Annotated in this window: 42 protein-coding genes and 1 pseudogene (2 of these 43 cut by a window edge); 18 read left to right on the top strand and 25 right to left on the bottom strand. The window is 59.5% G+C overall.

What is annotated here, in order from left to right:
* The 3 genes from ACSSVH_RS22160 to ACSSVH_RS22150 all read left to right on the top strand — a co-directional run.
* A protein-coding gene (locus ACSSVH_RS22160) for a hypothetical protein (RefSeq protein ID WP_492633729.1) crosses the window boundary here: on the top strand, window positions 1-910 show its 3' end. The gene continues 1,034 nt to the left of window position 1, outside the view; only the last 910 of its 1,944 coding nucleotides appear in the window; its start codon lies off the left edge, out of view; it ends in the stop codon at window positions 908-910.
* A 794-nt stretch (window positions 911-1,704) separates the two neighbouring features.
* On the top strand, window positions 1,705-1,920 hold the full coding sequence (locus tag ACSSVH_RS22155) for a hypothetical protein (RefSeq protein WP_492633728.1): 216 nt from the start codon (window positions 1,705-1,707) through the stop codon (window positions 1,918-1,920).
* A 61-nt stretch (window positions 1,921-1,981) separates the two neighbouring features.
* Window positions 1,982-2,803, top strand: a complete 822-nt coding sequence (locus tag ACSSVH_RS22150) for a hypothetical protein (RefSeq protein WP_492633727.1) — start codon at window positions 1,982-1,984, stop codon at window positions 2,801-2,803.
* A gap of 89 nt (window positions 2,804-2,892) precedes the next feature.
* Here the strand turns inward: ACSSVH_RS22150 and ACSSVH_RS22145 are convergent, their stop codons facing one another.
* The 3 genes from ACSSVH_RS22145 to ACSSVH_RS22135 all read right to left on the bottom strand — a co-directional run bounded on the left by ACSSVH_RS22145 (window position 2,893) and on the right by ACSSVH_RS22135 (window position 8,530).
* Window positions 2,893-3,459 carry a recombinase family protein gene (locus ACSSVH_RS22145; protein WP_492633726.1) on the bottom strand — a complete coding sequence of 189 codons (567 nt, stop codon included), beginning with the start codon at window positions 3,457-3,459 and terminating at the stop codon, window positions 2,893-2,895.
* A gap of 205 nt (window positions 3,460-3,664) precedes the next feature.
* Window positions 3,665-5,035: a DUF6602 domain-containing protein gene (locus tag ACSSVH_RS22140; protein ID WP_492633725.1), complete on the bottom strand. Its 1,371-nt coding sequence runs from the start codon at window positions 5,033-5,035 to the stop codon at window positions 3,665-3,667.
* Between the two features lie 63 nt (window positions 5,036-5,098).
* Entirely contained in the window at window positions 5,099-8,530 is a 3,432-nt protein-coding gene (locus ACSSVH_RS22135; protein ID WP_492633724.1) for an SIR2 family protein, read from the bottom strand.
* Window positions 8,531-9,220: 690 nt separating this feature from the next.
* Between ACSSVH_RS22135 and ACSSVH_RS22130 the strand changes: the two genes are divergently transcribed.
* Window positions 9,221-9,526 carry a DUF6388 family protein gene (locus ACSSVH_RS22130; protein WP_169951014.1) on the top strand — a complete coding sequence of 102 codons (306 nt, stop codon included), beginning with the start codon at window positions 9,221-9,223 and terminating at the stop codon, window positions 9,524-9,526.
* Between the two features lie 78 nt (window positions 9,527-9,604).
* Here ACSSVH_RS22130 and nadC read toward each other — a convergent pair whose 3' ends face one another.
* The gene (gene nadC / locus ACSSVH_RS22125) at window positions 9,605-10,453 is read right to left on the bottom strand and encodes a carboxylating nicotinate-nucleotide diphosphorylase (RefSeq protein WP_170041720.1); all 849 of its coding nucleotides are present in this window, start codon (window positions 10,451-10,453) and stop codon (window positions 9,605-9,607) included.
* A gap of 269 nt (window positions 10,454-10,722) precedes the next feature.
* Between nadC and ACSSVH_RS22120 the strand changes: the two genes are divergently transcribed.
* From ACSSVH_RS22120 to ACSSVH_RS22095, 6 genes and pseudogenes are all read left to right on the top strand, one after another.
* Window positions 10,723-12,882 carry a DUF1631 domain-containing protein gene (locus tag ACSSVH_RS22120; protein WP_169951008.1) on the top strand — a complete coding sequence of 720 codons (2,160 nt, stop codon included), beginning with the start codon at window positions 10,723-10,725 and terminating at the stop codon, window positions 12,880-12,882.
* Window positions 12,883-12,944: 62 nt separating this feature from the next.
* Window positions 12,945-13,508 carry a 1,6-anhydro-N-acetylmuramyl-L-alanine amidase AmpD gene (gene ampD / locus ACSSVH_RS22115; RefSeq protein WP_169951005.1) on the top strand — a complete coding sequence of 188 codons (564 nt, stop codon included), beginning with the start codon at window positions 12,945-12,947 and terminating at the stop codon, window positions 13,506-13,508.
* Entirely contained in the window at window positions 13,505-14,341 is an 837-nt protein-coding gene (ampE, locus tag ACSSVH_RS22110; RefSeq protein WP_169951001.1) for a regulatory signaling modulator protein AmpE, read from the top strand. Before ampD ends, ampE begins: the two co-directional genes overlap by 4 nt.
* A 332-nt stretch (window positions 14,342-14,673) precedes the next feature.
* A pseudogene (locus tag ACSSVH_RS22105) lies at window positions 14,674-15,765 on the top strand (methyl-accepting chemotaxis protein); the annotation flags it as partial.
* Window positions 15,742-16,671, top strand: coding sequence for a methyl-accepting chemotaxis protein (locus ACSSVH_RS22100; RefSeq protein WP_407073403.1), 930 nt, complete (start codon window positions 15,742-15,744; stop codon window positions 16,669-16,671). The pseudogene ACSSVH_RS22105 and the gene ACSSVH_RS22100, both read left to right, overlap by 24 nt.
* A gap of 129 nt (window positions 16,672-16,800) precedes the next feature.
* Window positions 16,801-17,241 carry a hypothetical protein gene (locus tag ACSSVH_RS22095; RefSeq protein WP_492633723.1) on the top strand — a complete coding sequence of 147 codons (441 nt, stop codon included), beginning with the start codon at window positions 16,801-16,803 and terminating at the stop codon, window positions 17,239-17,241.
* Here the strand turns inward: ACSSVH_RS22095 and ACSSVH_RS22090 are convergent.
* The gene (locus tag ACSSVH_RS22090; RefSeq protein ID WP_492633722.1) at window positions 17,161-17,964 is read right to left on the bottom strand and encodes a TatD family hydrolase; all 804 of its coding nucleotides are present in this window, start codon (window positions 17,962-17,964) and stop codon (window positions 17,161-17,163) included. The genes ACSSVH_RS22095 and ACSSVH_RS22090 overlap by 81 nt on opposite strands.
* Before the next feature lie 2 nt (window positions 17,965-17,966).
* The gene (gene cra / locus ACSSVH_RS22085) at window positions 17,967-18,962 is read right to left on the bottom strand and encodes a catabolite repressor/activator (RefSeq protein ID WP_169950992.1); all 996 of its coding nucleotides are present in this window, start codon (window positions 18,960-18,962) and stop codon (window positions 17,967-17,969) included.
* 283 nt (window positions 18,963-19,245) lie between these two features.
* Here cra and ptsP point away from each other — a divergent pair, with 283 nt between their 5' ends.
* The 4 genes from ptsP to ACSSVH_RS22065 all read left to right on the top strand — a co-directional run bounded on the left by ptsP (window position 19,246) and on the right by ACSSVH_RS22065 (window position 26,384).
* Window positions 19,246-22,104 (top strand): phosphoenolpyruvate--protein phosphotransferase, encoded by a 2,859-nt coding sequence (gene ptsP, locus ACSSVH_RS22080; protein ID WP_492633721.1) that lies wholly within the window; start codon window positions 19,246-19,248, stop codon window positions 22,102-22,104.
* Window positions 22,105-23,046 carry a 1-phosphofructokinase gene (gene pfkB, locus ACSSVH_RS22075; protein ID WP_170056715.1) on the top strand — a complete coding sequence of 314 codons (942 nt, stop codon included), beginning with the start codon at window positions 22,105-22,107 and terminating at the stop codon, window positions 23,044-23,046.
* An 11-nt stretch (window positions 23,047-23,057) separates the two neighbouring features.
* A complete protein-coding gene (locus ACSSVH_RS22070; RefSeq protein WP_432754633.1) occupies window positions 23,058-24,764 on the top strand; it encodes a PTS fructose-like transporter subunit IIB in 1,707 nt (568 codons plus the stop codon).
* A gap of 78 nt (window positions 24,765-24,842) precedes the next feature.
* Window positions 24,843-26,384: an alkaline phosphatase D family protein gene (locus ACSSVH_RS22065; protein ID WP_170041724.1), complete on the top strand. Its 1,542-nt coding sequence runs from the start codon at window positions 24,843-24,845 to the stop codon at window positions 26,382-26,384.
* A gap of 45 nt (window positions 26,385-26,429) precedes the next feature.
* Here ACSSVH_RS22065 and ACSSVH_RS22060 read toward each other — a convergent pair whose 3' ends face one another.
* Both ACSSVH_RS22060 and ACSSVH_RS22055 read right to left on the bottom strand, forming a co-directional pair.
* A complete protein-coding gene (locus ACSSVH_RS22060; RefSeq protein WP_492633720.1) occupies window positions 26,430-28,952 on the bottom strand; it encodes a PepSY domain-containing protein in 2,523 nt (840 codons plus the stop codon).
* A 136-nt stretch (window positions 28,953-29,088) separates the two neighbouring features.
* The gene (locus ACSSVH_RS22055; protein ID WP_492633719.1) at window positions 29,089-31,392 is read right to left on the bottom strand and encodes a TonB-dependent receptor; all 2,304 of its coding nucleotides are present in this window, start codon (window positions 31,390-31,392) and stop codon (window positions 29,089-29,091) included.
* Between the two features lie 216 nt (window positions 31,393-31,608).
* Here ACSSVH_RS22055 and ACSSVH_RS22050 point away from each other — a divergent pair, with 216 nt between their 5' ends.
* Together ACSSVH_RS22050 and ACSSVH_RS22045 are read left to right on the top strand one after the other, a co-directional pair.
* Entirely contained in the window at window positions 31,609-32,289 is a 681-nt protein-coding gene (locus tag ACSSVH_RS22050) for a Fe2+-dependent dioxygenase (RefSeq protein ID WP_169950977.1), read from the top strand.
* Between the two features lie 2 nt (window positions 32,290-32,291).
* Window positions 32,292-33,038: a tetratricopeptide repeat protein gene (locus ACSSVH_RS22045; protein ID WP_492633718.1), complete on the top strand. Its 747-nt coding sequence runs from the start codon at window positions 32,292-32,294 to the stop codon at window positions 33,036-33,038.
* A gap of 26 nt (window positions 33,039-33,064) precedes the next feature.
* On the opposite strand, the gene ACSSVH_RS22040 is transcribed toward ACSSVH_RS22045, so the two are convergent.
* From ACSSVH_RS22040 to ACSSVH_RS22020, 5 genes are all read right to left on the bottom strand, one after another.
* Entirely contained in the window at window positions 33,065-34,228 is a 1,164-nt protein-coding gene (locus tag ACSSVH_RS22040) for a type III PLP-dependent enzyme (RefSeq protein ID WP_032861941.1), read from the bottom strand.
* Window positions 34,229-34,653: 425 nt separating this feature from the next.
* Complete coding sequence (locus ACSSVH_RS22035) at window positions 34,654-35,811, bottom strand: osmoprotectant ABC transporter ATP-binding protein OsmV (RefSeq protein WP_029291958.1); 1,158 nt, start codon at window positions 35,809-35,811, stop codon at window positions 34,654-34,656.
* Window positions 35,808-36,461, bottom strand: a complete 654-nt coding sequence (locus tag ACSSVH_RS22030) for an ABC transporter permease (RefSeq protein ID WP_027604864.1) — start codon at window positions 36,459-36,461, stop codon at window positions 35,808-35,810. The genes ACSSVH_RS22035 and ACSSVH_RS22030 overlap by 4 nt, the downstream gene beginning before the upstream one ends.
* 13 nt (window positions 36,462-36,474) lie before the next feature.
* On the bottom strand, window positions 36,475-37,368 hold the full coding sequence (locus tag ACSSVH_RS22025; protein WP_169950973.1) for a glycine betaine ABC transporter substrate-binding protein: 894 nt from the start codon (window positions 37,366-37,368) through the stop codon (window positions 36,475-36,477).
* A gap of 20 nt (window positions 37,369-37,388) precedes the next feature.
* On the bottom strand, window positions 37,389-38,141 hold the full coding sequence (locus ACSSVH_RS22020; RefSeq protein WP_262381389.1) for an ABC transporter permease: 753 nt from the start codon (window positions 38,139-38,141) through the stop codon (window positions 37,389-37,391).
* Between the two features lie 295 nt (window positions 38,142-38,436).
* Between ACSSVH_RS22020 and ACSSVH_RS22015 the strand changes: the two genes are divergently transcribed.
* Complete coding sequence (locus ACSSVH_RS22015) at window positions 38,437-40,020, top strand: peptide chain release factor 3 (RefSeq protein ID WP_169950969.1); 1,584 nt, start codon at window positions 38,437-38,439, stop codon at window positions 40,018-40,020.
* A 64-nt stretch (window positions 40,021-40,084) separates the two neighbouring features.
* On the opposite strand, the gene ACSSVH_RS22010 is transcribed toward ACSSVH_RS22015, so the two are convergent.
* The 12 genes from ACSSVH_RS22010 to ACSSVH_RS21955 form a co-directional block, all read right to left on the bottom strand.
* Complete coding sequence (locus tag ACSSVH_RS22010) at window positions 40,085-40,423, bottom strand: hypothetical protein (RefSeq protein ID WP_169950967.1); 339 nt, start codon at window positions 40,421-40,423, stop codon at window positions 40,085-40,087.
* Window positions 40,424-40,683: 260 nt separating this feature from the next.
* Window positions 40,684-42,942: a TonB-dependent siderophore receptor gene (locus ACSSVH_RS22005; RefSeq protein WP_169950965.1), complete on the bottom strand. Its 2,259-nt coding sequence runs from the start codon at window positions 42,940-42,942 to the stop codon at window positions 40,684-40,686.
* A 341-nt stretch (window positions 42,943-43,283) separates the two neighbouring features.
* Window positions 43,284-44,255: a peptide ABC transporter ATP-binding protein gene (locus ACSSVH_RS22000; RefSeq protein ID WP_057958423.1), complete on the bottom strand. Its 972-nt coding sequence runs from the start codon at window positions 44,253-44,255 to the stop codon at window positions 43,284-43,286.
* On the bottom strand, window positions 44,255-45,223 hold the full coding sequence (locus tag ACSSVH_RS21995; RefSeq protein ID WP_169950963.1) for an ABC transporter ATP-binding protein: 969 nt from the start codon (window positions 45,221-45,223) through the stop codon (window positions 44,255-44,257). The genes ACSSVH_RS22000 and ACSSVH_RS21995 overlap by 1 nt, the downstream gene beginning before the upstream one ends.
* Window positions 45,224-45,233: 10 nt before the next feature.
* On the bottom strand, window positions 45,234-46,145 hold the full coding sequence (locus ACSSVH_RS21990; protein ID WP_492633717.1) for an ABC transporter permease subunit: 912 nt from the start codon (window positions 46,143-46,145) through the stop codon (window positions 45,234-45,236).
* Between the two features lie 10 nt (window positions 46,146-46,155).
* On the bottom strand, window positions 46,156-47,166 hold the full coding sequence (locus ACSSVH_RS21985) for an ABC transporter permease subunit (RefSeq protein WP_032860135.1): 1,011 nt from the start codon (window positions 47,164-47,166) through the stop codon (window positions 46,156-46,158).
* 73 nt (window positions 47,167-47,239) lie between these two features.
* The gene (locus tag ACSSVH_RS21980) at window positions 47,240-48,835 is read right to left on the bottom strand and encodes an ABC transporter substrate-binding protein (protein WP_169950960.1); all 1,596 of its coding nucleotides are present in this window, start codon (window positions 48,833-48,835) and stop codon (window positions 47,240-47,242) included.
* A gap of 80 nt (window positions 48,836-48,915) precedes the next feature.
* On the bottom strand, window positions 48,916-50,319 hold the full coding sequence (locus tag ACSSVH_RS21975) for an OprD family outer membrane porin (protein WP_492633716.1): 1,404 nt from the start codon (window positions 50,317-50,319) through the stop codon (window positions 48,916-48,918).
* Between the two features lie 170 nt (window positions 50,320-50,489).
* Window positions 50,490-52,034, bottom strand: a complete 1,545-nt coding sequence (locus ACSSVH_RS21970) for an ABC transporter substrate-binding protein (RefSeq protein WP_432755782.1) — start codon at window positions 52,032-52,034, stop codon at window positions 50,490-50,492.
* A gap of 366 nt (window positions 52,035-52,400) precedes the next feature.
* The gene (locus ACSSVH_RS21965; protein WP_169950957.1) at window positions 52,401-54,026 is read right to left on the bottom strand and encodes an ABC transporter substrate-binding protein; all 1,626 of its coding nucleotides are present in this window, start codon (window positions 54,024-54,026) and stop codon (window positions 52,401-52,403) included.
* A 258-nt stretch (window positions 54,027-54,284) separates the two neighbouring features.
* Window positions 54,285-55,886, bottom strand: coding sequence for an ABC transporter substrate-binding protein (locus tag ACSSVH_RS21960; RefSeq protein WP_492633715.1), 1,602 nt, complete (start codon window positions 55,884-55,886; stop codon window positions 54,285-54,287).
* An 86-nt stretch (window positions 55,887-55,972) separates the two neighbouring features.
* Window positions 55,973-56,689 (bottom strand): SIMPL domain-containing protein, encoded by a 717-nt coding sequence (locus ACSSVH_RS21955; protein ID WP_099167563.1) that lies wholly within the window; start codon window positions 56,687-56,689, stop codon window positions 55,973-55,975.
* 227 nt (window positions 56,690-56,916) lie between these two features.
* On the opposite strand from ACSSVH_RS21955, the gene ACSSVH_RS21950 reads away from it, so the two are divergent.
* Window positions 56,917-57,671, top strand: partial view of an ATP-binding protein gene (locus ACSSVH_RS21950; protein ID WP_169950955.1) — the 5' portion only. 508 nt of this gene lie beyond the right edge of the window; only the first 755 of its 1,263 coding nucleotides appear in the window; its start codon is at window positions 56,917-56,919; its stop codon lies off the right edge, out of view.

Genomic DNA, 57,671 nt, shown 5'->3' with positions numbered 1-57,671 from the left:
AAAAGAAGCAGGAGGAACAATCGCCGGAGGTCAGCGGGTGAGTGCTGAGGTGGGTGCCGTTAGTACGGCGGTGGCGTGGCAGCGCTTCATGACACGATCATTGGAGAAAACTACCGGCCTTTCGCCGGAGGGCGCTGAAGTCGGAGCTGGCATTCTGGCTAGTGTTCAAATGTTCAAAGATTGGTCTGGTTGGCTCGACCTTCAAACCTTACTGCCGGGGTACGTTCTGTTATCTGCATGGCTGTTCTGGATTGTATTACTTGCTGCACCGTTGGCACTGCTGATGGCTCCGCTGAGAGGCGTTGAAGTACTGATCAGTTGGCTCTCCCTGCTATTTTTCCCCGTGATTGCGATGCTCTTTGCGCACGCACTAATTGTGGCTGTATCCCTTGTTATGGCCGCTGTTGCCATCGGTCAAGCTGCCGCTGCAAGCGGGTGGTCTGGATCTGGAGCCGACTTCGATGCAGTGCGCGGCTTTATGGGCGCAATCGCAGCCATTCTGCTGGCTATTACAACCTGGATCGCATCGAGTCTGACTGGCGTTTCGGTAGGAGGTCTCGCAGGCAGCCTGACAGGTGCTATGGCCACGGCCAGCGGTGTCGGTGGGTTTGTTACGCGTGCAGTGGGAACCGTTATGGCGATTAGTCGGCTGGGCGCTTTAGGTACTGCTGGTGGAAAGGGAAGAGGCCCGGGGGGCCGCTCTGGTGGCGGCTCTAGTGGTGGGACTCCCCCACGACCACCTAGTCCGACAGGGTCTAGCTCGGCACCACATGCTCGTCCCGCGCGAGATCCCAATGCTTCGGCCAGCGTGGCAAGTGTCTATTGGCCTACGTCCCCGACGACAGACAAATCGTTTGGAGCGCGTCGTTCCTCTCTAAATCCACCCCAGAAGGTTCCACCGAAGCACTGACGTTCAGGGTGGAAGCGAGGCCGAGTGAGCTGGTGTTGAGGGTATGGGCTTGATTGGTGCACCGCAAAGCGGGTTCATCTAATTGGGGGCGTTGATTTTTGATCAAGAGGGATAGGCATGTGATGCTGTGTGTCGGTTCCCGACATCCTCAGCATCACCAGCTCACTCGCCCGATGAGCCTCTTGCCCTCACTGATAATAACGGCTGAGTTTTCATTCTCTCCACTGACATCCATGATTATTTCCAATCTTCGGAAAAAATCAGTATGCCTTCAAAAACCCTACAAAAATCACCGAGAAACTACCCAGGTTCTCAGTGATTCCTTTTAAAAGCTGCTTGAAACAGTTGCGCGGCCACTGAGTTACGTAGGGGATCATAATGGACATACAGTCAGGCCACTGCCCTGCGCCGGGGAAACCCTGCTCGCCATTAACAATCACACAAAAACCGCTGAGAAATCACCACGATTCATAGTGGTGTCCATTACTTTCCTTTGGATGCCGTTGTCCCTCCTAGCTATTCCTTCGCGAAGCGCTCAGTTCCCATTAGGAGAACTGACGATTTTTCAGTCGCCGCGCCATGAGATTGGAAATTTCAGGTTAGCCTCGTCTCTCCAACACAAATTAGAGGCGCGTATATGAGGCGAGCATTCGTAACAATTGTCTGTGTAGGAGGCGGGTTCTGGATCGGTTCAAATCGCTGGTTGCCGCTGTGGAGCATTGTTGCGTTGGCTATTTTTGGGAGTGTTTTGTGGAGCTGTGCGGCATGGTTGGAGCATCGGGAGGGGGCGGACCATGATGAGCGCTGATCTAGATGAGCTAATGCTCGTCAGCCGTCTCTGTCCGGAGTTGGTCTGGTCGGCATCCTGGGCGCGGCCTGTGATCGTTGCGAGTGATGGAACAGTGTTGCGGCTGTACTGGATGTCAATGTCACTGTGGCTGGACCCATTTCGCGCTGAATTGTTTATTGGCGAGCTCAATAGTAGGCTGACGGCGGTGATGGCAAAATGACGCCATTAGCTACTTACACGATGCTAGGAAACAGCGTCATTGATAGAACGAAAAGGATGTTATGCGCACTTTTTTCAAGCTAATGGCAATTGCTGTTGCCGGTTCAGTTCTTGCCGCCTGTGGTGGTGAAGACTTCACGGGGGCTTATCGGTTTAAAGACTCGAATATCCAGAGGACAATGGTTCTCAACGTACACGGCAATGAAGCAGAAATCTTTGGAGACGATGGGAAAGGTCGTATCAAGCCTCTCGCTAAACTAAAGGTTTCGGTAAAAGATGAAAAACTTCTTCTTGATGATGTAAACGGCTCTACGCGCCTGGCCATGATGCGTAACGTCGATGAGCAAAGCCTTGACTGTCTTAACTGCAAGGTGGTTGGCCTGAGGAAGGACGATCTGGTTTGGAAATATGACCCTAAAGGGCCATATGACTTAGAGCAACTGCTTAAGGATCAGGCTCTCAAGGATCAGGAAGCATTGAATGCCGAACTAGAAAAAATGCAGCAGAAGGCCTTGAAGCAAGGTCGACGTGATGCAGAAATCCCGAAGCTGACGCCATATGAAGGCGATTGGGTCTATCAACGCACCACGAAAAATGACCCGTTGAGGATCATGACAATCTGGCGCAAAACTCAGATCAAAAGCTGGGCGTTCAACTTTGAGAACATGGATCATCGTCTGGGACACGAGGTTCCAGGGTTCGAAGTCACGGACGCTGGCTTGAAGATCGGCGATGGCTCCAAAACTCACCTGTACACGCTCAGTACGGACAAAAAAATATTGACCTGCATGGACTGTGCGAAGCCTGAGCGTTGGGCCAAGGCTGACCCTAAGAAGGACCTCAGTGACCGTAATTACGCCCGTCAGATGGCGGGTAACCCGTAACACGGTAGTAGCAACAGCCAGCGACCGGCGAATGGCCAAGAACCCACGCCGGTTGTCGCCCAATCAATCTAAACCAAGGATTCCGCTCACTACTTGGACAGCGCTCTATATAGGGTCGCTCTATGAACACCCAAGAGGCGGGCAGCCTCTGCCACCGGTCGTTGGTTTTCGGCAATCAGTTGTCGCGCATGGCTGACCTGTTCCGGTGTTAATACCGGTTTAGGGCCAAACCGAACGCCGCGAGCCTTGGCTGCAGCTCTCCCGGCACTGGTGCGCTCACCAATTAGTGATCGCTCAAAGTCAGCTATCCCCGCGAAGATCGTTAACACCATACGTCCGGCTGGTGAGGTTGTATCGGCCCAAGGCTCTGCAAGTGAGCGCAGCCCTGCTTCGATGCCTTTGAGCCGCTCTGCAATATGGAGCAGGTCTGTAGTTGACCGAGCCAAGCGATCTAATCGGGTTACGATCAAAACGTCACCTGGCCGCAGATGATCAAGCAGTCGATGCAGCTCTGGGCGGTCTCGCTTAGCCCCACTAGCCTTCTCTTCGAAAACCCGCTGACAACCGTTTTGTCCCAGGACAAGTCGCTGTTGCTCCAGATCCTGAGCCTGCGTCGAAACTCTGGCGTATCCAATTAGCTGTCCAGTGGTTTGCATCTATCACCTGTCGCGTAACTTGTCGCAGGTAAATTACCATTTGCGACAAACTTATGCGACAGGCCAGAGCTAGAAGATCAAGGGGGCTGATGCGTGTCGCATAAATTAGAATTCGTGCGACAATCGTCTTTGTCGCGGCCCGCAAGGTAGTGCATAAGATACCCAGAACCTTATGCCATGCCACAGTCTGCTCATGTCGAAATTGCTAAGTGATTGTTTTCTGTGATTTTGTTTTTTTCAGCTTTTTATCGCATTGCGGACAGGTTTGTACTAGCTCTTCTTTCACTTGGTAGTAATGAGGAATGCACATGTTCAGGCCGCTGCTTTCTATGACGTCGAACGCAAGCGCTTTTGTAGAAATCAATCTGCCTTCGTAATAGCTGTTAGAGTCACGCACCAATACTTGAGTGAGTGGAAGGCTTTCAGGGTTGTAGATTCTAATTTCTCCTGGCTGTCTGGCGTAGGCCTCAGTGTTGGTGCCATCATGACCATAAGCTAGATCAGTTGCTTTGATCCAGTTAATAGGCTCGGCGGTTTGACACCATGTGATTACCCTTTCAAGTTTTTCTGGTGTGTAGGAACGCGCATAGTCACCATGCTCATCGCAGACGCCCAGCTCCGCAAATCCTCCGATATTATACCTGTAAGAGTGTTCGCCAGCTGTCAACGGAAGCCGAGCATAATGATGAGGCCGGGCCTGATAAGGGATAGTGTCAGCGCAGAAGTCAAAGACCAAACTGTATAGCTGATAAAGGCAGTAGCCTGAAGTGTCCGGGTTGCCATAGGTTAAAATGTTCTGGATCTTCTGCATATCCGAATTATAGTATTTAGCTGACTGCTCATCGCCAAATAGAAACCAGCCCTTCGATAGAATAAACACGGCATTTGGTAGGTGCTTTACATCACTAGATGAGCCAAGAGCTTTAAGCTCTTCGGCCAACTCATCCCAAGCAAGGTCGGTGTCGTAGGCGAATATTATTCCGAAGCCACTGAATTCTGGTCTGTGGATGCCAATGTGGCTGACGCTTGTAGGCACCATTCGCTTTAATTTTTTATAAGATGCAATGTTGGTGAAGGCCTTCTTTAATTCAGTTTTGGTCAGTTTGGATTTTACCTGTATCGCGCCATACGTGTATTCAACGGGAAGAACTTCATATACGTGCTGGCGCTGCATAAGAGAAAAGCAATCGTCTGCGTTGTAAAATAGCAAATCAAGCTCATTGCTAAGATGTCCTGAAGTTGAGGCTACACGAACACTTACTTCGGATACGGCGTATTTTTTTGGCAGTAGTTTAGTCTCTAGAAAAAAAGCGCGAATCAAGACCTCCCTTGCCGCTCCAACATCCCTTGGATGCTTAATGTCTTTGCTTTTCTCATAGTCGGCAAGTAGTTCTGTTTGAAGGTCCAGCAGTTCTCGCTCAAGACCATGAAACTCTTTTTCTTTTGATCTGAGCTTGTTTGACCGGATTGCCAGCCCTGTCAGGAACTCTTTCGTTCGCTCATGGCGTTCCTCGTATTGTTTTCGCTCTTCCTTTTGTGCCGCAGTTAATCGCTTTCGTTTCTGCCCTTCAATCATTTAAGTTTTTCCTTAATTAAAATATGCCATGTAGAGTTTCTGCGAAGCTAATCAGCGAAATGGTTAAGATAGCGTCGCTGGGCTCTCAGAAAGATCCTCAAACTCCTCTTCATCGATAACATCAAATTCTGTGAGCTCTTCTTTTGCCTCCTGCTCCTCGAGAAGTTTCAAGTAGTTAATTCCGAATGGATTTATCTTAGATAGCATCTTGTCTAGTCGCGCACAGTCTCGTCTGCCACTATGATTAATTGTAAAGTCACGATACTCAGCAATTTTAACCACGAGTTCAACATCGTCCCAAACATTGCCGGCGTGATAAGCAATAGTTAGCGCTGCGCTTGCGTTTTTATTGTGGATGTCGGTGAGTATGCCTAGAGGGACAGTTTTTATGATCGCTATTTGTTCAGTGGACAATGTTGGTCTCCAGCTATCGCGTTGAAGACCCATGCAACTATGTAGAGCAAAAGAAAATAAACTAGATTTATCATCGAAGCTCTGCTGGAAGAAGTTGGCTGTGAAGAAGTTGAGAAGGTGCTCGCTTACAATGTCAACTGTATCTGTATGATGGAGGTTGAGGCTCCATGTCCACAATGCAACATGTGCGATGGCCGGATGATTGTCAAATAACAGCGATTCGATTTTGTGCGATAATTTTGGTCCTACTACGGCATTATTTTTAATCCTGTGGATTGAGCCGTTCCATAAAACACCGACAACTGTCATAAGGCCTAAGCAAACCTTTTCACTATCGGTATCGTTCAATAAGTCATGAATTTCGTCCTGTCCCTCGTCACCTAGCCAGTGACTTGTCGGCCGCCTATAGGACGCAAAACAAGCATAGCTATTCCGAACCCAAGTATCTTTGGGGGCGTCAAGGTTTTTGTACAGTAACCATGCTTGGTGCATAAGTTCACCCGCATATGGCCCACGGCATAATGCTCTCCAATCTAATCTTGATTTACATCCTCTAGCGAAATACGTAATCAGACTTAGTGCTTCAGTTAGAGTCTCGGGTCCAGCCTCGGCTTCCTCAATAAGGCTTTGTACCAATCTTGCGACTGCGCCTGGCGGTATATTTGGATGGCTTAGCCACTCCTGTTTCCCTGAAAACCCTTTCCCAGCATCCATTCTGCGCTTCAGCAGATTTGCCTTGTGCACCAAAGCTTTGATAATTGAATCAGCTCGTTTACCTGCCAATACAGCAGTCATTGGTATAACTTCTTTCCACTCGTCAGAAATCAGTCGACTGGTTAAAGGTTTTATCAGTGGTGATTTAGAGTCGTAGCCGTCGTAATGTCCATCTACAATTGCCAGGGCTGTTAGATACTCCTGAAAGGTTAGATGTCTGAATTGATAAAACGGCACTGCACGGCCATTTTCAACCTGTCGCCCAGCTTCCAGCAATAAGCTTGAGCGCAGTTCTACTCTTTTCAAAAACTGGTAGGGAGTATCTTTGGCATAGCGCTTAATTTGAGGAACATTCTCGCGTGCCTTTTCGAGCAGTTGAAGAAGCTCTTGTTCAGTTGCTGTTTGTTTTCCTGCTCGCATGAGTTCAAATGCTATATAGGAAAGCTGGGGAATTGCCTCCTTAGTGTCAAGCGCGTCATGCCCCTTTATATTCCACGTATCAAGAAGGACCTCTACTGCACGACTATACAGGCGGACCCTGTCAGGTGGGAGCCTGCCAGCACCATGTTTGACCACAAGAAGCATTGTCAGTAAAAGTGGGTTTTCAGCTAGTCTTCTCAATCCCATGTTTGATGTAAGTATCTTGCCTAGGGAGTTTGCTTCTGCGAGCGCCTCAGGTGAATTACCAACCATTAGTTTGTGCCAGTGACTACATAGTAACATTATTGCATCGGAGCTGAGGGGGGCCACCCTCCACTGTTCGCAATACGTGGCCAGATATGGCGCAACTAGGCTGAAACCTGCCTCTCGACTAGTTACTACCAGCTTTGTTTCTGAAAACTGGTCTAAAAAAGATCGTAGGTTTTCAACGAATATGGTTCGATCACCATCGTCATGGATCTCATCCAATCCATCGACTAAAAGTAAAATCTTTCCCTGCTTAAATAAAGGAATTAGGGCTGAGTGTAATCCGTCAAGATCTGGTTGGCCTGTAATGTCCGAAAGGCTTTTCAATAGGGTCGCAATTGGAAGTTTTATGTAGTCTCGCCATTCGCGACACTTGATTAATATGGGAGTCAGTTCAGCGTCAGGTAAGCTGTCATCGCTTTTCAATCTTCTGTCTGGACTTGCATATGCGACTGCAAGCCTCTTCAGTAGTAGGCTTTTCCCTCCGCCAGGTAGTGCCAAAAGAGCCACCCCTTTGGTTTTATTAAAAACATCGCCGAATGACTGCGGCTCTTTGTTTTTTCTCTTCCAACTAGTAAGTTTGCTTTGGCGTAAAGGATCATCCAAAGAAATGTCTGGAGGGCAGGGGAGTAGCTCAAGCGGTACAAATAATTTTTCAAGGTCAAATCGTCGTTGCGCTGTGTCCATATCAGCGCTTACACCTTCAATGGTCATTTGACCACAGTCTCTTATCAGGAATTCTTTGTAGCTATCAAGAAGCATGCGGTCCTTTTCGGTCTTACCTGTTCTTCTTATTTTTGGTGTCGAGCTGGCAAGGGTTTTTATTTTGTTGTGGAATAAGCTAGTTAAAAATAACGGTAGTTTTGAATGCGTATCGCCGTAACTTAGCGGGTCAACAAAGCCGTGCCAAGTAGGATCTGCATGCCTGCCTGAATACTGCTGCTCGCTAACCAGCGCATAATGCTGGAGAGTGGAGGCGCCGAACTGAATCTTTAGCCAATCTATCAGTGCGCTGAAATTTGGGTCGGAAAAAGTCTCTCCGCATCCGATAAATAATAGTCTTTTGAAAGCGCCTAAATGCCTCTGGAAAAGATCTCGAGTCTCGCTATTCAATGTCCTTTCGTAGTCTCTAATTCCAAGTATGCAGGACTCCGGCTGCTGCCATTTGCCATGTAGATGCAAAATCCCTTGCTCTTCCTTTCTCATCCATGCGGTGGTTTGGCGTATGTCGGAAGGAACTATTGCCGGGAGTCCTGTGACCTTCTCTAGTAAAGAATCATAATTTAAAGTGCATATTGGAATGCCTAGTTTTGATATTGCTTTGATTGCCTGCGCCATGTCATCATTTTTTGGGATTATATCTTCAAACGACTCATTTAGCCATCGAGCATAAAGCTCCCCACTTGGTGCGCCCAACTTCCGACTAACAAATTCTGCCGCACTTAGAACGTCATCTATATCATTGGAGTGTAGTTGATCACTCCATGACTCTATTTGAGTCTCGGTGATTTTCCCCTTTATACCGCCGAATGCAAATCCGCTTTCAATAAGTCCCGTCCATGAAAGCTGTTTGTATTCGTTTTTTGTTAAGGAAATGCTAACGCCAGTTCCTATGATGACGATGAGTTCTTCTTTGGCTATTGATTCATGAATATGTTTAACGGCAATACCATTTGTCATTATTTTTTCTTCAGGTTAGGCAATTTCTAAAAATCCATTTAAAGAGATCACAGAGCCAAACGCTCCGCATAGTCGCTAGACCAGTTTGATCAAGCGTCCTCCCTAAAATAGGCACTCAAAAAATACGTTTTTTACTTATCACTGGAACCATCATCGTGCGCGATCGTCGTACGATAATACTTGTTATGGCCTGTGGCCACTGCTGACGTAAGAGATGTGCTGATACCCTGGGATAACCATGAGAATTACGGGCGTGGTGAGGATGTTCAGATCGCTGTGCTCCTCGTGGGGTACGAAAAGAGCTAAATGCGTGGCATTTCAAGGCGATGTGAGTCTTCAGGATTACGAAGTAGATGCACATTCTGACCATGATGTTCGAACAGTAGCTCAAGCGTAGGACCTGGGCTAAGCTGATGAGGTGCAACGGTTGAGGTCAGATCGCAGACCTCAGTTTTTGCTGAGTTCCCAAATGAGTACCTATTTTGCTTTTTTTGGTTGAGTTAGCCCTGTTTTACAAGAGCTTGAATCGATTGGTTCGATTCCTGTCTCGGGCAAAAAGGCACCACAGTTTTCAGATGATCCCAGAATGGTTCTGAAGGCCAGATGAACCGGTATTCGTGCCCGTTCTTTTGTATCTGCGCAACCTTGATGACCCAGATGCATCCCCATTCCTCGATCTAAGAGAACGACATGACCACGACAGCAATGACCCAGGAAGTGCGGCACGCAGAAGCCCTCAAGAAATATCTCGAGGAATCGCCGCAGCTTAAGGAAGAGATCAAGGAACTGAACGCTGATGACCAGCGCGACCAGATCCAGTGGGCATTCGAGGACGAGGCCGAGAGCCAGGGCTTCCAGCCTTGGGAACTGACCCTCAAGTACACGACCACAGCGGAAGAATTCGAAGCGGCGCGCCTGGCCTTGCACAAAGAGGCGGCCGAGGTGCTGGGTGTCGAGTGGGAAGAGTACTGCGAGATGAACAATCTGGTGGTTTAAGCGCGATTATCGCCGGCAAGCTGGTTCCTACAGGTGTCGCACAATTGTGTAGGAGCCGGCTTGCTGGCGATGACGGTGTCAGATACTGAGCCGCATCGACAAATCCACTGCCTTCACATCCTTGGTCATCGCCCCGATGGAGATGTAGTCCACGCCGGTCTCGGCAATGGGCAGCAAGGTGCTTTCATTGATCCCGCCGCTGGCTTCCAGCTTGGCCTTGCCGCCGTTCAAGCGTACGGCTTCGCGCATGTCGTCCAGGCTCAACTCATCCAGCATGATGATATCGGCGCCCGCCGCCAGGGCTTCGCGTAACTCTTCCAGGCTTTCCACTTCGACTTCCACCGGCTTGCCCGGGGCGATCTTGTGGGCGGCAGCTATGGCCTGGGCAATGCCACCGCAGGCGGCGATATGGTTTTCCTTGATCAGGAACGCGTCATACAGGCCGATGCGATGATTGTGGCAACCGCCGCAGGTCACTGCGTATTTTTGCGCCAGACGCAGGCCCGGCAGGGTCTTGCGGGTGTCCAGCAGCTTGACCTGGGTGCTGGCGACAAAGTCCGCCAGGTACTGCGCGCGCGTGGCCACGCCCGACAACAGTTGCAGGAAATTCAGCGCACTGCGCTCACCGGTCAGCAATGAGCGGGCGGGGCCTTCGAGGTGGAACAGCGCCTGATTGGGGCTGACGCGTTCACCGTCGCGCACCTGCCAATGCACGGCAACTCGCGGGTCCAACTGGCGGAATACGGCATCGACCCAGGCGGTGCCACTGATCACGGCAGTATCCCGGGTGATGATCGTGGCCTTGGCCAGCCGTTCGGCCGGGATCAATTGCGCAGTGATATCGCCGCTGCCGATGTCTTCCAGCAGTGCGCGGCGCACGTTGGCTTCGATTTCGGCGGTGAGGTCGGCGAGGCGTAGATTCGGCATAGCGGGCTCCACATACAAAGTGCCCCGATTATAGGGGCATGGCAGCGCCGAACCCAAGGTATGCCGGCATAACCTGCCTGATTACAAAGCACCTACAGAGTTTGCTGGCGCTACAGGGGCTATTTGCAAGATAATCTCGCGCCTTGCAATTGGCGTCATAGCTTTGACGTCTCGGTGATCTACAGATAATCGCGCTCCCGCCGGTATTCCATTGGCGGTTGCCGCGCGAGCGCTCACAAAACCGAACCCCGTCGTTCCAGGAGGCCAGCATGCACAATGACGCAAAGGTGGTGCCGATCAACAAGATCGCCGCACAAGCGATGCCGTCGCCGCTCGCCCGCCTGCCTGTGATCGTGCTCCAGGTGCGTGACAAGGCCACCCAGCAACTCGACCGGGGTTTGCAGGAACTGTTCGATAACGCCGACGACACCCTGTTCGAAATGGCCGACAAGGCCCGCAACAACGCCGACCACAATATTTTCTTTGAAGCCATGCGCGACCTGCGCCTCAAGCGTAAGAACTTCGAGCGCGTGTTCATGGAGCAATTCTTCGACGCATTCGCCAACCTGGGGCAGGCCGGGCAAGGCGAGTTGCTGTTGCCGACGGTCTCCTACGAAGCAGTACCCGGCGCGTGCGCCGATGACCTGGAAAAAGCCGTGGCCCTGGAGGCCATGCTCGACAAGGTCATGCACCGTGATGGCCTGGCCCTGGGGCAACTGACCGCCCGCCTCGGTGCGCTGCTGGGCAAGCGCCTCGACGATCGGGAAAACCCCCTGGGCCCGGCGATGCTCTGCGAGTACTTCCTGCGGGCCGGGCGCAGCCTGGGGGTGGAGATCCGGGTCAAGCTGATCATTTTGAAACTGTTTGAAAAGTACGTGCTCAGCGATGCCGACCTGCTCTATGGCGAGGCCAATCAGTTGCTGGTCGCCACCGGCGTGCTGCCCGAACTCAAGGCCGTCCCCTCGCGGCGTGCCGGCGAGCGCGCCAGCAGGGCCCGCCCGCCGGTCGAAGCGGCCCCTGCTGCCGACCCGCAGGCCGATGAGGCCGAGCAACAAGTCTTCGCGGCTCTGCAAGAACTGCTGCTGACCGTGCGCGGCAGTGTGGCCCCGACCCTGGAGGCCAGCGCCCAGGCCCAGCCGATTTCTACCCGTGACCTGCTGCGCCTGCTGTCTCACCTGCAGCAGTATGTGCCGGAACCTGCGGTCGAGGACGATTTCGACCTGCGCCGCCAATTGGAAGAACTGCTCACCCGGGTCAGCGTCAAGAGTGGTAAGTCGCGGGTAGTGGAAGATGCCGACGAGGATGTGATCAACCTGATCGCCATGTTGTTCGAATTCATCCTCGACGACCGCACCCTGCCCGATTCCCTCAAGGCGTTGATCGCGCGCCTACAGATTCCGATGTTGAAAGTGGCCGTGCTGGACAAGAGTTTTTTCAGTCGTGGCAGCCACCCGGCGCGGCGCTTGCTCAATGAAATCGGGACCGCCGCCATGGGCTGGGGCAAACGTGACGACTATCAGCGTGACAGCCTCTACGTGCGCATCGAGCAGGTGGTGCAGTGCCTGTTGAATGATTTTGTCGACGACCCGGCGATTTTCTCGGTGCTGCTGCAGGAATTCACCGCTTACACCCAGGACGAGCGCCGCCGCAGTGAGTTGCTCGAACAGCGCACCCGCGACGCCGAAGAAGGGCGCGCCCGCACCGAGCAGGCCCGGCAACGGGTCGCCGATGCGGTTAGCCAACGCTTGCTGGGCAAGGTCTTGCCGCAGTTCGTGGTGCAGTTCCTGCAACAGGCGTGGAGCCAGGTCTTGTTGCTCGAATGCCTCAAGCACGGGCAACACTCGCCGCAATGGCAGGCGCGGTTGCGGGCCATGGACGAATTGATCTGGAGTGTCGGCCTGAGTGAAGACACCGAGGCTGGCCACCGCCTGCTGGAACAGTTGCCCGCGTTGCTCAAGGCCCTGCGTGAAGGGTTGAGCGAGGCGGCGTTTGATTCGTTTGTCACCCGGGAGTTTTTTGTCCAGTTGCAGGCCCTGCATACCCAGGCGTTCCAGGGGGCGGCGCTGCCCGGCGTGACACTGGTCCAAGTGCGCGAGGACGCGGCGGCTGGGGCGCCAGGGCAGACGGTCAGCCTGGCGGAGGACGATCCCGATCTGCTCAAGGTCCGACAACTGCGCATCGGCAGTTGGGTCGAATTCCGCGAAGATGAGGAAAACACCCTGCGCTGCAAGCTGACAGCGATTATCGCGCCCGCCAACAGCTATATATTTGTCAATCGCACAGGCCTCAAGGTGCTGGAAAAAACCTGCACTGAACTGGCCCTGGAGTTCAAGCGTGGCGGGGTGCGTACCCTCGATGATGCACTGCTGTTCGACCGCGCGCTGGCGTCGGTGATTGGCAATCTGCGGCAACTCAATCGCGCCAAGTGATCGCAACCACCCGGCGGATCACGGCATACTGGACGCTCTCACGTCTTGCGCAAGGAACCTGTATGCAGTTGGACCCCACCAGCGGTTGGTGCCAGGGCATTGCCCATTGCCCGTCGCCCAACTTCAATGAACGCCCGGGCGGCGAGATTTCCCTGTTGGTGGTGCATAACATCAGCTTGCCACCGGCCCAGTTCGCCACGGGCAAAGTGCAGGAATTCTTCCAGAATCGCCTGGATGTCACGGAACATCCCTACTTTGCAGGTATTGCCGACCTACGGGTTTCTGCGCACTTTCTGATTGAGCGCGACGGCGCCGTGACGCAGTTTGTCTCCTGCCAGGACCGTGCCTGGCATGCCGGCGTCTCCTGTTTCGAGGGGCGCGAGACCTGCAACGACTTTTCCCTGGGGATCGAGCTTGAAGGGACCGACGACCAGCCCTTTACCGACGCCCAGTACCAATCCTTGATCGAACTGAGTCGCCAATTGCTGGCTGCCTACCCGGGCATCACGCTCCAGCGCATTTGCGGTCATAGTGACATCGCCCCAGGACGCAAGACCGATCCTGGACCGGCTTTTGATTGGGCGCGTTTTCGCGGCGCCTTGCAGGAAGGAGGACATGCACAATGAGTTTCCTGGTGTTGGTGCTGGCGGTATGGATCGAGAAGTTCTCGGCCTTGCGTTCGCGGGTACAACGCGATGGCCTTTGGCTGCGCGAACTGGCCCGGCTTGAGTCGAGCGCGCGGCTGGGCAAGCAACCCTGGCTGATCCTGGTGTTGCTGGTATTGCTGCCAGTCGCGCTGCTGGGGCTGTTGCTGCTGGTCCTGGAGCCGGTGGCCTATGGTTTGCTGGCACTGCCGGTGCACCTGCTGGTGGTGATCTATAGCCTGGGCCGCGGTGACCTGCTGGGCCAGTTGGGGCCGTTTCGCGATGCCTGGCGCCGGGGCGACCTGCAAGCGGCTGAACACGTTGCCGAGCGCGACCTGGCCATTGGCGCCGACAGCGGCGAGCAACTGCTGGAGCGGGTCCAGGGCCATTTGCTGTGGCAGGCCTACCAGAGCTTTTTCGCGGTGATTTTCTGGTACTTCCTCCTTGGCCCGGTGGTCGTCCTGGCCTACCGCTTGCTGGCACTGGCTACCGAACACGGGCAAAACCCGCTGGTGGTCGAGCGCGCCGGGCAATTGCGCCATGCCTTCGACTGGTTGCCGGTGCGGTTGCTGGCGGCAAGTTTTGCCCTGGTCGGCAACTTTGTCGCGGTCAGCCGGGTGATGCTGCATGAGCTGCTGAGCTGGGATATCAGCGCAGCGCAACTGGTGGAAAAGGTCGGCCTGGTGGCCGGCGAAATTCCTGCGCCGGTGGTCGGTGCCGAAGGCATCAACAGCCTGGACCGGTTGTGGGAACTGCTGCTGCGCGCTGCCGTGTTGTGGTACGCCGGGTTTGCGATCTGGACCGTCTTGCCCTGAAAAATACCTTGTGGGAGCGGGCTTGTGTGGGAGCGGGCTTGCTCGCGATGCGGTGTAGCCGTCAAAAAATCCGGTACTGACACACCGCTATCGCGGGCAAGCCCGCTCCCACACAAGCCCTCCCACATAGAGTCTGTTGTGGCTTCAAAAATCAGCCCGCCGCCAAGCCCCACTGATCGCGTTAACCTTAAGTTACAAAACTCCCCGCCGATTTAAGCTATACAGACAGCGCGCCCAATAGTGGCTTTCTGCCGCTGCCCTGCGCCTTCAATAAAAATAAAAGAAAAGGGAGTTCATCTGTGAAGAGCTTGCTCTATCCCGCCATTGCGTTGATGAATCGCCTGAGCTTCGGCATGAAGTTCAGCCTGATCAGCGTGCTGTTTTTCCTGCCGATGCTGGTAACCAACTATTACCTGGTGCGCGACTCCTGGCGTGAGTTCCAGGGCACGCAGGTGGAGTTGCAGAGCCTGGACCTGCTGGGCAGCAGCCTGATCCTGCGCCGCGACCTGGAAACCCTGAACAATCAGGTACAGATCAACGCCACCCTCGGCCAGGCAGGCAAGGCGGGGGATATCGAAAGCCGCATCACGGCATTGGAGCAGCGCGTACTTGAACGCCTGCAAGGCTTCCAGGCGATGACGGCCGATCCGGAGCAGGTCGCAGTGTTCGAAGGCAAGCGCGATGAAATGATTGCGGCGTTCAAGGGCCAGCAAACCGAGTCTTCACTGTTGAGCAAAAGTGCGTTGATCGGCAAGTTGCTCAACAAGGCACAGATGTTCAGCCAGATCATTGCCAGCCAGTCGGGGTTGAGCCGTGATGTGCAGAGCGATGTGCGCCAACTCAGCGACCTGGTGACCAGCGTCACCCCGCAAGTCACCCAGGCCCTGGGCGAGGGCCGGGCCATGGGCGCGTACTCCCTGGGCCAGGGTTTTCTCAACTCCTCGTCCAGTACGCGCTTTGACGAACTGCTGCAGCAATTGGAAAAGCTCCAGGCTGAATACGGCTTGAAAGTGCAGGACGCCCTCGGCTCCAGCAAGGCTGCCCATGGCTCCCTGGATGCCTTGGCCCAAGCCAGCCAGGCCAGCCTCAAGCAGGGCAGCGAACTGTTTGAAGAGCAGGTGGTGATGGCCGAAACCCTGGAGGCGCCATGGCAGACCTTCTATGACGACGTGACGGCCTTGATGGCCAAGACCTATCAATTGGACGACGCGACCCTGTCCTTCCTCGACCAGCAGTTGCAACAGCGCCTGGCCCAGAACCGCACGCACATGGTGCTGCTGGTCGCGGCGCTGGCGGCGGTGTTCCTGTTGATTTTCTATCTGTACGGCGGCTTCTACGCCTCGACGCGCACCACCCTGCGCCGCCTGGGCGCGATGATGGATAAGGTCGCTGCCGGGGACATGACCGTCAGCTTCAAGTCCCAGAGCCGCGATGAACTGGGGGAGTTGGGCGAAGTGTTCAACGGCACCGTGGCGAAAATCCACGACCTGATCGAACGGGTAGGGCAGACCGTCCATGAAGTCGAGCATCAGGCCGGGCAAGTGGAATCGGTGTCGGCGCGCAGCAACCAGGCGGTGTCGGGCCAGCGCAGCCAGATCGAGCAGGTGGCGACGGCCATGAACCAGATGTCGGCAACCGCCCACGAAGTGGCACGCAGTGCGGCAGCGGCTGTCAGCAGTGCCCACAGCGTCAACGATGAAACCCTCAGCGGGCGTGGCCTGGTGCAATCCCAGCAAGGCAGCATCGCGCTGCTGGCATCGGAGATCGATCAGTCAGTGCTGGTGATCAATCAACTGGCCATCGACAGCCAATCCATCAGCAGCGTGCTGGAAGTGATCAAGAGCATTGCCGAGCAAACCAACCTGCTGGCCTTGAACGCGGCCATCGAGGCGGCACGGGCCGGTGAGCAGGGGCGCGGGTTTGCGGTGGTGGCCGACGAGGTCCGCACCCTGGCCCGACGCACCCAGCACTCCACCGAAGAAATCGAGCAGATGATCGCCAAGCTGCACCAGGGCGTCAGCGCAGCGGTGAAGGCCATGGGCAGCAGCCATAAAATGGCCAGTGGTACGGTTGGTCAGTCGGAAAAAGTCCAGCTGGCCCTGGAAAACATCCTCGGTGCGGTAGGCATGATCGTCGATCAGAACCAGCAAATCGCGGCGGCGGTGGAGCAGCAGACGGCGGTGGCCCACGACATCGACCAGAACATTGTCGAGATCAATCGGGCTGGCGAGCACGCAGCCCAAGGCGCGCACCAGACCGAAGAGGCCAGCCGGCAATTGTCCCTGCAGGTGATTGAGCTGAAAAAGCTGATCGGCGCATTTCGCGTGTGAGTTATGTCTGTAGGTATTGTTTGTTGGCGATGTAGTGCATGTCCTGTTTTCCCGTGTGAGCTTTTTTTGTAGTGCGATTGGGTGAGAATTTGTTTCACACCCCATCCAGCGCTTCCGGGAGGCAGGGCCATGACCGCGACAACCCCAGGCGTGAAAGGGCATTGCGCCCACTGCGACATCACCTTCGGCCTCAAGCCCTGGCAGCTCAATGCCATTGCTCTCAACGAGCCCTTTGATTGTCCGTATTGTCACAAAGTCCTACAGCTCAATTGCCCCAGGCAACTGCGCCAGTTGAAGTCCCTGGACAACCTGGCCTTGCTGCGCCCGAGCATGCTGGTGCTGACCAGCGTGGCCTTGTTGGTGGCCCTGGTGGTGGAGTGGGTCGGCTTGATCAGCAAGGTCGGGCAATTGAACGTGTCGCTGGTGGCGATCCTGATTCACTTCTTGACCCTGCGTCATGCTCGCCACCGGCATCGCATGACCCTGACGCTACAGGCGGTCAACCCCGCTATCGAGCGGCCAGTTGAACAGTTCGCAGGCGTTGCGGGTGCTCGCTTCGGCCAACGCTGAAGGGCTGATGCCCATCAGTTCGGCCAGGGCGCCGCAGATTGCCGGCAGGTGCTGCGGGCTATTGCGTTGGCCGGGGTACATGGCGGGGGCCATGTCTGGCGAGTCGGTTTCCAGCACCACCGAATCCAGCGGCAGTTGGGCGATGACCTTGTGCATGCGCAAGGCCTGGGGCCAGGTCGGCGCGCCGCCCAGGCCCAGCTTGAACCCCAGCTTGATGTATTCGCGGGCTTCTTCGCGGCTGCCGGCGAAGGCATGGATGATCCCGCCCCGTGCCAGGCGGATGCGCTTGAGGGTGGCGATCACGGCCGCGTGGCTGCGGCGCACATGCAGCAGCGCCGGCAGTTGGAAGTCCACGGCCAACTGCAATTGCGCTTCAAACAATATTTGCTGACGCTCGCGGTCCAGGTGCTCGAGAAAGTAATCGAGACCGATTTCCCCCACGGCGCACACCTGGCGATGGCCCTTGAGGCGGCTCAGCCAGTCGCCCAATTCGATCAGGTCTGCGGGACGATGTTCATCCAGATACACCGGGTGCAGGCCGAAGGCCCCATGCAGGTCCGGGTCCTGTTGCACCAGGTCCCACAACCGCTGCCAATTGCGCTGATACACCCCCAGCACCACCATGCGCCGCACGCCGAGCTGGCGGCTGTGCCTGAGCACCTCGTCGCGATCAGCGTCGAAGTCCTCGAAGTCGAGGTGGGTGTGGCTGTCGATCAGCTCCACGCCTACGCCTCGTGAATCCGCTGCTTGAAGGTCCGGCCAATGGCATGCACGCCCGGCTGGTAGTGCTGTTCTTCAATCGCCGCCAGCGCCAGGCGCAGGGCCGTCTGCGCGATCAGCGCGTGCTGCTGGGCCATGGCGTTGACCGGCAGCGGCAGGAAGTCCAGCAACTGAGTGTCACCAAAGGTGCCCAGGCGCAGTGGCCGGGACTTGAGCGGGAAGTCATGCAGCGCGTCAAACACCCCTTGTAGCAATACGTAGGAAGTGGTCACCAGCGCGTCGGGTAAATGCCCCAGGCGTTGCAGGAGTTCTTCCATCAACTTGCGGCCACAATCACGGCTGAAGGCTTCGCCGTGCTCGATCAGCACTTCGCCCTTGAAGCCGTGCAACGCTTGCTGGAAACCCGCCGCGCGTTCCTGGCTGATGCTCAGCTCGGGGCGCGCGCCGATCAACACGATCTGCCGGGGCAGCGGTTGCAGCAGGCTGCTGGTCAACTGCTGGCAGGCCTGGCGGTCATCGCTGACCACCGAGCAGAACTGCTCGGCCTCCATCACTCGGTCGATGGCGATCACCGGCAGGCCCTTGGCTTGCAGCTCGCGATAACTGTCATCGCTGGCAGGCAGGCAACTGGCGACGAACAGCGCATCACAACGCCGCGCACGGAACAGTTGCAGTAACTGGCGCTCGCTGTTGGCATCGTCGTCGGAACTGGCGATCAGCAATTGATAGCCACGGGCCCGCGCGCCTTGTTCCAACAGCTTGGCGATCCGTGCGTAACTGGGATTTTCCAGGTCCGGCAGGATAAAGCCCAAGGTGCGGGTATGCCGGCTGCGCAGCCCTGCGGCCTGGGGGTTGGGAGTGAAGCCATGCTCCTCGACCACCGCCCGCACCCGTTCCACGGTGGCGGTGCTGATCCGTTGCTGTTGGGCCTTGCCATTGATGACGTAGCTGGCGGTGGTCACGGACACACCGGCTAGACGTGCAATATCACTGAGTTTCAAACCGGGATTTCCTTGTTTTTTAGAGCTTGCCCCGACATTTTGTCCAATCGTAACCGATTCCTGCACGCGACCATTGTCGCAACTCAAGCGCCGAGTGGTGCTTCAACGATGCAAAATTACCCAGTAATCTGCCATAAATTCTAGATTAAACGTTTCAGCAAGCGTATTTTTACGATGTTCGCCGCTGAGTGCCTACTGCCAATTGACCGCTCAGTCAGTTATTTTTGCACGGTTTAATCAAAACAATACCTAGTGCGCACCCCGCACTAACTAGGAGAAAGGCATGCTTGAGCTCACCGTAGAGCAGATATCCATGGGCCAGTTGGCTGTGGATAAGTCTGCTGCCTTGCAACTGCTCGCCGAAAAACTGGTAGCCGATGGCCTGGTCGCCGAGGGTTACCTGAGCGGCCTGCAAGCCCGTGAAGCGCAAGGCTCGACCTTCCTCGGCCAGGGTATTGCGATCCCCCATGGCACCCCCGAAACCCGCGACCAGGTGTTCGCCACCGGCGTGCGCCTGCTGCAATTTCCCCACGGTGTGGATTGGGGCGATGGCCAGATCGTCTACCTGGCGATTGGCATTGCCGCCAAGTCCGATGAGCACCTGCGCCTGCTGCAACTGCTGACCCGCGCCCTTGGTGAAACCGACCTGGGCCAGGCGCTGTGCCGCGCCACCTCGGCCGACGCCTTGCTCAAGCTGCTGCAAGGCGCGCCCCAGGAGCTGGCGCTGGATGCACAAATGATCGGCCTGGGCGTGTCTGCCGACGATTTCGAAGAACTGGTGTGGCGCGGCGCCCGCCTGTTGCGCCAGGCCGATTGCGTGAGCAATGGCTTTGCCGCGGTGTTGCAGCAAGTCGATGCATTGCCCCTGGGCGATGGCCTGTGGTGGCTGCACAGCGAACAAACGGTCAAGCGCCCGGGCCTGGCCTTTGTCACACCGGACAAACCCATGCGCTACCTGGGCCAGCCATTGAGCGGCCTGTTTTGCCTGGCCAGCCTCGGCGAGGCCCACCAGGCATTGCTTGAGCGCCTGTGCGCCTTGCTGATTGAAGGGCGCGGCCAGGAACTGGGGCGCGCCACCAGCAGCCGGGCGGTCCTCGAAGTGCTGGGTGGCGAGTTGCCCGCCGATTGGCCCAGCGCCCGTATCGCCCTGGCCAATGCCCACGGCCTGCATGCGCGGCCGGCCAAGGCCCTGGCCCAACTGGCGAAAGGCTTCGACGGCGAGATCCGCGTGCGGATCGTCGACGGGCAGGGCGGTGCGGTGTCGGTCAAGAGCTTGAGCAAACTGCTCAGCCTCGGCGCCCGGCGTGGCCAGGTGCTGGAATTTGTCGCCGAACCCGGCATTGCCGACGATGCGCTGCCGGCGCTGCTGGCGGCTGTGCAAGAGGGGCTGGGTGAAGACGTCGAGCCGCTGCCGGCCGTCAGTGCACGGGTTGAAGCCCTTGAGGTGGAACCACTGATCAGCGCGCCGCGCTCCGGCAGCCTGATTCAGGCAATCCCTGCGGCACCGGGGATCGCCATCGGCCCGGCCCATATCCAGGTGTTGCAGCCGTTCGACTATCCGTTGCGCGGCGAGTCGGCCAACGTCGAACGCGAGCGGTTATCCGCAGCATTGCGCGATGTGCGCCACGATATCCAGGGCTTGATCGAGCGCAGCACATCCAAGGCGATCCGCGAGATTTTCATCACCCACCAGGAAATGCTCGACGACCCGGAGCTGACCGACGAAGTCGACACCCGCCTCAAACAAGGCGAAAGCGCCGAAGCGGCGTGGATGAGCGTGATCGAAGCAGCGGCCAAACAGCAGGAGTCCTTGCAGGACGCACTGCTCGCCGAACGCGCCGCCGACCTGCGGGACATCGGCCGGCGGGTGCTGGCGCAACTGTGTGGTATCGACACCCCGCAGGAGCCCGACGAGCCCTACATTCTGGTGATGGATGAGGTCGGCCCGTCGGATGTGGCGCGCCTCGACCCGACGCGCGTGGCCGGGATTCTCACCGCACGCGGTGGTGCCACCGCCCACAGCGCCATCGTCGCCCGCGCCCTGGGGATTCCCGCGCTGGTCGGCGCCGGGCCGGCGGTCTTGCTGCTGGCCTCGGGCACGCCATTGTTGCTCGATGGCCAGCGCGGGCGCCTGCATGTGGATGCCGATGCCGAGACCTTGCAGCGTGCTACCCAGGAGCGCGACACCCGCGAGCAACGCTTGCAGGCCGCCGCCGCGCAACGCCATGAACCGGCCTTGACCCGCGATGGGCATGCGGTGGAAGTGTTCGCCAATATCGGCGAAAGCGCCGGTGTGGCCGCTGCGGTCGAGCAGGGCGCCGAAGGCATTGGCCTGCTGCGCACCGAACTGATTTTCATGGCCCATTCCCAGGCCCCGGACGAAGCCACCCAGGAAGCCGAGTACCGTCGTGTGCTCGACGGCCTGGCTGGGCGGCCGCTGGTGGTGCGCACCCTGGATGTGGGTGGTGACAAGCCGCTGCCGTACTGGCCGATTGCCAAGGAAGAAAACCCGTTCCTTGGCGTGCGCGGCATCCGCCTGACCCTGCAACGCCCGCAGATCATGGAAACCCAACTGCGTGCGCTGTTGCGCTCGGCGGATGGCCGCCCACTGCGCATCATGTTCCCCATGGTCGGTAGCGTTGATGAGTGGCGCCAGGCCCGGGACATGACCGAGCGCCTGCGCGCGCAGATCCCAGTGGCGGACCTGCAACTGGGGATCATGATCGAAGTCCCCTCGGCGGCCCTGCTGGCGCCGGTTTTGGCCCAGGAAGTGGACTTTTTCAGTATCGGCACCAATGACCTGACCCAGTACACCCTGGCCATCGACCGTGGTCATCCAACCTTGTCGGCCCAGGCTGACGGCCTGCACCCGGCCGTGCTGCAACTGATCGACATCACCGTGCGCGCCGCCCATGCCCATGGCAAGTGGGTCGGGGTGTGCGGTGAGCTGGCGGCCGACCCGCTGGCAGTGCCGGTGCTGGTGGGCCTGGGGGTCGATGAGTTGAGCGTCTCGGCGCGCAGCATTCCCGAGGTCAAGGCCCGGGTGCGTGAATTCACCCTGGGCGAGGCCCAGGCCCTCGCACAAAACGCCTTGGCCGTGGGCTCTCCCGCGCAAGTGCGTGCCCTTGTGGAGGCTGTGTAAATGGCAAGGATTCTAAGCCTGACGCTGAACCCGGCGTTGGACCTGACCGTACAACTGACACGCCTGGAGCCGGGAGCGGTCAATCGCAGCCTGGCCATGCTGACCCATGCGGCGGGCAAGGGCGTGAACGTCGCCCAGGTGTTGGCAGACCTTGGCCATCACGTGACGGTTGGCGGTTTTCTGGGGGCAGACAATCCCCAGGCATTTGAAGCGTTGATTGCCCGTCGGGGTTTTGTCGATGCGTTTATTCGTGTGCCGGGGGAAACCCGCAGCAATATCAAGGTGGCCGAGCTGGACGGCCGGGTGACCGATATCAACGCGCCGGGGCCTGTGGTCAGCGCGCAGGCGCAACAGGCCCTGCTCGACCAGTTGACGCAGATTGCCCCGGGCCATGATGTGGTGGTGGTCGCCGGCAGCCTGCCCCAGGGTGTCAGCCCGCAGTGGTTGCAGGGCCTGTTGTTGCACCTGAAAAACCTCGGGTTGAAAGTCGCCCTGGACACCAGCGGCGAAGCCCTGCGCGCCGGGTTGCAGGCCGGCCCCTGGCTGGTCAAGCCCAACACCGAAGAGCTGGCCGACGCCCTCGATTGCCCGACCGCTACCGTCGCGCAACAGGCCCAGGCCGCCCAGCGCCTGCACCTGCAAGGTGTCGAGCATGTGGTGGTGTCCCACGGCGCCGATGGGGTCAATTGGTTCGGTCCCGACGCTGCCCTGCAGGCCACGCCGCCACGGGTCACCGTCGCCAGTACCGTAGGCGCGGGCGACTCGTTGTTGGCCGGCATGCTGCACGGTTTGCTGGCGATGGAGGCACCGCGGCAAACCCTGGCGCGGGCCACGGCCATCGCCGCGATGGCCGTCACGCAGATCGGTTTTGGCATCAGCGACGACGCGCAACTGGCGCGTCTCGAAAGCGGTGTGCACGTCCGCCCGCTGACAGAACAATAAGAGGGATTGTCATGAAATTAGCCATTGTTACTGCCTGCCCCAACGGCATGGTCACCAGTGTGCTGTGCGCCCGCTTGCTGGACGCCGCCGCCCAGCGCCAGGGCTGGAGCACCAGCGTGGAGGTGGTGGACGTGAACCACCCCGAGCGCGCACTTTCCCAGGCCACCCTCGATGCGGCCGAATGGGTGTTGCTGGTCGCCAGCACGCCGGTGGACATGCAGCGCTTTGTCGGCAAGCGCGTGTACCAGAGCACTCCGGCCCAGGCGTTGCAGGACGTTGAAGCGGTGCTGCAACGGGGCGCGCAAGAGGCCCAGTTGTACGTTGCCAGCACCACAGTGCCGACGGTAAAAAATGTGCCGCGCATTGTCGCCATCACCGCCTGCCCCACCGGCGTGGCTCACACCTTTATGGCCGCCGAAGCCTTGCAGCAGGCCGCTAAGGCCAAGGGTTATGACCTACAGGTGGAAACCCAGGGCTCGGTGGGCGCACGCACGCCCCTGAGCGAACAAGCCATTCGCGACGCGGATGTGGTGCTGCTGGCCGCCGACATCGAAGTGGCCACCGAGCGCTTTGCCGGCAAGAAAATCTACCGTTGCGGCACCGGCATTGCGCTCAAGCAGTCCGCCGCAATCCTCGACAAAGCGCTGGCCGAAGGCCAACAGGAAAGCGCGGCCAGTGGCGCGGTGGCCAAGGCGGAGAAAACCGGGGTCTACAAGCACCTGCTGACCGGCGTGTCGTTCATGTTGCCGATGGTGGTGGCGGGGGGCTTGTTGATTGCCCTGTCCTACGTCTTCGGGATCCACGCCTACGAAGAACCTGGCACCCTGGCCGCAGCCCTCAGAGCGGTCGGCGACCACGCCTTCACCCTGATGGTGCCGCTGCTCGCCGGCTACATCGCCTACTCGATTGCCGACCGTCCGGGCCTCGCGCCGGGGATGATCGGCGGCCTGCTGGCCAGTACCCTGGGCGCAGGTTTTATCGGCGGGATCTTCGCCGGTTTCCTCGCCGGCTACAGCGTCAAGCTGATCACCCGCGCGGTGCCATTGCCGCAAAGCCTGGAGTCGCTCAAGCCGATCCTGATCATCCCGTTGCTGGCGAGCCTGGTCACCGGCCTGGCGATGATCTACCTGATCGGCCCGCCCGTGGCGCAGATGCTGGCGGGCCTTACGGACTTTCTCAGCACCATGGGCACCACCAATGCGGTGCTGCTGGGCATCCTGTTGGGTGGGATGATGTGCGCCGACCTCGGCGGGCCGATCAACAAGGCGGCCTACGCCTTCTCCGTCGGCCTGCTGGCCTCCCAGAGCGGCGCGCCGATGGCCGCCACCATGGCCGCGGGCATGGTGCCGCCGATTGGCATGGCTATCGCTACGTTCCTGGCCCGGCGCAAGTTCGCCCAGACCGAGCGCGAAGCCGGCAAGGCCGCGTTGATTCTGGGCATGTGCTTTATCTCCGAAGGCGCCATCCCGTTCGCCGCCAAGGACCCGCTGCGCGTGATCCCCGCCAGCATCGCCGGCGGCGCGTTGACCGGCGCCTTGTCGATGTACTTCGGCTGCAAGTTGATGGCACCCCATGGCGGGCTGTTTGTGATGCTGATCCCGAACACCATCAACCATGCGCTGCTGTACCTGTTGGCGATCGTTGCCGGCAGCGTACTCACAGGGCTGGTGTACGCCGTGATCAAGCGCCCGGAGGCCGTCGAACTGGCCGTTGCCTGAGTGTAGGTAGCGACACCTGTCATCTGTGCTTCATCCGGCCATGCTTTAGTTTTCCTTTTGCTGTGCAGAGGCAAACCCATGAGCCACTTCAATCCCGGCCGTCGTCGGGTGATCCAGGGCGTCGGCGCCGGCCTGTTGCTGCCGGGGCTGGCGCCGGCGGTAATTGCTTCAGTCAAGGACCGGCCGCAGTTGACCGATGGCGTGCAGTCTGGCGACTTGCTGGGCGACCGCGCCATGATCTGGAGCCGCTGCGACCGCCCGGCACGGATGGTGGTCGAGTGGGATACCCGCAGCCTGTTCGGCAACCCGCGCCGTTTCATCTCGCCTTTGGCCGACAGCCGCAGCGACTTCACCGCCCGCGTCGAGCTGACCGGGCTGCCCGCCGACCAGGCGATTTTCTACCGTGTGCAATTTGAGGATGCGCAGACCGGCGTGGCCAGCGAGCCCTGGTTCGGCCACCTGCGCAGCGTGCCGCAACAACGGCGCGATATCCGCTTTGTGTGGAGCGGCGACACCGTCGGCCAGGGCTTTGGGATTAACCCGGATATTGGCGGCATGCGCATCTACGAAGCCATGCGCCTGCGCCTGCCTGACTTTTTTATCCACAGCGGCGACACCATCTACGCTGACGGCCCGGTACCGGCGCAATTGACCACCGAAGGCGGGCGCATCTGGCGCAACCTTACTACCGAGGCCAAGAGCAAAGTCGCGCAAACCCTGGATGAGTACCGTGGCAACTACCGCTACAACCTGATGGACGAAAACGTGCGCCGCTTCAATGCCCAGGTGCCGCAGATCTGGCAATGGGACGATCACGAAGTGGTCAACAATTGGTCGCCCGGCAAGCAACTGGACGAGCGTTACCAGACCAAGGACATCACCACCCTGGTGGGCCGCGCACGCCAGGCCTGGCTGGAATATGCGCCGATGCGCTTGCAGGGCGCCGACCAGGGTGGGCGCATCTACCGCAAGCTCAGCTACGGGCCGTTGCTCGATGTGTTTGTGCTGGATATGCGCAGCTATCGCGGGGCCAACGATGACAACCTGGGCGGGACCAAACCGTTTCTGGGGCGGGCGCAACTGGACTGGCTCAAGGGCGGACTCAAGGCGTCGAAGGCGCAGTGGAAGGTGATCGCCGCCGACATGCCCATCGGCCTCGGCGTGCCCGACGGCGAAGTCAGCCCCGGCGTGCCGCGCTGGGAGGCGGTGGCCAACGGCGACCCGGGCGCGGCCCAGGGCCGTGAGCTGGAAATTGCCGAATTGCTGGGCTTCCTGCGCGCGCAACAGGTGCGTAACCATGTGTGGCTGACCGCTGATGTGCACTACTGCGCGGCGCACCACTACCACCCGGACCGGGCGGCGTTCCAGGATTTCGAGCCGTTCTGGGAATTCGTCGCGGGGCCGCTGAACGCCGGGAGCTTCGGGCCCAATCCTTTGGATAAGACCTTTGGCCCGCAGGTGGTATTTGAAAAGGCCCCGGCGGTGCAAAACACATCGCCGTTTGCGGGGTTCCAGTTTTTTGGCGAGGTGCAGATTGATGGGCAGACGGCGGAGTTGACGGTCACACTACGCGACCTCGATGGCGTGTCGGTATTCGAACAAAAACTCCAACCCGCCTGACCTGAAATGCGCCCAAGCCCGCTCCCACATTTTGATGGGTGTACGTCAGTACACATCCCGGCGGTAGCGGCCCTGTTCGATAAGGCGTTCCACCGCCTCGCTTCCCAGGACGTCCACCAACACCTGGTCCACCCCGCCCGCCATGCCCTGCAAACTGCCACAGACATAAATCGCCGCGCCCTCGGCCAGCCATTTACGCAATACATCGGCGGATTCGCGCAGGCGGTCCTGGACGTAGATCTTCTCTTCTTGATCCCGCGAAAACGCCAGGTCCAGCAACGCCAGGTCGCCACTGGCCAGCCAGCCTTGCAGCTCGTCCTGGCAGTGGTAGTCGTGGGCGATGTTGCGTTCGCCGAACAGCAACCAGTTGCGCTGCTGGCCGTCGGCGATGCGCGCCTTGAGCAAGCTGCGCAAGCCGGCAAGGCCGGTGCCGTTGCCCAGCAGGATCAGCGGTACCGGGTCAGTCGGCAGGTGGAAGCCGCTGTTGCGCCGCAACCGCAGGCTGATTGCCGCGCCCAGCGGCGCGTGTTCGGTCAGCCAGCCTGAACCCAGGCCCAGGCTGCCGTCGGCGTGGCGTTCCTGGCGTACGATCAGTTCCAGTACGCCATCGCTGGCAATCGAGGCGATGGAGTATTCGCGCATGCCCACCGGCACCAGCGCCTCTACCAGGGCCTGGGCGTGCAGGCCGACCAGGTGGGAGCGGTTGTCCGGCAACTGGCGGCTGGCAAGCACCTGTTCCAGGGGCCGCGCCAGGCCATCGATCAGCACTTCGTCCGTGCCGGCGATGCCCAGGCCGTCGAGGAAATGTTCGACGGCCCACGGGCAATTGCGTGGCAGGATTTCCACCAGGTCGCCGGCCAGCCAGTTCCGTGGGGCGGGCGGGGTGAGCCCCAGCAGGTAGACGCCCGAGCCGCTGCTGTCTGGGTTGAGCAGCGTGCGCCGGTCCAGGGTCCAGCTTTCGTAGCTGGCGCTGGCCCAGGCGGCCGGTGCGTGGCCGGTGATCTGGCCCAGTTGCTGTTGCCAGTGCAGCAGGGCCTCCTGGTCGCCGCTGTCGACTTCCACCGGGGCGAACAACGGGTTGCCGCCCTGGTTGGTCAGCCAGAAGTGCAGGCGCCGGGCAAAGCCGCAAAAGTGCTGGTATTGACGATCGCCCAGAGCCAGCACCGAGTAGTTCAGGCCCTGGAGGGCAAGGTCTTGGCCCAGCACGCTGCGTTCGAAGCCGCGCGCGCTGTCCGGGGCTTCGCCGTCGCCGAAGGTGCTGACCACAAACAGCGCATGTTCCGACTGGCGCAAGTCGTCTTCACTGACACTGCCCAGGGGCTGCACCTTCACCGGCAACCCGGCCGCCTGCAACTGGCCGGCGGTCTGCCAGGCCAGTTGCTCGGCAAAGCCGCTCTGGCTGGCGAAACCGATCAGCCAGGCCGGTGCATTGCCAGGGTTTTCGCCCAGACCTTTGCGTGCATCGCGCACCTGGCGCTTTTTGCGGCGGCGGTCCAGGTACAGCAACCAGCCGGTAATAAAGAACAGCGGCATGCACAGCGAAGTGACGGTAAGGATGATCCGCCCCACCAGGCCGAAGTAACTGCCCACATGCAGCGCATAGATGCTGGTCAGCAATTGCGCCTTGAGGCTTTTATCGCCATAGCGTTGAACACTTTTGACCACGCCGGTGGCCGGGTCCAGGTTGATCTGGTTCAGCGCGCGGTCATGGGGAGAGTTCTGCAACAGGTAGTAGATCGTGGCCGGTTGCCCGGCGACGGCTGGCATACGGATGTTGTAGGCACTCAGGCCCGGGCCGGCGGTGCTGTAGATGCTGCTCCAGATCGCCTCGTAGTTGGCCACGGGTGCCGGGCCCGCCGGCGCCGGGCCGCGATTGCGCACCCGCTCGTTTTGCGGGGCATCGGACAGCAACTTGGTCAGGCCCTTGTTGTACCACTCGTAGGACCACGACAAACCGGTGAGCGCGGCCAACAGGTAGAACAGCAGGCACCAGGTGCCGAACACCGAGTGCAGGTCCCAGTTGAAACTGCGGCCTTTCTTGCGCCAGTCCAGGGTCAGCCAGGCACGCCAACTCGCCACCTGGCGCGGCCAGCGCAGGTACAGGCCGGAGAGGCAGAAGAAAATCAAGATCAGCGTACAGGCGCCGGTGATTTGCCGGCCGGTATCGCCCATGGCGAGGAAGCGGTGCAGTTGCAGCATCAGACCGAAAAAGTCCTGGCCGACGGCATCGCCCAGGTAGTCGCCGGTGTACGGGTCGAAGTAGCGCATCTGCCCCCGGCGTTCGCCCGGTGGCGGCGTGAAGAAGACCCGGGCGGCGTTGCCACTTTCGCTTTCCACCCACAGCATGGACACGGCCTTGCCTTCGGTGGCTTCGAGTTTGCGCACCAGTTCAGCGGGTGGCAGCACCCCGGCGGGTTGCTGGTGCACGGTCAGTACCGTGGGGTTGAGCGCCCGCAGGATTTCATCCTGGAACGAGTACGCGGCCCCGGTAATCCCCATCAATGCCAACACCAGCCCGGCGGTAATGCCGAAAAACCAGTGCAACTGGAATAGGGTCTTCTTCAACACGTCGGACGGCCTCGCTGAGCTGGATAGGAATTTTACGGCGCGCATTATGCCGTGAGTTGTCGAGAAAGATTCTTTTTTACATACGAAAGCCCCGAGCATCCGATGCGCGGGGCTTTTGCATGAAACCTACAGCGTCTTAGAAGTGGAAGCTGGTGGTCAACAGGGCCGTACGACCGGCTGCCTGGTTGGCGAAGTGTGCGCCGTAGGCCTTGTCGTAGTAGGTCTTGTCGGTCAGGTTCTGCACGTTCAATTGCAGGTCGACGTTCTTGGTCAGCTTGTAGCTGGCCATGGCGTCGTAGCGGGTGTAGGACGGTACGTAGACGGTGTTGGCCGGGTCGCCGTAGACGTCGTCGACATAGAACGCGCCGCCACCGACGGTCAGTTTCGAGGTGATGTCATAGGTGGTCCACAGGCTGAAGGAGTGCTTCGGCGTGTTGGGCATTTCGTTGCCTTTGTTGGAGCCGGCGGTGACGACACCCAAACGGTTGCCGTTTTTGCCTGGGTCCACCAACTCGCTTTTCAGGTAGCTGTAGCCGGCGAATACCTGCCACTGCTCGGTGAGTTTGCCGCTGGCGGAAAGCTCCAGGCCATCGACCCGGGACTCACCGGCGTTTTCATAGGTGTTGGAGTTGACCAGAACCCGCGCGTTTTTCTTTTCGGTGCGGAATACGGCAGCGGTCAGGGACAGGCGGTCGTGGAACAAATCCCACTTGGTGCCCAGCTCGTAGTTGACGGTTTCTTCCGGTTTCATGTCGCTGGTGTTGATGCCGGTTGGGATGGCGTTGGAGTCGACACCTTCACCCACCAGGCCGCCAGCAGGCGAGGCCGAAGTGGCATAGGAGGTGTAGATGCTGCCGTTTTCCATCGGCTTCCAGACCAGGCCGGCCTGCCAGTTGAAGAACTGGCTGTCGTCCTTGAGCTTGGTGCGGGCTTTTACCGTGGCGGAGGGTACCGCGTTGGTGTTGGCCTCGGTGTCGAACGTGTCGTAGCGCAGGCCGACGTTCAGCAGCCACTGCGGGTCGAGTTCGATGGTGTCGAACACGTACGCGGCGCGGCTGGTGGCCTTGGTGTTGGTGCCCATGTAGTTGCGGGCGACGCTGCCGGTCCAGGCATCGTTGGGGTTCGGGTCGCTCAACGAGGTGCACTGGCCGCCCTTGCCGCCGCCGGCCACGGTGCAGCTCGGGTTGCTGTTGGGGCTGACGGTGTAACCGCTGACACGGGTTTCTTCACCGGTAAATTCCAGCCCCGTGGAGTAGCTGTGCTTGAAGCCCAGGGCCTGGAAGCTGCCAAACAGATCGGTCTGGTTGGTGGTGGTCGTGGTGGTGGACACGCGGCTGTTGGCCCGGCGCCAGACGGTACCGAACTGGTTGACGTTGTGCTGGCTGTCGTCCGGTTGGGTGAGTACGTAGTCCTGGCCGGTGCTGCCGTGGCGCAGGGTGTTTTTGATCGTCGTGTTGTCGTTCAGGTCGTGCTCGATGGAGAACGTACTGATATCGGCGCGGGTCTTGCGGAAGTCGCGATCCTTCAAACCATAGAAGTTGCTGCTGTCGCCGCCGTCGGTGGGTTTGTCATGCACATGCACAGCCGTCGCGGAACTGTTGCTGTAGCCGTAGGGAATGCCCGAATCCGGCAGGTCGTTGCTTTCCATGTGGTAGTAGCTGAGGTTGACGCGGGTCGGGGTGCCCAGGCCAAAGGTCAGCGACGGTGCCACGCCCCAACGGTCGTAATTGACCGCGTCGCGGCCGGCCACGTTCTGTTCGTGGCTCATCAGGTTCAGGCGGAACGCGGCGTTGTCGAGGAACTGGCGGTTGACGTCGAGGGCATAGCGCCGGGTCTGGTCGGAGCCGTAGGTAAAGCCGCCGTTGAGGAAGTCCCGTGCTTGTGGGGTCTTGCTCACCAGGTTGAGGCTGCCACCGGCCGAGCCACGGCCACCGAACGAGGAGTTGGGGCCCTTGCTGACTTCGATGGACTCGATATCGAAAATTTCCCGGCTCTGGCCGCCGGTATCACGCACGCCGTCCAGGTAGGTGTCGCCCTGGGCATCGAAGCCACGGATAAACGGACGGTCGCCCTGGGGGTTGCCGCCTTCACCGGCACCAAAGGTAATCCCCGGCACGGTACGCAGAGCGTCCTGCAGCGAGGTGGCGGCGGTGTCCTTGAGCACCTGCGCTGGCACCACGGTGACGGAGCGCGGGGTGTCGACCAGGGGCGCGGTGTATTTCTGCGAAGAGGCTTTTTCGGTCTGGTAGGAGGTTGCGTCCTGTTCCTGGCCGGTGATGCTGGTGGCCCCCAGGGAAATGCTGTTGCGCTCGCCTTTTTGTTCGGTCTCTTCGGCCGCTTGCGCCATATGGGCGACAGAGCTGGCGCTGATGGCCACGCCAATGGCCGAGGCCAGCAAGCGCGGTGAACTGTTTGGTGTTTTTGTAATGTGGCGCGACATGAAATTCCCTACCCCAAGGATGTTAGGTCGCGAAATATATTGTAAACAATTATGCATAGCAATTGAGAGGCATTGCTATTTGCACTCTATTTACAAAATTTACACTTCGGGAGTTACGGTTTTTGCGGGCTCATACGTCTGCCCGTCGGATCAGGGTTTTACAGCGTCAATAGTAATCAATACCATTGGCGCCCCTCTGCCCTCAGGTAACGTCTCATGCTGCTGCATATTCCCGGCCTGTTCTCCCGCGAAGAAGTCCTGCGCATCCGCGAAGCCCTGGAGCAGGCGGACTGGGCAGACGGCAAGATCACCGCCGGGCACCAGTCGGCCAAGGCCAAGCACAACCTGCAATTGCCCGAAGGCCACCCACTGGCCAAGGAAATCGGCGCGGCCATGCTCGAGCGCCTGTGGCAAAACCCGCAATTCATGTCGGCGGCGCTGCCACACAAAGTCTTCCCGCCATTGCTCAATTGCTACACCGCGGGGGGCAGCTTCGACTTTCATATCGATAACGCCGTGCGCCAGCCCAAGGGCAGCCCCGAGCGGGTGCGCACCGACCTGTCTGCCACGCTGTTTTTCAGCGACCCGGATGAGTACGACGGCGGCGAACTGCAGATCCAGGACACTTTCGGCCAGCAGCAGGTCAAGCTGCCCGCCGGCGACATGGTGCTGTACCCCGGCTCCAGCCTGCACAAAGTCAACGCCGTGACCCGTGGCGCGCGGTATGCCGCGTTTTTCTGGACCCAAAGCCTGGTGCGTGAAGACAGCCAGCGCACGTTGCTGTTCGAAATGGACGGTGCGATCCAGCAACTGAGCCGTGACGTACCGGACCACCCGGCCCTGATCCAGCTCACCGGCACCTATCACAACCTGTTGCGTCGCTGGGTCGAGGTCTGAGCATGGCTTTTCACTTGCGCCGCGAAGAACGCCTCGACGGCGAACAACTGCGCGCCATGCTCGACGAATCACCGGCCCGCGCGGCCCAGGCGATCCTGATGGCGGCGAAGGAGGGCGTGCTCGATGCCCAGGCGCTACTGGGGCAAATCCTCCTGGAAGGGCGCGGGATCGAGCGCGATGAAGCACTGGCCCTGCGCTGGTTCCGGATTGCGGCACAGGGCGGGCACCTGATGGCACGCAATATGGCGGGGCGCTGCCTGGAACACGGCTGGGGTTGCGCCGCCGATGAGCGGGCGGCGGCCGTCGAGTATCGCCAGGCAGCAGAGGCGGGGCTGGATTGGGGGTTGTACAACTACGCCAACTTGCTGGCCACCGGGCGCGGTGTGACGCCAGACCAGCAACAGGCGCTGGCCTGTTACCGCCAGGCTGCCGAACGGGGGCATGCCAAGTCGATGAACCTGTTGGGGCGATACCTGGAAGACGGGCAATTTTGCGCGCAAGACCTGCCCGCAGCGCGCGATTGGTATCGTCGCTCGGCCGAAGGTGGGGATTTTCGCGGGCAGTTCAGTTATGCGGCGGTGCTGGCGGATCAAGGCCAGATCGAGGCGGCGCTGGAGTGGCTGCACCGGGCGCTGGAAGGCGGGAATCTGAAGTTTTTGCAGGTGGCGCACAAAGCGCTGGCGGCGGCGAATGATCCGCAGATTCGCGCCATGGCTGCTGCCTACCAGCAACGCGCAGAAGAGCTGTAGGAGCCGGCAAGCCGGCTCCTACGGGGTCAGACGTAGAAGGATTTCAGCGGTGGGAAACCGTTGAATTCAACGGCGCTGTAGCTGGTGGTGTACGCACCGGTGGACAGCCAGTACAGGCGGTCACCAATGGCCAGGTTCAGCGGCAGGCCGTACTTGTAGTTTTCGTACATGATATCGGCGCTGTCGCAGGTAGGACCGGCGATCACCACTTCTTCCATCTCGCCTTTTTTCTCGGTCCAGATCGGGAACTTGATGGCTTCGTCCATGGTTTCGATCAGGCCGGAGAACTTGCCCACATCCGTGTACACCCAGCGCTCGACGGCGGTACGGGATTTACGTGCAACCAATACCACTTCGCTGACCAGGATCCCGGCGTTGGCGATCAACGAACGGCCCGGCTCCAGGATGATTTCCGGCAGCTCGTCACCGAAGTCTTCCTTGAGGAAGCGGATGATTTCTTCGGCGTAGGTTTCCAGGCTGTTGGTGCGGGTGATGTAGTTGGCCGGGAAGCCACCGCCCATGTTGATCAGCTTGAGGTGGATGCCGTCTTCTTCTTTCAAGCGCTCGAAGATCACCTTGACCTTGGCGATGGCTGCGTCCCACACGCTGATATCACGCTGCTGCGAACCCACGTGGAACGAGATGCCGTAAGGCACCAGGCCCAGGTCGCGGGCGAGGATCAGCAGGTCCATGGCCATGTCGGTCTGGCAGCCGAATTTGCGCGACAAAGGCCAGTCAGCCGTAGTCGAGCCTTCGGTAAGGATACGCACATAGACTTTGGAGCCCGGCGCGGCCTTGGCGATGTTGCGCAGGTCGGCTTCGGAGTCGGTGGAGAACAGGCGCACGCCTTTCTCGTAGAAGTAGCGGATGTCCTTGGATTTCTTGATGGTGTTGCCGTAGCTGATACGGTCGGCGCTGACGCCGCGGTCCATGACCTTGTCCAGCTCGTAGATCGAGGCGATGTCGAAGCTCGAACCCTTGTCTTTCAACAGGTCGATGATCTCGACGGCAGGGTTGGCCTTGACGGCGTAGTACACCTTGGCGAATTCGAAACCGGCGCGCAGGTCATCGTAGGCCTGGCTGATCATCGCGGTGTCGATCACCACGAACGGGGTTTCTTGCTTGTCGGCGAACGCCTTCATTTTGTCAAAGGTGGCGCGCGCGAAATAGTCTTCGACGTTGATCGACATGCTGGGAACTCCTAAGGGCAAACTAAATTGATCAATGGGTGCAAATGAACGTCCTCCGTATCCCCACTTTGGTTCGCCTACTTCCCAAGGCATGTCGCCGAAAGCAAAAAGGCCACGGGATAAGCTTCCCTTGGCCTTGCTGTCTCGTCGTCAGTACTTGAGCCGGATGGATCGTTTCCAGCATGGACGTTCGGCGCGAACTTTAGGGCGTGAGGAGCTTGAGATCAACTAAAAATGTCGCGTTTTTGCACGCGTTCGTCGCGCGATCCCGTGCAGCTACTTATGTAACCGACCGGTGTGACGGATTGATGTTCCCCGGATGGGGCTGATCAGATGGATTTACGGTGTATTCATCGCAGGCAAGCCAGCTCCTACAGGGATTGCATTCCAACTTTGGGAGCTGGCTTGCCTGCGATAGCGGTCTATCAGGCCAAGGCAGTCTCGGCAGGCGACACGATACTGGTCTTGCCCCCACGGGACTTACCGGAGCTCAGGTACTCGGCAATCGATTCCTGGGTCACTTCACCCAAAAACACCCGCTCGGCATCCATCACCGGCAGCCACGAGCGGTTGAACTCGTACATGCGCGACAACAGGATGCGCAAGTGCTCGTCAAACGCCGCCGTGGCGTTGAACTCGCGCAGGTATTGGGCGCAGGTACCCGTCTGACGATGTAGGTCGCGACGTCGTACATAACCCAGGGCCTTGTTCTCGGCGCAGGTGACCACCACATAGCGCCGGTCATGCTCGTCCATCAGCTCCAGGGCATCGGCCACCGGCGTTTCCGGGCTGACCGACGGGGCGTTGTCCGCCGCGTCTTCGGCCTTGACCAGCAGCAGGCGCTTGAGGGTGCTGTCCTGGCCGACAAAGTTGCTGACAAACTCGTCGGCAGGATGGGCCAGCAGGGTGTCCGGGTGGTCGATCTGCAACAGCTTGCCGGCGCGGAAGATGGCGATTTTGTCGCCCAGCTTGATCGCCTCGTCGATGTCATGGCTGACCATGATCACCGTCTTGTTCAATGCGCGCTGCATCTCGAAGAACTCGTTCTGGATCATCTCGCGGTTGATCGGGTCGACCGCGCCGAATGGCTCATCCATCAGCAGCAATGGCGCGTCGGCCGCCAGGGCGCGGATCACGCCGATCCGCTGTTGCTGGCCACCGGACAATTCACGGGGGTAGCGGTGCAGATACTGCTTGGGTTCGAGCTTGATCATGCTCATCAACTCGCGGGCGCGGTCGTGGCACTTCTGCTTGTCCCAGCCCAGCAGCTTGGGCACCACCACGATGTTTTCCTCGATGGTCATGTTGGGGAACAGGCCGATCTGCTGGATCACGTAGCCGATATTGCGGCGTAGGGTCACTTCGTCGAGGTCGGTGGTGTCTTCGCCGTTGATCAGGATCTTGCCCGAGGTGGGCTTGATCAGGCGGTTGATCATTTTCAGCGTGGTGCTCTTGCCGCAGCCCGAGGGGCCGAGGAATACGCAAATCTCGCCTTCATTGACAGTCAGGCTCACGTCGTTAACGGCGGTGACAGTCTTGCCGTTGCTTTGGAAGGTCTTGGACAGGTTTTGAAGTTCGATCATTTGAGCAATCCTTTTGGAGTCAGCGAGCGTTGCAGCCATTGCAGAAGCAGGTCGGCGAAGATGGCCAGGAGACTGACCAGCACGGCGCCAACGATCAGCATCGACATGTCGCTGCGGCTGATGGAAGCCAGAATAAGTACACCCAGGCCACCGGCGCCGATGGTGGCGGCAATGGTCATCACACCGATGTTCATCACCACGGCGGTGCGCACGCCGGCGAGGATCACCGGCACGGCGATGGGCAGCTCGACCATGCGCAGGCGCTGGCCGAAGGTCATGCCGATGCCTTTGGCGGCTTCGCGGATGCCCGGCTCGACACCGGTCAGGGCCAGGTAGGTGTTACGCATGATCGGCAGCAGGGAGTAGAGGAACACGGCGGTGATCGCCGGCATCGGCCCCAGGCCCTGGCCGAACTTGGAGTAGAACGGCAGTAGCAGGCCGAACAGGGCAATCGACGGCACGGTCAGCAGCACCGTGGCGCTGGCCTGCAACGGGCCGGCCAGGGTCGGGAAGCGGGTCATCAGCACGCCCAGGGGCACGCCGACGACAATCGCAAGGATCACGGCGATCCCGACCAGGGTGATGTGCTGCCAGGTCAGGTGCAGGACTTGGGCCCAATCAAGATGGGAAAAGGCGTTCAGAAATTCCATGTCTTCTCCTCTTTTAGTTGAGTGGGTGCTGGCGCAGGAAGTCAGCGGCAACGGCCGATGGGCTTTCATGGTCGACGTCGACCCGCGCGTTCAGCTGGCGCATGGTTTCATCGTCGAACAGCGCCGCCAGTGGCTTGAGGTCGGCGGCCAATTGCGGGTGGGCATCCAGATAAACCTGGCGTACCACCGGGGCTGCGGTGTAGTCCGGGAAGTAGTGCAGGTCATCTTCCAGCAGCTTCAACTTGAAGGCGTTGAGGCGGCCATCGGTGGTGTACACCAGGCCGGCAAATACCTGGCCATTACGCAGGGCGGTGTAGACCAGGCCTGCGTCCATCTGCCGGGTGTTCTTGCGGGTGAGGTTCATGCCGTACAGCTTGACCATGCCGGCCATGCCGTCGGAACGGTTGGCGAACTCGGTATCCAGGGCCACCAGGCGGTTTTCACGGGTTGGCTCGGCCAGGGCCTTGGTCAGGTCGCTGATGGTGTTGATCTGCGGATACTCCTTGGCCACGTTTTCCGGCAGGGACAGGGCGTAGGTGTTGCTGAACTTCGACGGCGACAGCCAGACCAGGCCTTTTTTTGCGTCGAGTTCTTTCACCCGTGCGTAGGACTGTTCGCTGTCGAGCTTCTCGTCCACATGGTTGTAGGCCACCAGGGACACGCCGGTGTACTCCCAGATCAGGTCCAGTTGCCCGCTCTCCTGGGCACTGCGCGCCAGGTTGCTGCCCAGGCCGCCGGTCACGCGGGTGTCGTAGCCCTTGGTGCGCAGGTACTGGGAGGTAATTTCGGCGAGCAGGGTCTGCTCGGTGAAGACCCGGGCGCCGATACGGATCACCGGTTTTTCAGCGGCTTGCGCAATGCCTGCAAACAGCAGGACGCAGCTCAATATCAAAGTCAGTTTTTTCATGTCGATTCCTTTACCCAGCCTTAAGACGGACGCAACCCGCGTTCCAGCCAGAGGCGGCTGGCCATGGTCACCAGACCGTCAAGCAGCAACGCCAGCAACGCGGTACACGCGGCGCCGAGTAGCAATTGCGGCTGATTGTTCAGGGCAATGCCGGGGAAGATCAGGCTGCCCAGGCTGTTGGCGCCAATCAGGAACGCCAGCGGTGCGGTGCCGACGTTGATCGCCAGGGCCACACGTACACCACCGATGATGATCGGCACGGCGTTGGGCAGTTCGACGCGAAACAGCACCTGGCGCGGGGTCATGCCGATGCCGACGGCGGCTTCCTTCAAGGAACCCTGTACGTTTTTCAGGCCTTCGTAGGTATTGCGCACGATGGGCAGCAAGGAGGCGAGGAACAGGGCGAAGATGGCCGGGCCACTGCCGATGCCGAGGACGCCGAGGGCGATGGCCAGTACGGCCAGGGGAGGGACGGTGTTGCCGATGTTGAAGATCTGCATGAAACGTTCTGCGCGCCCGACCATATTCGGTCGGCTGAGCAGGATACCGGCGGGGATCCCTACGATCAGGGCAGCCAGCATGGAGACAAGTACAAGAATCAGGTGAGCTTGCAGGTAAAACAACAAATCGTCGCGGTACATCTCGATCGTGTTGATGCCGATCCAGTGGACCAGCAGGGCCAGGAGAGCGACGACAACCGCTCCTCCTATCAGCCCTTTGCCATAGCGAATAGCCACAGGCGGACTCCTTTTTTCTTTTGTCGGCGAACACATTTCCGAGCGGCAATGCCATTCCTGGCTGTCGGCGAATATGTTCGCGAAAAGCAGCTCGCCGATACCGGCAATGCGGTATGCGATCAAGCCATGAGCGCAGCCTCGTCAGGCTAACTTGCTGATTTTTCAGCCCCTGTTACGAGTGCGGTAGCAGGGGAGTGGACGTCTCTACCTTTTAAAAGGTTCCATACTTGGCAGCATTTAGCCACCCCCAATCGGGTGAACGGTGGTCCGGCTCCCTGGGTTTGCGCTATACTCGCCGCCCTTTTTTGACTCACCTGCCAGGCGATTTCCCATGACCCACCAGGCCGCCGAAGTCGCGAAACGCCGCACTTTCGCCATTATTTCCCACCCCGATGCCGGTAAAACCACCATCACCGAAAAGCTCCTGCTGATGGGCAAGGCGATCGCAGTGGCCGGCACGGTGAAATCCCGCAAGTCTGATCGCCATGCCACCTCCGACTGGATGGAGATGGAGAAGCAACGGGGTATTTCCATTACCACGTCGGTCATGCAGTTCCCCTATCGCGACCACATGATCAACCTGCTCGACACCCCGGGCCACGAAGACTTCTCCGAAGACACCTACCGCACCCTGACCGCGGTGGACTCGGCCTTGATGGTCCTCGACGGTGGTAAGGGTGTCGAGCCCCGCACCATCGCCCTGATGGACGTGTGCCGCCTGCGTGACACGCCGATCGTCAGCTTTATCAACAAACTCGACCGTGACATCCGCGACCCGATCGAACTGCTGGATGAAATCGAAGCCGTCCTGAAGATCAAGGCCGCGCCGATCACCTGGCCGATTGGTTGCTACCGCGACTTCAAGGGCGTGTACCACCTGGCCGACGACTACATCATTGTCTACACCGCCGGCCACGGTCATGAACGCACCGATGTGAAGATCATCGAGAAACTCGACTCCGATGAGGCCCGCGCCCACCTGGGTGACGAGTACGACCGCTTCGTCGACCAACTGGAACTGGTGCAGGGCGCCTGCCACGAGTTCAACCAGCAGGAATTCCTCGACGGGCAACTGACCCCGGTGTTCTTCGGTACCGCCCTGGGCAACTTCGGCGTCGACCACGTACTGGATGCGGTGGTCAACTGGGCACCGAAACCACTGGCCCGCGTTGCCAACGAACGGACCGTGGAGCCGGTTGAAGAGAAATTCAGCGGTTTCGTGTTCAAGATCCAGGCGAACATGGACCCCAAGCACCGCGACCGTATCGCCTTTATGCGTATCTGCTCCGGCAAATACGAAAAAGGCATGAAGATGCGCCACGTACGCACCGGCAAGGACGTGCGTATCGGCGACGCCCTGACGTTCTTCTCCTCGGAGCGTGAGCAGTTGGAAGAGGCGTTTGCCGGCGACATCATCGGCCTGCACAACCACGGCACCATCCAGATCGGCGACACCTTCACCGAAGGCGAAGCGCTGGGCTTCACCGGCATCCCGCACTTCGCCCCGGAACTGTTCCGCCGCGTACGCCTGCGCGACCCGCTCAAGTCCAAGCAACTGCGCCAGGGCTTGCAGCAGTTGGCGGAAGAGGGCGCCACCCAGGTGTTCTTCCCCGAGCGCAGCAACGACATCATCCTCGGCGCCGTGGGTGTGCTGCAGTTCGATGTGGTGGCCAGCCGCTTGAAAGAGGAATACAAGGTCGAATGCTCCTACGAGCCGATCACCGTGTACTCCGCGCGCTGGATTGATTGCAGCGACAAGAAGAAGCTCGAAGAGTTTTCCAACAAGGCCGTGGAAAACCTCGCCATCGACGGCGGCGGTCACCTGACCTACCTGGCGCCGACGCGGGTCAACCTGGCGCTGATGGAAGAGCGCTGGCCGGATGTGAAATTCCGGGCGACGCGCGAGCATCACTAAGGGTTAGCGGTACGAAAAAAGGCGAAGCTGTGATGGCTTCGCCTTTTTATTTGGCGGTAGATTATTAGGTGTTGGGCCCAACTTTAAGTTGTTTCAGGCTTAGATCAGCCCCCGCTCTTAGGGTTTCAACTTGTGCGGCTATTGCATCTTTGACAATTGCTTCGCCCACGTCAGTGATTTCCTGATTTTTTATATAGTTCACACTCAAGAACAATAGGTGCATGGCAACATCCATCGCACTTTGAAAAGACAGCAGTGTATTGTTATTCCCCAGTTCATCGACCACTCTTTCCCAGCGCCGGTCAGACTCGACCTGCAAGGCCTTGAACTCCGCCAGCGACACGTCGCCGTCCTCGTAGATATCAGACAGCAGCTTTTCCAGGGATTTTGAAATGTCTCGCATGACAGCCCTCGCAAAGAATATAAGAAGTTGCAGCGGGCGGACTTTATTCTTTGCGCGTGGCGTTGCGCAATTGCGGAAACATAGAGGTTACAAGTTACAGAAAGTTAGTCTGTGAGGCGGGGATTGGTGCTGTTTTTAATGTCGGACTTGTCGTTGGTTTTATCGCGAATAGGCGGTAATTACGTGCGCCAGAATGACCGTTAAAAAAGCTCCGCCAGGCATGCCGGGCGGAGCAGAGATACAGGCGCAGGTAACTGGCCTTAGAACGAAGCCGTCACCGACGCAAAATACGCCCGACCCGGTTCGTTGTACGTCTGGGCGCCCGCATCATCAGCATTGCCTTTGCGATACAGGCGCTTGTCCAGCAGGTTTTCGATGCCCACGCGTACGCTCAGGTTCTTGTTGAACTCGTAGCCGCTGCTCAAGCCCATCAAGCCGTACGGGTCCACGTCCTGCTGGGCGCTGCGATCATAGTTGCTGGCGCTGCGCGAGTTGAGGGTTGGCGACTCCTGCTTGCCGTAGTAGGTGCCGCTAACCTGGAACGACAGCTTGTCGGTGGCCTGCCAGTCCAGCGTGGTGTTGACCGTGTACTTGGGAATGACGCTCAGCGGCTCGCCGGTGTCCTTGTCCTTGGAGTCGATCATGTAGGTCAGGTTGGTGTTCCAGTCCAGGTCGTCGCGCAAGCTCATGAACAGGTTGCCTTCGACCCCCTGCACCAGCGCGGCGCCGCTGTTTTCCCATTCCAGCACACGGCGCCCGCCGTCCAGGCGGTAGGCGGCGGTGTTGCTGGCGTTAATTTTGTTCTTGTAGTCATTACGGAAGTAAGTCGCGCTGGTGCGCCAGGTGCCTTTGTCATAGGCCAGGCCGATTTCCTTGTTGACGCTGATTTCCGGTTTCAGGTCCGGGTTGCCCACCAGGTAGCAGCCACCGGAGTTGGTTTCGCCGGCGTTGCAGCCGTTACCACGGCTGTACAGCAAGTAGTTGGGGTTGGACTGGTACAGGTTGGGCGTCTTGTAGGCCCGGGCAATCCCGCCCTTGAGGCTCAGTTCATCGGTCAACTGGTGCGAGGCGTTGAGGCTCGGGCTCCAGTTGCCGCCGTATTCTTCATGATCGTCGTAGCGCAGGCCGGGGGTGATGATGGTCTTGCTGCCGACTTCGATGTTGTCCTCGGCGAACAGCGCGTAGCTGGAGGCCGTGGTCTTGGTGCTGCTGCGGCTCATCCCCGGAATGCTCGGCACGCCGCCGGTGCCTGGGTCGTAGCTTTGTGGGCGCAGCGAGCCTGGGTCGTTCATCGACTCGTAGAGGTATTCGCTGCCCAGGGTCAGCACCTGCTCGGTGCCGAAACTCAGGGGCAGGTTGACCTCGGCGGTGGCCCGGGTGTTGCGCAAGCGCGATTCGAAACGGCCAGCGGTGGCGGAGGGCGCGCCCTCGCCGGAGCCGGCCAGGCCTTCGTTGAGGCGTGCGTTGCGGGTCAGGTCGTGGCTCAGGGAGGCCAGGGTCGAGCCCCAGTCGAACTCGCCACGGTGGGTGGCGGAGAAACTGCTGCGCTGGATCACGCTGGTTTCTTTGCCGACCAGGCTGTTAACGAACACGCCACCGCCGTTGAGCATGGTGTCGCCGGCGAAGATATTGCCCTGGCGGCTGTAGCTGGCTTCCAGGTCCAGGGTTTGCTCAGGGGTGAATTGCCAGCTGAGCAAGCCGTTGACGTCTTTGTTGCGCACACCCTCGCGGCCGGCGACCAGCGAGTCGGCGGTGGCCTGCTCGGCCTGGTTGATGGTGGAGTCGTCGGCATCGGTCTTGTTCAGGCCGCCATATACCCGGAACGCCAGGGTATCGCTCAGCGGCCCGCTGAGGTTGAAGTTGGTGCGCTTGCTCATGCCTTCGGCATCGTCTTCGGGCAGCGACACGTAAGTGGTCAGCGAGCCGTGCAACTGGTCGGTGGGGCGCTTGGTGATGATGTTGATCACCCCGCCCATGGCCCCGGAGCCGTAGCGCGCGGCGGCCGGGCCGCGCAGGATTTCAATGCGTTCGACTTCCTCGGCCGGTACCCAGTTGGTCTCGCCACGGGTATCACGGTCGCCGCTCCAGCCGTAGCGCACGGCATTGCGCGAGGTCGAGGGCTTGCCATCGATCAGAATCAGGGTGTTTTCCGGGCCCATGCCGCGCAGGTCGATCTGGCGGTTGTTGCCTCGGCTGCCACTGGAACTGTTGCCGCTCAGGTTGACGCCGGGTTCACGGCGGATGATGTCCGACAGATCGTTGGTAGGTGGGCGTTTCTTGATGTCTTCGGCGGTGATGATCGACACGCCGGGGGCCTGCTTGAGCTCTTCGGCGGCGGTGCCCAGGATGCGCGTTTCGCTCAGCTCCAGGGCCTGGGAGGTGCCATCGACGGGCAAGTCGCTAGCTTCTACCGGCACTTTATCGCGCTCTCTTTCCAGGGTGTCCGCCAGCAGCGCAGGGGATGAAAGGGCGGCGATAAACGCCAGGGAGAAGTGGCTGAGCCTGAATCGAGGTGACATGTCCGCAAAATCCTTTATGAAAGGTGGCAACTGAGCGAGATGCACCAGAATTGCCTTCCAGCAGGATTCGGCGCGCTCTACGCGCCGGAATGCTAGTCATTATCAAATACAAGTAAATATCATTTACAATTTTTACACTTAGCTAAAAACAAAAAAGCCCCTCCCGCCAGACTGATGCGCAATCTGGCGGGAGAGGCTGTACAACGCTGTATTGCCCTGTGGCAGCGGGCTTGTGTGGGAGCGGGCTTGCCCGCGATGCAGGCACCTTGCACTGTCAGTTAAACCGCGCTGATGCTATCGCGGGCAAGCCCGCTCCCACACAAGCCCACCCCTACAGGGGGTTAGGCGACGAACTGCTCCGCGTGATGGCAAGCCACCTGGCGGTTGTCCAGTTCGCGCAGCAGCGGTTCTTCACTGCTGCAGCGCTCGGTCGCATACGGGCAGCGCTTGTGGAAGGCGCAGCCGGAAGGCGGGTTCAGCGGGTTGGGCAACTCGCCGACGATCTTGATCTTCGGCTTGTTCGGGTCCGGGTGAATGGTCGGAGTGGCCGACAGCAACGCCTGGGTATAAGGGTGCAGCGGGCGCTCGTAGATGTCGTTCTTCGCGCCCATTTCCACCGGGCGGCCGAGGTACATCACCATCACGTGGTCGGCAACGTGTTGCACCACCGCCAGGTTGTGGGAGATGAACACATACGCCGTGTTGTACTGCTGCTGCAGGTCCATGAACAGGTTGAGCACCTGGGCCTGGATCGACACGTCCAGCGCCGAGGTCGGTTCATCCGCCACCAGCACCTTGGGTTGCAGCATCATCGCGCGGGCCAGGGCGATCCGCTGGCGCTGGCCCCCGGAGAACATGTGCGGGTAGCGCTGATAATGCTCAGGGCGCAGGCCCACCTGCTTCATCATCGCCTGGACCTTTTCACGGCGCTCGGCGGCCGACAGGTTGGTGTTGATCAGCAGCGGCTCGCCCAGTTGATCGCCGACTTTCTGCCGTGGGTTCAACGAGGCGTAGGGGCTCTGGAACACCATCTGCACGTCTTTGCGCAGTTGCTTGCGCTGGGCCTTGTCGGCGCCGGCGACTTCCTGGCCGGCGATTTTCAAGGAGCCGGACGACGGCTCTTCAATCAGCGTCAGCGCACGGGCCAGGGTGGATTTGCCGCACCCGGACTCACCCACCACGGCGAGGGTCTTGCCGGCTTCCAGTTCGAACGACACGCCATTGAGCGCGCGCACGGTGGCGTGGCCCTTGAACAGGCCACGGGACACTTCGTAGTGACGGGTCAGGTCGCGGGCGGTAAGAACGACGGCCATTACGCCACCTCCTGGTTCAAGGGGTAGAAGCAGCGCACAAGGCTGTGGGCTTGCGGGTCCAGGGTCGGACGGGTCTGGCGGCAGCTGTCTTGCACATACGGGCAGCGAGGCGACAGCAGGCAGCCTTGCGGGCGGTCATAACGGCCGGGGACGATGCCCGGCAGCGTCGACAGACGCGCAGCGCCCATGCTGTGTTCCGGGATCGCGGCCAGCAATGCCTCGCTGTACGGGTGCGCCGGTACGTCGAACAGGCCGGGCACCTGGCCGACTTCCACCGCTTGGCCGGCGTACATCACGCACACGCGCTGGGCGGTTTCGGCCACTACCGCGAGGTCGTGGGTGATCAGCACCAGGCCCATGTTCTGCTCTTTTTGCAGGGCCAGCAGCAGCTCCATGATCTGCGCCTGGATGGTCACGTCCAGGGCCGTGGTCGGCTCGTCGGCGATCAGCAGTTTTGGCTCGCCGGCAATCGCCATGGCAATTGCCACACGCTGGCTCATGCCGCCGGACAGCTGGTGCGGGTAGGCATCCATGCGGCTGGAAGCGCCTGGGATCTCGACCTTTTCCAGCAGTTCGATGGCCCGCTTGCGCGCTTGCTTGCCGGACATTTTCAGGTGCAGGCGCAGTACTTCTTCAATCTGGAAACCCACGGTGTAGCTGGGGTTCAGCGCGGTCATCGGGTCCTGGAACACCATCGCCAGGTCTTTGCCGACGATCTGCCGGCGCTGGCGGTTGCTCAGCTTGAGCATGTCCTTGCCGTCGAAAGTCAGGGAGTCGGCGGTGACGATGCCGGGATGCTCGATCAGGCCCATCAGCGCCATCATGGTCACGGATTTACCCGAACCCGACTCGCCAACGATGGCCAGTACTTCGCCTTTGTCCACGGCCAGATCGAGGCCATCGACCACCGGCACAGCGGTTTTGTCGCCGAAGCGCACATTGAGATTCTTGATTTCTAGCAGTGACATGGGAATCTCCTCACGCGGCATTCTTGAGTTTCGGGTCCAGCGCATCGCGCAGTCCGTCGCCCATCAGGTTGATTGCCAGCACGCTGAGCAAAATGGTCAAGCCAGGCAGGCTTACAACCCACCAGGCGCGTTCGATGTAGTCACGGGCCGAAGCCAGCATGGTGCCCCACTCAGGCGTCGGCGGTTGCACGCCAAGGCCGAGGAAGCCCAGGGCGGCGGCATCGAGAATCGCCGAGGAGAAGCTCAAGGTGGCCTGCACGATCAATGGCGCCATGCAGTTGGGCAGCACGGTGACGAACATCAGGCGCGGCAGGCCGGCACCGGCCAGGCGCGCGGCGGTCACGTAGTCACGGTTGAGCTCGCCCATCACCGCCGCGCGGGTCAGGCGCACGTAGGACGGCAACGACACAATGGCAATCGCGATCACGGTGTTGATCAGGCCAGGGCCGAGGATGGCGACAATCGCCACGGCCAGCAGCAGCGAGGGCAGGGCCAGCATGATGTCCATCAGACGCATGATGGTCGGGCCGAGCAAGCGCGGGAAGAACCCGGCGAACAGGCCCAGCAGGATCCCCGGGATCAGCGACATCACCACCGACGACAAACCGATCAGCAATGACAGGCGCGAGCCCTGGATCAGGCGCGACAGCAAGTCACGGCCCAGTTCGTCGGTGCCCAGCAAAAACTGCATCTGCCCGCCTTCCAGCCACGACGGCGGGGTCAGCAGGAAGTCGCGGTATTGCTCGCTGGGGTTATGGGGCGCGACCCAGGGGGCGAAAATCGCGCAGAACACGATCAGCAACATAAACAGCATGCCGGCAACCGCGCCCTTGTTCTTGGAGAAGGCTTGCCAGAATTCTTTGTACGGCGACGGGTACAGCAGGCTCTGATCGACTGCTGACACTTGAGTTGGTGTGGTCATGGTCATGGTCTCAGCGCTGGTGACGGATGCGTGGGTTGGCGAAGCCGTAGAGGATATCCACCACGAAATTCACCAGGATCACCAGGCAGGCGATCAGCAGGATGCCGTTTTGCACCACCGGGTAGTCCCGCGCGCCAATGGCTTCGATCAGCCATTTGCCGATGCCGGGCCAGGAGAAGATGGTCTCGGTCAAGACCGCACCGGCCAGCAGCGTGCCGACTTGCAGGCCGACCACGGTCAGCACCGGGATCAGCGCGTTACGCAGGCCGTGCACGAACACCACGCGCGCCGGCGACAGGCCTTTGGCCTTGGCGGTGCGGATGTAGTCTTCGCGCAGGACTTCAAGCATCGAGGAGCGGGTCATCCGCGCAATCACTGCCAGCGGGATGGTGCCGAGCACGATGGCCGGCAGGATCAGGTGGTGCAGTGCATCCCAGAACGCGTCCGGTTCGTCGGCCAGCAGGGTGTCGATCAGCATGAAACCGGTGCGTGGCTCGATGTCGTAGAGCAGGTCGATGCGCCCGGAAACCGGGGTCCAGCCCAGGCTTACCGAGAAGAACATGATCAGGATCAGGCCCCACCAGAAGATCGGCATCGAATATCCCGCCAGGGAGATGCCCATCACCCCATGGTCGAACAGGGATCCTCGCTTGAGTGCCGCGATCACCCCGGCCAATAGCCCGAGGATGCCGGCGAACAACAGGGCGGCCATGGACAGTTCCAGGGTCGCGGGGAACAGGGCGCTGAACTCGGTCCACACGCTGGTGCGGGTACGCAGGGATTCGCCGAGGTCGCCTTGGGCGAGCTTGCCGACGTAGTCCAGGTATTGCGCATACAAGGGTTTGTTCAAGCCAAGGCGTTCCATTGCCTGGGCGTGCATCTCGGGGTCAACCCGCCTTTCGCCCATCATGACTTCTACGGGGTCGCCAGGGATCATGCGAATCAACGCAAAGGTCAGCAGCGTGATGCCGAAGAATGTGGGGATCAATAACCCCAATCGGCGGGCAATAAAACTAAACATCGTGTTGTGTACCTCAATCAGCCGGTTAGGCAGGTCCGGCCCCGTCAACGTCGACGGGGCCGGGCGTCTCTTATTACTTCACCTGGGTGGTGGCGAAGTTATTGTTGGTCAGGGGGCTTTGGGTATAACCCTCGACGTTCTTGCGCATGGCAGTGAACATTTTCGGGTAAGCCATGGGAATCCACGGTTGGTCCTTGTCGAAAACGTCCAGCGCTTGTTCATAGAGTGTGGCGCGCGCGGCGGGTTCAGCCACGGCGCGGGCCTTGTCGATCAGGCCCTGAAACTCTTCGTTACACCAGCGGGCGTAGTTTTCGCCGTTTTTCGCTGCATCGCAACTCAGGTTCGGCGTGAGGAAGTTGTCTGGGTCGCCGTTGTCCCCGGCCCAGCCGGCGGAAACCATGTCGTGCTCGCCGGCTTTGGCGCGCTTGAGCATCTCGCCCCATTCCATGACCTTGATATTGACCTTGAGGCCAATCTGCGCCAGATCCGCCTGCATGCGCTGGGCGCCGAGCATCGGGTTGGGGTTGGTCGGGCCGCCGCCGTTGCGGGTGAACAGGCTGAACTCGGTGCCTTCCGGCACGCCGGCTTCCTTGAGCAGGGCGCGGGCCTTGTCCAGGTCGCGGGCCGGGTTTTTCAGCTTGTCGTTGAAGCCTAGCAGGGTCGGCGGGTACGGGCCGGTGGCGTCGATGGCATTGCCTTTGCCGTACAGGGATTCGTTATAGCCATGTTTGTCGAACGCGATGTTGATTGCGTGGCGTACCCGCGCGTCGCTCATGTACTTGTGGGTGGTGTTCATGGCGGTGTAGGCGGTGGTCATCGCCGCCAGTTCCGCGACCTTCAGGTTTGGATCGGCCTTGATGCTGGGCAGGTCGTCAGGCTTGGGATACAGGGCGATCTGGCACTCATTGGCCTTGAGCTTTTGCAGGCGCACGTTGTTATCCACCGCGATGGCGAGGATCAGCGGGTCGGCGGGCGGCTTGCCACGGAAGTATTCCGGGTTGGCCTTGAAGCGCACCTGGGCGTCCTTCTGGTAGCGGGTAAAGATGAACGGGCCGGTGCCGATCGGCTTGCTGTTGAGCTCGCCGGTCTTGTTGGCGGCCAGCAGCTTGTCGGCGTACTCGGCAGAGTGGATGGCGGTGAAGGGCATCGCGACATCGGCCAGGAACGGAGCTTCAGGGCGGGTCAGGGTGAAGACCACCGTGTGGTCATCGGTCTTCTCGACGCTTTTGAGCAGTTCCTTGAAACCCATGCTTTCGAAATAGGGGAAGCCGGTGGTGGACTTGTTGTGCCACGGGTGTTTGGGGTCCAGTTGGCGCTGGAAGCTCCAGAGCACGTCGTCGGCATTCAGGTTGCGCGTGGGCTTGAAGTAGTCGGTGGTGTGGAACTTGACGTCATCTCGCAGGTGGAAGGTATAGGTCAGGCCGTCCTCGCTGATGTCCCACGATTTGGCGAGTGCGGGTTGGATTTCAGTGGTGCCGGGCTTGAAGTCCACCAGGCGGTTGAACATGGTTTCGGCGGCGGCATCGGCGGTGACGGCCGTGGTGTACAGGACCGGGTCGAAGCCTTCCGGACTGGCTTCGGTGCAGACCACCAGGGGTTTGGCCGATACGCCGATAGCGACGCTTAATAGCGCAGCGGCAACGGCAGCTTGTAGCGGGAGCATTTTCATTCAGAGCCCTCTGCAATCGATGGGACCAGGCAAGCGTAGACGGCGGGCTCGTCCTGAGCCCGCCGTCTACCTGGTGCGATTTAAAGAATGTTGAACGGGACGGTGGTAACCAGACGGAATTCTTTGACGCTGCCGTCAAACTGGTTGGCGCTGCCACGGTGTTCGACGTAGGTGGCACGAATCGCGGTGGCCTTGAGCGGGCCGCTCTGGACCGCGTATGCCGCGCCCACGCCGTATTCCTGGTGTTTTTCGCCGTCCTGGGTCTCGATGCCGGTGTAGGCGTAGGCGCCGTTGCTGTTCCCCGTGTAGTGGGTACCGTCGATGCCCCAGCCGCGTGCGGAGTAGATGTTGAACTTCAGGCCCGGCACGCCGTATTCGGCCATGTTGATGGCGTAGGCGACCTGGAAGGATTTCTCGTTCGGGCCGTTGAAGTCCGACGTCAGGGAGTTGGCCAGGTAGATGCCGTTGGTTTCGTGCAGGTAGTCGAAGTACTCGTTACCGTTCACTTGCTGGTAGGAGAAGGTCAGGCTGTGAGCCTGGTGAGCCAATCCAAGGGACAGGGAGTAGGTATCGTTGTCGATCTCCCCCATCAGTTTTTTGCCTTCATCGACGGTCTTGTAATAGTTCAGGCCGGTGGTCAAGGCCAGGACTTGGCTGTCACCCAGCTGGTGGGTTGCACCGAAGTAGTACTGGTTCCAGAAGTCCTTGACGTTGGCGCCGAAGAAGCTGGTTTTCAGGCTCTCGAACGGCTGGTAGTTGGCGCCCAGGGTGTAGACCTTGTCGGTTGTCGCACTGTTGGCGCCTTGTTGGCTGTACTCGCTGCGGAACTTCGACAGGCTCTGTTCGGAACGTGGGGAGACGCGGTCAAACACGCCGCCCTGGAACGACAGGTTGCTGAACTCTTCGCTGTTGAAGCTCACACCCTGGAAGCTCGATGGCAGGGGACGGTTGCCGATGGTATCGACGATGCCGCTGCTGAAGTTCTGGCGACCGGCCGTCAAGGTGGTGTTGGAGACACGGAACTGCACGTTGGCCAGGCCCAGTTTGCTCCATTGGTCTACGGCATTGCCGTCAGAGTGAGCCAAGGTACGGTTAGAGCCGCCCTTGATATCGCGTTTGCTGCGGTCCAGAACCAGAGCGTTGTACACCGCTACTTCGGTCTTGACGCCAACAGTGCCCTGGGTGAACCCCGAGCTGGCGTTGAGGATGGTGCCCTGGATCCAGTTGGTACGGTTGCGGTCGGTCTTCGCCACACCGTGCTCTTTGTATTTGAACTTGCCACCACGGTACAGGCTCTCGTGGGAGTACCAGTTACGCGTGGTGCCGCCCAGGCTGAAATCTTCGATAAAGCCCTTGGCCTCGCTTTGGGCGCTGGCACTGGCCAGCGTGGTCGGCACGAATTGCTGGCTTGCAGGTTCGGCGTAAGCGGTGGCGGTGATGCTGCTGATGGCCATGGCCAGTAGCACTTTGCTGCTCAATTTCATGGGTGGAGCTCCTTTGGTTCTCTTTTTTTTATGCCGGCCTTATTGGGTGAACCGGCTATTGGGTGTGTAACTCTTCAAGCATTTGCAAACGTTTGCTGTAGGAGATTTCGCGAATTACAGCTACACGTTTGCGACAGGGCCAACGTGGCCCTGCGCATCCGGTTATTTTTTTATGGGGTAATACTGACGCCCGAGAACACGTTGCGGCCGAAGGGGCTCACTTTGAAACCTTCGACCTTGGTGCTTAACGGCTGGTTGACCGTCGAGTGGGCGACAGGCGTGATCGGCACCTGCTGTTTGAGCAGTTGCTGCGCCTGTTTGTACAGAACAGTCCTTTGTTCACGGTCGGTGACGACCTTGGCTTGCTTGATCAGCTTGTCGTACGCCGGGTCACACCACATCGAGTAGTTGTTCCCGCCGATGGCGTCGCAGCTGTAGAGGGTGCCCAGCCAGTTGTCCGGGTCGCCGTTGTCGCCGGTCCAGCCGATCAGGCTGATATCGTGCTCGCCGTTCTTGATGCGCTTGATGTACTCGCCCCACTCATAGCTGACGATCTTGACCTTGAGGCCGATCTTGGCCCAGTCGCTTTGCAGCATCTCGGCCATCAGCTTGGCGTTAGGGTTGTACGGGCGCTGGACGGGCATGGCCCACAGGGTGATCTCGGTGCCTTCCTTGACGCCGGCAGCCTTGAGCAATTCCTTGGCTTTTTCCGGGTTGTAGGCGCTGTCCTTGATGGTGTCGTCATAGGACCACTGGGTTGGCGGCATACCGTTGACCGCCAGTTGCCCCGCGCCCTGGTACACGGCATTGAGAATGCTCTGCTTGTTCACCGCCATGTCCAGGGCCTGGCGTACTTCGAGTTGGTCGAAGGGCTTGTGTCGCACGTTGTAGGCGATGTAGCCGAGGTTGAAGCCGGGCTTGGTCAGCAGTTGCAGGTTCGGGTCGGCCTTGAGGGCGTCGACGTCGGCGGGGCGTGGATGCAGGGTGACCTGGCATTCGTTGGCCTTGAGCTTCTGCACGCGCACCGAGGCGTCGGTGTTGATGGCGAAAATCAGCTGGTCGAGCTTGACCTTGCTCGGGTCCCAGTAGTGTTTGTTGCCGGCGAAACGGATCTGCGAATCCTTCTGGTAACGCTGGAACACGAACGGCCCGGTGCCGATCGGCTTCTGGTTGATATCGCTGGGTTTGCCGGCCTTGAGCAGTTGCTCGGCATATTCGGCCGAGAGGATCGCGGCGAAGCTCATGGCGATGTTCTGGATAAACGCGGCGTCGACCGTGTTCAGGGTCATCACCACGGTGTGCGGGTCGGTTTTCTCGACCTTGGCGATGTTCTTGTTCAGGCTCATCCCGTTGAAGTACGGGAACTCGGTGGGGTAGGCCTTGCGAAACGGGTGGTCGGGGTCAAGCATGCGATTGAAGGTGAATAGCACGTCATCGGCGTTGAAATCCCGTGTTGGCTTGAATTCCTTGTTGCTGTGGAACTTCACCCCTTCGCGCAAGTGGAAGGTGTAGGTCAGGCCGTCTGGCGAAATATCCCACTTAGTAGCCAGCCCTGGTACGACGCCGGTTTCACCCTTTTCGAACTCAACCAGGCGGTTGTAGATCGGTTCGGCCGCATCGTTGTCGGTGGCGGTGGTGTATTGCGCGGTGTCGAACCCGGCCGGGCTGCCTTCGGAGCAGAACACCAGGCTTTTCTTCTCGGCAGCCTGGCCCATCGAGGCGACGGCCAGCAGGCCGGTGCCAAATATCGCGGATAGAACGGTGGTATGGCGCATGACTGTCCCCCAATCCATGTTTATCGTTTTCGTCAGTGAACAGTCGCCACGCCTTACCTGGCTTGGCGAAAGCACTGCTCCCATCCACAGCAAATGCCGTATCGGAACTACGCGTTTGCCTACCTCGACGTTAGGGAACGAGGGCAGGGCAGTAAATGCGCAGAACCGGACAGACCGTGTAGGTATCGGACGGAACCTGCGCAGTTAGCCGCTGTAGGACGGCAGCCTCTGCGAAAGTAGTTCGATTCCTAGGATCTTGGCGGATGCAATAACGGCGACGTTATGAAACGTCGCCGTCAAAGATCACTACTTGCTGACGCTCACCCCGTAGAAGGAATTCAAGCCAAATGGGCTGATCTTGAAGTCCTGCACGTTGGAACGCATGGGTTGATACACCGTCGAGTGCGCGATAGGTGTCATGGGGACTGCATCTTTGAGGACGTGTTGCGCCTGTTTATACAGTTCGGTGCGCTTGGCGACGTCCGAGGTGGCCTTGGCTTCTTTTACGATGCCGTCGAATTTCTTGTCACACCATTTGGAGAAGTTGTTGCCGGACAGGGAGTCGCAGCCGAACAGCACGTTCAGCCAGTTGTCCGGGTCACCGTTATCACCGCTCCAGCCGATGATCATGGCCTGGTTCTCGCCGCCCTTGGAGCGCTTGATGTACTCACCCCACTCGTAGCTGACGATGTTGACCTTCAAGCCGATCTGCTTCCAGTCGTTTTGCAGCATCTCGGCCATCAGCTTGGCGTTGGGGTTGTACGGACGCTGGACGGGCATGGCCCACAAGGTGATCTCGGTGCCTTCCTTGACGCCGGCTTGCTTGAGCAGTTCCTTGGCCTTGGCCACGTCGTGCGGGACGTCCTTGATGGTCTCGTCATAGGACCACTGGGTCGGCGGCATGGCGTTGACCGCCAGTTGGCCTGCGCCCTGGTATACCGAGTCGATGATCTGCTGCTTGTTGACCGACATGTCCAGGGCTTGGCGCACGCGCAGGTCGGCCAATGGGTTGGCAGCAGTCTGGCCCTTGAGCACAGGCATGACGTTGTAGGCGATATAGCCCAGGTTGAAACCGGCCTGGTGCGGCAGTTTCAAAGTCTTGTCCTCGCCCAGTGCCTTGAGGTCGGCCGGACGTGGGAACAAGGTCACCTGGCATTCGTTCTTCTTGAGCTTCTGGATACGCACCGATGGGTCGGTGGTGATGGCGAAGATCAGGTTATCGATCTTCACGTCTTCAGGCTTCCAGTAGTCCTTGTTGCCGGTGTAGCGGATGTTGGAGTCTTTCTGGTAGCTCTTGAACACGAACGGACCAGTGCCGACCGGCTTCTGGTTGATGTCCTGGGGCTTGCCTTCCTTCAACAGTTGGGCGGCGTATTCAGCCGACTGTAGCGAGGCGAAGCTCATGGCCAGGTTTTGGATAAACGCGGCGTCCACGGTGCCAAGGGTGAACTTGACGGTGTGGTCGTCGATTTTCTCGATGTTCTTGATGTTGGTGTCCATCCCCATGTCCGTGAAGTACGGGAACTCGGTGGGGTAGGCCTTACGGAATGGATCGTCTTTATTGATCATCCGGTTGAAGGTGAAGAGGACGTCGTCGGCGTTGAATTCACGAGTTGGCTTGAAGTACGGCGTGGTGTGGAACTTGACCCCTTCGCGCAGGTGGAAGGTGTAGGTCAGGCCGTCTTCGGAAACGTCCCAACTGGTGGCCAGGCCAGGAATCACGGCGGTGCCGCCGCGCTCGAACTGGCTGAGCCGGTTGAACATGGTTTCGGCCGAAGCATCGAAGTCTGTTCCGGTGGTGTACTGGCCTGGGTCGAAACCCGCCGGGCTCCCTTCGGAGCAGAACACCAGATTAGTCGCCGCCTGGGCGAAAGGTGCAGCGGCCATTAAACCGGCGCTGACTAAAAACGGAATGACTGCGTGTTTAAGCATGTTGGCCTCATGATTTGTTGTCATTTTTGGAATTGAGGGCGACCTCGTGAGTCGGCCTGCGGATACTTATGCAGGCCCCATACCCATTGCAAGACGTTGAGAGGCTACAACTGCCAAAGAGTGGTACGAACGTACAGGAATGTCGCATTCATATAATTTTCGACACGAAACTGTATTTTCGAGGGCTTTTTTCGGTGCGTGGAGTGCACCGAATAAGCCCAACCGAGGTGTCTGGCGCACCCGGTTGGGGCATGGTTGTTACTTATTCAGACTTACGCCGTAGAACGGTGTCAGGCCAAACGGGCTGATCTTGAAGTCCTGGACTTCCTTGCGCAGCGGCTGGAAAACCGTCGAGTTCGCAATAGGCGTTATAGGTACTTGATCCTTAAGTATTTTTTGCGCCTGCTGATACCACTTGATGCGTTCGTCACGGTCACTGCTGAGCTTGGCCTTCTGCACCAGTTGGTCGTACTGCGGGTTACACCATTTTGCATAGTTGCTGCCCTTGACCGCGGCACAACTGTAGAGCACGCCCAGCCAGTTATCCGGGTCGCCGTTGTCGCCGGTCCAGCCGTAGATCATCACATCGTGCTCGCCGTTTTTTGCGCGCTTGATGTATTCGCCCCACTCATAGCTGACGATATTGGCAGTGATCCCGACTTTGGCCCAATCCTGCTGGATCATCTGCGCCGACATTCGCGCGTTGGGATTGGAGGCGCGCTGCACAGTCATCGCCCACAGATTGATGGTGGTACCTGGTGCAACCCCTGCTTCTTTTAGTAGCGCCCGGGCCTTGGCAGGGTCGTGCGGTGCGTCCTTGATGCTGGGGTCATAAGACCACTGGGCCGGCGGCAGTGCGTTCTGCGCCAATTGCCCGGCACTTTGGTACACCGCCTGGATAATCGCCGGCTTATCGATGGCCATGTCCAGGGCCTGGCGCACCTTGAGCTGGTCCAGCGGCGGATGGGTCACGTTGTAGGCCAGAAAGCCCAGGTTGAAGCCCGCCTGCTGCAGCACACGCAGGTTTGGATCCTGCTTCATCACCTCGATATCCGAGGGGCGCGGATAGCCGCTGACCTGGCATTCGCCGGCCTTGAGCTTTTGCAGGCGCGACGCGGCGTCCGGGGTGATCGCAAATACCAGGCTGTCGAGTTTCACATCCTCAGGCTTCCAATAGTCTTTATTGGCGACGTAGCGAATCTGCGAGTCCTTCTGGTAGCGCTTGAACACAAACGGCCCGGTGCCGATCGGTTTCTGGTTGATATCGGCGGCCTTGCCGTCTTTAAGCAACTGCGCCGCGTACTCGGCCGATTGCACGGACGCAAAGCTCATGGCCAGGTTCTGTACGAAAGCGGCATCGACGTTATTGAGGTTGAAGCGCACGCTGTGCTCGTCGAGCTTTTCCACGCTTTTGATCGTGGTGTTCAGGCCCATATCGGTGAAGTACGGCGACTCGGACGGGTAGGCCTGGCGGAATGGATGGTTGGTGTCCAGCAGGCGCTGGAAAGTGAACAGCACATCGTCGGCATTGAAGTCGCGGGTCGGGGTGAAGTACTCGGTGCTGTGGAACTTGACCCCGTCGCGCAGGTGAAAGGTGTAGGCCAGGCCGTCCTTGGACACCTCCCAACGGGTCGCCAGGCCCGGCTCGACTTCGGTCCCGCCGCGCTTGAATTGGGTCAGGCGGTTGAACACGGTTTCGGCCGAGGCATCAAAATCGGTGCCGCTGGTGTACTGGCTCGGATCGAACCCGGCGGGGCTGGCTTCGGAGCAGTAGACCAGGGTGCTTGCCGCTTGGGCCGTGGGCATGCACGCCAGCAGGCTGGCAGCGAGAAGGAGCGGCTTGAAGACAGTTCTATCCATGGTGACCCCTGAGATGGCAGGTAAACAACGGCCAAAAAAAACGGCGGTCACCGAGGTTACCGCCGTTGTGGGTCATCAGGTAAGGCTTATGGCATCTGTACTTCAATCACGCCATCGGCGCTCATGCTGACCTGGCTGGTGCCGGCTTCGACTTCAGGTGTCGGCGCCGAATCCATTGCCGCCGCCTTCATCATCATGCCGCCATTTCGCGCGTACGGCATTGGGTAGCCGTTGGTGTTGAAGTTCAGGTTAACGATCTTGTAGCCCTTGCCGCCGAGTGCATCGGTGGCCAGTTGGGCGCGGGCCTTGAACGCGGCGACCGCATCCTTGAGCAGGGCATCTTCGCTGGCCTTGCGGGTTGGGTCGGCAATGGCGAAGTCCATATTGTCCATTTTCAGGGTGTTGAGCAGCTCGCCGGTGAGCTTGGACAGCGCCGGAAAGTCCGCGCTTTCCAGGCGCAGTTCGGCGCGCTCGCGCCAGCCGGTGATCTTCTGGTTCTTGTTGTCGTAGATCGGATAGCTGTTGCGGCTGCCCTGGCGCAGGGTCACGCCTTTTACTTCGCGAGCCTCGCCCAACGCCTTGTTCATGATGGTCGTGACTTCGGCGGCGAGCTTGGCCGGGTCGGTGTTTTGCGACTCGGTGTAGAGGGTGACGATCATCTTGTCACGGGCCACTTCCTGGCTGACTTCGGCCCGCAGGGAAATCTGGTTGTAGTGCAGTTGATCGGCGGCCAGCGCAGGCAGGCTGGCGACGCTGCCAACGCTGAGGGCAATAAGGGCGGCACTGCGAGTGAAACGTGACATGGAAGCTCCTTGAGGGTGATCGTGTTCGGTAAGACTGTAGACGGGCGATTGGGGTTCGGCGGGTTACAAATTCTCTACATCTGGGTACGATGCCGACGAACGGTAAAATCCGCCTTGACCCTTCATATAAGCCATGACCTGCGTCAAAGGGCCACACACGCGCTGCCTGTACTGTCGCTTCGTTTATACTTGCTGCGATCCGCCTGGAGCGCTCATCAGGAGAGCTCATGCTCGCCCCCGTAAAACTGACTTCCGCCACTCGCCAGAACCTCTGGCGCCTGACGTTTATCCGCACCCTGGTGCTGGCCGCACAGGCCGGTTCCGTCGGGCTCGCCTATTGGTTTGAACTGCTGCCGCTGCCTTGGCTGCAACTGTGGGTGACCCTGGCCTTTTCCACGGTGCTGTGTGTGTTCACGGCCATCCGGCTGCGCACCACCTGGCCAGTGACCGAGCTTGAGTACGCCCTGCAACTGGCCTGCGACCTGTTTATCCACAGTGTGTTGCTGTATTTCTCCGGCGGTTCCACCAACCCCTTCGTTTCCTATTACCTGGTACCGCTGACCATCGCCGCCGTGACCTTGCCGTGGCGCTATTCGGTGATTCTGTCGGGGATTGCCCTGGCGCTGTACACCTTGTTGCTGGCGCAGTTCTATCCCCTGGAAACCTTCCCGATCGCCCGGGAAAACCTGCAGATCTACGGCATGTGGCTGAGCTTCGCGCTGTCGGCGGCGGTGATCACGTTTTTTGCCGCGCGCATGGCCGAAGAACTGCGGCGCCAGGAAGAACTGCGCGCTATCCGCCGTGAAGAAGGCCTGCGCGACCAGCAACTGCTGGCAGTGGCGACCCAGGCCGCCGGCGCGGCCCATGAACTGGGCACGCCGCTGGCAACCATGAGCGTGCTGATCAAGGAAATGCGCCAGGACCATCACGACCCGGCCTTGCAGGACGACCTCAGCGTGCTGCAGGAACAGGTCAAGCAGTG

This window comes from Pseudomonas sp. HC1(2025), from assembly GCF_058742075.1.
The sequence above is the reverse complement of the archived record's forward strand: the minus strand, read 5'-3'. Positions and strand labels throughout refer to the sequence as shown.

Bases quoted from the DNA above. Each gene is read 5' to 3' on its own strand.
- ACSSVH_RS22100 (WP_407073403.1), top strand. From the start codon at position 15,742: ATGACCGTCAGCTTCAAGTCCCAGAGCCGCGATGAACTGGGGGAGTTG.
- ACSSVH_RS22015 (WP_169950969.1), top strand. From the start codon at position 38,437: ATGACCCACCAGGCCGCCGAAGTCGCGAAACGCCGCACTTTCGCCATT.
- ACSSVH_RS22010 (WP_169950967.1), bottom strand. From the start codon at position 40,423: ATGCGAGACATTTCAAAATCCCTGGAAAAGCTGCTGTCTGATATCTAC.
- ACSSVH_RS22035 (WP_029291958.1), bottom strand. From the start codon at position 35,811: ATGATCGAACTTCAAAACCTGTCCAAGACCTTCCAAAGCAACGGCAAG.
- ampD (WP_169951005.1), top strand. From the start codon at position 12,945: ATGCAGTTGGACCCCACCAGCGGTTGGTGCCAGGGCATTGCCCATTGC.
- ACSSVH_RS22120 (WP_169951008.1), top strand. From the start codon at position 10,723: ATGCACAATGACGCAAAGGTGGTGCCGATCAACAAGATCGCCGCACAA.
- ACSSVH_RS22030 (WP_027604864.1), bottom strand. From the start codon at position 36,461: ATGGAATTTCTGAACGCCTTTTCCCATCTTGATTGGGCCCAAGTCCTG.
- ACSSVH_RS22025 (WP_169950973.1), bottom strand. From the start codon at position 37,368: ATGAAAAAACTGACTTTGATATTGAGCTGCGTCCTGCTGTTTGCAGGC.
- ACSSVH_RS22140 (WP_492633725.1), bottom strand. From the start codon at position 5,035: ATGATTGAAGGGCAGAAACGAAAGCGATTAACTGCGGCACAAAAGGAA.
- ampE (WP_169951001.1), top strand. From the start codon at position 13,505: ATGAGTTTCCTGGTGTTGGTGCTGGCGGTATGGATCGAGAAGTTCTCG.
- ACSSVH_RS22045 (WP_492633718.1), top strand. From the start codon at position 32,292: ATGGCTTTTCACTTGCGCCGCGAAGAACGCCTCGACGGCGAACAACTG.
- ACSSVH_RS22020 (WP_262381389.1), bottom strand. From the start codon at position 38,141: ATGTGTTCGCCGACAAAAGAAAAAAGGAGTCCGCCTGTGGCTATTCGC.
- ACSSVH_RS21975 (WP_492633716.1), bottom strand. From the start codon at position 50,319: ATGAAATTGAGCAGCAAAGTGCTACTGGCCATGGCCATCAGCAGCATC.
- ACSSVH_RS22000 (WP_057958423.1), bottom strand. From the start codon at position 44,255: ATGGCCGTCGTTCTTACCGCCCGCGACCTGACCCGTCACTACGAAGTG.
- ACSSVH_RS22005 (WP_169950965.1), bottom strand. From the start codon at position 42,942: ATGTCACCTCGATTCAGGCTCAGCCACTTCTCCCTGGCGTTTATCGCC.
- ACSSVH_RS22050 (WP_169950977.1), top strand. From the start codon at position 31,609: ATGCTGCTGCATATTCCCGGCCTGTTCTCCCGCGAAGAAGTCCTGCGC.
- ACSSVH_RS21970 (WP_432755782.1), bottom strand. From the start codon at position 52,034: ATGGGCCAGGCTGCCGAGAAGAAAAGCCTGGTGTTCTGCTCCGAAGGC.
- ACSSVH_RS21985 (WP_032860135.1), bottom strand. From the start codon at position 47,166: ATGTTTAGTTTTATTGCCCGCCGATTGGGGTTATTGATCCCCACATTC.
- ACSSVH_RS21960 (WP_492633715.1), bottom strand. From the start codon at position 55,886: ATGGATAGAACTGTCTTCAAGCCGCTCCTTCTCGCTGCCAGCCTGCTG.
- nadC (WP_170041720.1), bottom strand. From the start codon at position 10,453: ATGCCGAATCTACGCCTCGCCGACCTCACCGCCGAAATCGAAGCCAAC.
- ACSSVH_RS22150 (WP_492633727.1), top strand. From the start codon at position 1,982: ATGCGCACTTTTTTCAAGCTAATGGCAATTGCTGTTGCCGGTTCAGTT.
- ACSSVH_RS22055 (WP_492633719.1), bottom strand. From the start codon at position 31,392: ATGTCGCGCCACATTACAAAAACACCAAACAGTTCACCGCGCTTGCTG.
- ACSSVH_RS22135 (WP_492633724.1), bottom strand. From the start codon at position 8,530: ATGACAAATGGTATTGCCGTTAAACATATTCATGAATCAATAGCCAAA.
- ACSSVH_RS22040 (WP_032861941.1), bottom strand. From the start codon at position 34,228: ATGTCGATCAACGTCGAAGACTATTTCGCGCGCGCCACCTTTGACAAA.
- ACSSVH_RS22130 (WP_169951014.1), top strand. From the start codon at position 9,221: ATGACCACGACAGCAATGACCCAGGAAGTGCGGCACGCAGAAGCCCTC.
- ACSSVH_RS21955 (WP_099167563.1), bottom strand. From the start codon at position 56,689: ATGTCACGTTTCACTCGCAGTGCCGCCCTTATTGCCCTCAGCGTTGGC.
- ACSSVH_RS21980 (WP_169950960.1), bottom strand. From the start codon at position 48,835: ATGAAAATGCTCCCGCTACAAGCTGCCGTTGCCGCTGCGCTATTAAGC.
- pfkB (WP_170056715.1), top strand. From the start codon at position 22,105: ATGGCAAGGATTCTAAGCCTGACGCTGAACCCGGCGTTGGACCTGACC.
- ACSSVH_RS22070 (WP_432754633.1), top strand. From the start codon at position 23,058: ATGAAATTAGCCATTGTTACTGCCTGCCCCAACGGCATGGTCACCAGT.
- ACSSVH_RS22155 (WP_492633728.1), top strand. From the start codon at position 1,705: ATGATGAGCGCTGATCTAGATGAGCTAATGCTCGTCAGCCGTCTCTGT.
- ACSSVH_RS22065 (WP_170041724.1), top strand. From the start codon at position 24,843: ATGAGCCACTTCAATCCCGGCCGTCGTCGGGTGATCCAGGGCGTCGGC.
- ACSSVH_RS21990 (WP_492633717.1), bottom strand. From the start codon at position 46,145: ATGACCACACCAACTCAAGTGTCAGCAGTCGATCAGAGCCTGCTGTAC.
- ptsP (WP_492633721.1), top strand. From the start codon at position 19,246: ATGCTTGAGCTCACCGTAGAGCAGATATCCATGGGCCAGTTGGCTGTG.
- ACSSVH_RS21965 (WP_169950957.1), bottom strand. From the start codon at position 54,026: ATGCTTAAACACGCAGTCATTCCGTTTTTAGTCAGCGCCGGTTTAATG.
- ACSSVH_RS22145 (WP_492633726.1), bottom strand. From the start codon at position 3,459: ATGCAAACCACTGGACAGCTAATTGGATACGCCAGAGTTTCGACGCAG.
- ACSSVH_RS21995 (WP_169950963.1), bottom strand. From the start codon at position 45,223: ATGTCACTGCTAGAAATCAAGAATCTCAATGTGCGCTTCGGCGACAAA.
- ACSSVH_RS22095 (WP_492633723.1), top strand. From the start codon at position 16,801: ATGACCGCGACAACCCCAGGCGTGAAAGGGCATTGCGCCCACTGCGAC.